Here is a 50,484-nt window from a genome sequence, read left to right as displayed (position 1 = left end):
CACACCCGAGGTCGACGACCAGACGGTGTTGCCGGACTCGAAGCCCGGGTTGCCCAGCTTCTGACCGGCGCCCGTGCAGCCACCGGTGCCCGTGACGGTCAGTGAGTACGTCGCCGTCTTCGTGCCCGACGCCGCGGTGCCGCTGATCGTCACCGCGTAGGTGCCGGCCGGCGTGCTCGCCGAGGTGGCGATGGTGAGGGTGGACGAGCCGCCCGAGGTCACCGTGGCCGGGTTGAACGAGGCGGTGGCGCCGCTCGGCAGGCCGCTCGCGGAGAGGCTGACGGACTGGGCGGAACCGTTGGTGGTGGCGGTGGCGACGGTGGCGGTCACCGAGCCGCCGGGCGCGGTCGAGCCGGAGGTGGGCGAGACCGAGACGGAGAAGTCGTTGGTCGGCGGCGGGGTGGTGCCGTTGACCACGTAGAGCAGCCGGTTCGGGGTGCCCGTGCCCACGTTGGTCACCACGTTCGGGGTGGCGTTGTTGACGAGGCTGTCCCGCACCTGCTGCGGGGTCCACGAGGGATTCGCCGAGAGCACGAGCGCCGCGGCGCCCGCGACGTGCGGCGACGCCATGGAGGTGCCGCTGATGGTGTTGGTGGCGGTGCTGCCCGTGTACCAGGCGGAGGTGATGTTCACGCCCGGCGCCAGGATGTCGACGCAGGTGCCGTAGTTGGAGAAGCTCGCGGCGGCGTCGTTGTTCTGCGTCGCCCCGACGGTGATCGCGGACGCGACCCGCGCCGGTGAGTAGTTGCAGGCGTTCTGCCGGTTGCCCAGGATGTCGCCGTTGCCGGCCGCCACGGCGTACGTGATGCCGGAGTTGATGGAGTTGGTGACCGCGGTGTCGATGGAGCTGTTGGCGGAGCCGCCGAGGCTCATGTTCGCCACCGCCGGCTTCACCGCGTTCGCGGTGACCCAGTCGATGCCGGACACCACCTGGGCGTTGGTGCCGCTGCCCTGGCAGTTGAGCACCCGGACCCCGACGATCTGTACGCCCTTGGCCACCCCGTACGAGGAGCCGCCCACCGTGCCCGCGACGTGCGTGCCGTGGCCGTTGCAGTCGTCGGCGGAGCCGCCGTCCACCGCGTCGAAGCCGGAGACGGCCCGGCCGCCGAAGTCGTTGTGCCCGAACAGCACGCCGGTGTCGATGATGTAGGCGCGCACGTTGCTGGCCGTGTTCGGATAGGTGTACGAGCTGTTCAGCGGCAGGTTCCGCTGGTCGATCCGGTCCAGGCCCCAGGACGGCGGGTTCGTCTGGGTGCCGGCGATCGAGACCGTGTGGTTCTGTTCCACGTACGCCACGGCGGGGTCGGCCGCGATCCGCGCGGCGGCCTTCGCGCCGACGGTGAGCTCGAAGCCGCGCAGGGCGGCGCGCCACGTGCGGGCGACCGTGCCGCCGTGCCGGGCGGTCAACCGCTGCGCGGTCTCGGTGACCCGGCTGGGGGCGACGGCGTTGTCCTTCAACACCACGATGTAGCTGTCCGGCACGGCGGTGGGGCCACCGGCGGCACGGATCCCGCCGGTGGGTTCGGCGGCCGCGGCGGGTGACGCGGCGGCCGCGAGCATGGTCAGGGCGGTCATTCCGACGAACACGGACCTGTGTGGGAGACCCATCTCCCTACCTCCCTCCGACCGGCACAGGACCGTCCACCCGGTGAGGCACAGGCGAATCGACGCTGACCGATCATTAAGAGGCTAGGCCAGCAGCGGAAACACTGTGAACATGCCGGATCCGCCATAACGCCGGTGGGATGACCCCTACGGGAGGGCGTACGGGAGGAACCGGGGTGCCGGCCCGGATCCGGCCGACGCGCGACCGGGCGAGGCTGGAGCCATGGACGAGCATCTCACCGTGCTGCTCCCCCTCGCCGCCGTCTGGCTGGCGGCCGGCGTGGTGGCGGACGGGCTGCCCCGGCTGGACCGCGCCCGCGCGCTGCGCCGGCGTACCGGATGGTTGTCCGCCCTGGTGCTCACCGGCCTGGCGCTGACCGCGGCCGTGCTGGCGGCGGGCCTCCAGAGCGCCGGCACGACGGCGCTCGACCGGGCCGCCGCCGGGCTCACCCTCGCGGCGGCCCCGGCGCTGGTCGTCGCGGTCTGCACGGTACGCCGGATCCGGTGGCTGCGGGCCGGCGCGGGCGCGTTCGCCGCCGCGCCGGACACCCCGGCCCCGCACGGGCTGCGCGCCGCCGCGGCGCACCCGCTGATCGGGCTGCCGCTCCAGGTGACCGCGCTGGCGATGCTCGGCGCGGTGCTCCCGGCCGCGGGCCTCGATGTGTTCGCCACGCCGGCCGTCGCCGGGCCCGCGACCACCGTCGCGGTGCTCGGCGTGATCGCCATCGGGGTACGCCACGCCCTGCGGCACAACCGCCTCGCCGAGCGGGCCCTGCCGCCGGCGGCCGCCACGTCAGCGCGTGCGGCCGGTCCCCTGCACGTATAGCAGTTCCAGGATCGCCCGGGTCGCCTCGAACCAGCGGTCCAGCCAGCCGGGCGGGGGCACGCTGCCCTTCGGCGGCAACTCCATGAGCAGCCCGCGCAGCAGCGGGTGGTCCACGAGGGACTCCTGCGGCTCCATGGGCCAGCCGCTCGGCGGGAAGGACGGCTCGGTGAGCGGGTTCGGGTCGAGCGACGGCAGGGAGAGCGGCGGGGCGGGCTGCTCCGGTGCGGGCGTGTCCCGGCCGCCGATCTCCGCGTCGCCGGAGCCCACCTCGGTGAGGACGCTGTCCCGGCGCGCCCCGCGGTACTTGCCACCGAACCGCTCGGGCTTGCCCGGACCGTTGGTGAGATTCTCTGAACCGATCGTCGTCATCCGTCTCGCCTGCCTCGTTCGGTTGCCGATCTGTGCGGTTCAACGAGGCGGAACGGAACTGGCGACGGGTGCTCGGAACCGGCCGCGGCGCCGACGACATGGTCCCGCCCGGCGACGTTGCCGAGCGGGACCACGCTCTCCGGGGCGGGACGCCGGATCAGCTCCGGCCGAACGTACCGCCCCTGGCGCCGGCGACGAAGGCGTGCCAGTCACCCGGTGCGAAGACCAGGGCCGGGCCTTTCCTGTCCTTCGAGTCCCGGACGCCGACCGCCCCGGTCACGTACGCGACCTCCACGCAGTTGTCACAGTTCGGCCCGCTCTTCGAGCTCTTGAACCACGTCGCCTGCGTCAGGTCCACGGGGAACTCCTTGGTCGCCATTTCCACAACGGCTCCTCTGCCAATTTTGCGATGTGTGCGATGGATTCCTCCGGGCGAATGGCCGCGGCTCGAATGTGATCGAAGATGAAGCTGTACTTCTGTAGTTCGTCGCTCTTCTCCAGGAAGAGCCCACCCGTGGCGTTCTCCGCGTACACGACATCGGGATCACTCGGTTCGGGGAAGCTGAGGATCGTGAAGGTCCCGTCCATGCCGGCGTGCGCACCCACCTCGAAGGGCAGGACCTGCAACGTCACGTTCGGCAGTTCGGCAACCTCCACCAACCGTCTGAGCTGGCCACGCATCACCGCGTCGCCGCCAACCGGCCGGCTCAGCACCGCCTCGTCGAGCACCACCCACAGATCGACCGGATCGTCCTGGGTCAACAACGACTGACGGCCCAGTCGGACACGCACCCGTTGTTCGACCTGTTCGGCGGAGAAGTCCGGCCGAGCGGCCCGGATCATCGCCCCCGCGTACTCCTCGGTCTCCAGCAGGCCCGGCACGACCTGCTGCTCGTACGCCCGGATCGAGCTGGCCGCCGCCTCCAGTCCCACGTACGCCCCGACCAGCACCGTGCTGTACGGATGCCACCAGCCCTTCTGCCGGGCCTCGCGAGCGATCTGCACCAGCTCGTCGCTCTCGGCCCCGACCACCCCGTAGATGCGGAGCATGTCCCGCACGTCACGGGGTGTCGCGGTGGTGTGGCCGGTCTCGATACGCGAGATCTTGGAGGCCGAACACTCCAACTGCTCGGCGACCGTCTCGATGGTGATGCCGGCAGCCTCACGCTGCCGTCGAAGTTCCGCCCCCAGGCGTCGACGCCGGATGGTCGGGCTGCGCCGTTCGCTCACGACGCCACCCCTCGGGTCGATGGACGGGGAATCCCATTCCTCGCGCGCACCCGGCTACCTCCGGTCGGTCGCGCCCGGTCTCACACCCGCCGGGGCGCGACCGGCGTACGGCGGGTGAGCGTTCGCGGCAGGGGGTGGTGCCGGTCATCGACCGGCCGCGTCGGGCGAAACCGGCGTCCAGTGTGCCGCCCCGGGACCTGAGGCTTCAAGCGTCCCGTTCACGTGTCGCGCTCGCATATCAGCAAAAGACGACGTGCAACTTGCATGAAGCACGTCCCTGATGCACTCTGTCGGTATGGCACGGGTTACTCACCGTCTTCGCATGATCTCCGGGCGTGGTCGCACCACGGGCCGCGGGACGGCAGGAGGGGAGCCGTCCCGCGCCGAGCGACCTGCCCCGGGGTGAAGACCCCGCCGCTGCACGCCAGCTTGGCTGTGGCGGCGGGAGCGGTAGCCGGGAGCAGCCGGGTGATGGTCGGGTGGCGGTCCGCCACCGCGGGTACGGCCCGACCAGCACCGACCCACTGATCAGCCGGTCCACGAGGCAGATCCCCCGTCACCGGACCGACCTGTCCCCCCGATCAGCCTCGCCGGCCCGCCCGCCGGCCGATCCTCCCCAGGAGCCCATGTGCTTCCCCGCTCCGGTGACGTACTGCACGTGACTCGCGCGGCGAGTGTCCAGTTCCTCCGACCGATCATGTTCCGGGTGATCCGGGTGCTCGACTGGCCGACCTACGACGGTTGGCTCTGGCTCGACGGCTACGAGTTGAACGCGGCGGGGGACGCGGTCAACCGGCGGTCGATCTTCGTACAGCAGGAGGGGTTGCGGCACGTCCAGGCCGCGCCGGCCCCGCGTCCGCACACCGTCCGAACGGCCCGTCGTCCGGTGGTCCGGACCCCGGTCCGGGTCGGCTGACCTCACGAAACCCGGTCGGGGGGCGTGCCACCGCCATAGAATCGGTACGCCCACCCCGGCAAACGCTCCACCCCGCGCGCACCGGACCCTGAACCTGGGATGGTCATGGTCAATCTGCCCGCCGCGCGGCGGCACCACCGGTCCCATATCGGCTACGCCCTCGGGCTCCTCGCGTTCCTCGGCGCCGCGACCATGCTCGCGCTCGTGGTCCGCCACCCCGCCTTCTCCGCGACCACGGAGTTGACCGAGCCGGTCCCGGCTCCGGAGATCACCGTGGTCGGGGAGGGCGACCGGCCGGCCACCGAAGCGGACGAGGACCAGCCCGACGGGGTCGGCCCACCGGTGGCCGGCGCGTCGGGCGACGACGGCGGCCCCTCGGCGGAGGCAGGCGTCGGGGGCGGGGCAGGGGCGCTGGCCGACCGCCCCTCCGCCACCACCGACCTCAGCCGGTCGCTGTTCTACTCGGGGCTGCTCGGCCTCGCCATCTCGCTGGCCGGCCTGGGCCTGGTCGGGACCCGACGCCGCCAGTGGTGAACGCTCCGGCGGGCCAGCGGTGAACGCTCGCCGGGTGGCGATGGTGGACGGTCACGGCGTGGCGGTGGCCGTCGGCGCGGGCGCCGACGTGGAGGCGTCCGTCGTCGGGGCCGCGGCCCGGGCCACCACGATGGTGACCTGGTCTCCCTCGGCGACCGTCGCACCGGCCTCCGGGTCGGTGTCGATCACCGTCCCGGCGGGCTGGTCCGACGTCCGGTACCGCACCCGGTAGTCCACGCCCAGCCGGTCGAGCGCCGTGCGGGCGGCCGACTCCGGCAGCCCCACCAGCGGCGGCATCGGCACCTCGGCGACCGCCGTGGTGGTCGGCGGGCTGCTCGGCGGTGAACTGCTCGGCGCGGCCGTGCTCGGCGTGACACTGGTCTGCGGGGCGGTGCTCGGCACGGCCGATGGCGACAAACCCGGCTCGGCGCTCCGGTCCGCCGCGCGGAGAGCCAGCCAGACACCCACGCCGATCAGGGCGATCAGCAGCAGCGCGAGAACGCCCAGCAGGATCGGCATCCACCAGCGGCGACCCGCCTGCTCCTCCGTGTACCACTCGGTGCCGGTTTCCGGGTAGCCGGCCGGGCGCGGTGGCGGAACGCCGGCGCGTCCGGACCAGGCGGGGCTCACCGGCTCCGCGCGGGTGGCGTCCATCGGCCGCCGCGCCCCGGCGCCGCCGTCACCCCGAGGCAGCGGGCGGGTGGCATCGCCGGCCGCACCGCCAGCGGGGCCGTGCGGCATGGCCCTGGTCGCGTCGGCGTCCCCGCCGGCCGGGCCGTGCGGCATGGCGCGGGTGGCGTCGACGTCCTCGGGCTCCGCGGGATGGTCGGGCGGGACGGCGCGGGTGGCGTCCGGGTCGGCGCCGCTCCGGTCAGGGGGCAGCGCTCTGGTCGCGTCCGGGTCCCCGGCGGGCGGCTCCTGACGGTCGTCGCTCATCGCACGTCCTTTCCCCACCGGGACAGGGCGGCCTGACCCTCGATCGTCCACGGTAGCGGTCCGCCCGGCCATCGGCAGGCATCAGCGCGCCGGGCGGCCCGGTCACGGGGAGGGCAGCGGGCTGGCGGTCGGCGTCGTGGCGGGCTCCTCGCCGCAGGTGAGGGTGACCGGGTCGTTCCAGCGGGCCGAACTGCCGGCGACCGGGTCCTGCGCGGTGACCGGACCCTGGCGGCCGGTGCGGTAGCGGGGGTACAGCCCCGCCGCCACCAGGTCGTCGGCCGCGTCGGAGCAACTCTGGGCCACCAGGTCGGGCACCGGGACCGCGGGCGCCGGGCCGGCGACCCAGAGGGTGACCGTGACGCCGCGCTTCACCCGCGTACCGGGCTCGGGCGAGGTGCGCTCGACGGCACGGCCGGAGCCGCTGCCGAACACCAGCCGCCAGCCCAGCTTGCGGTCCCTCAACTCCCGTCGGGCCTGCTCGAAGTCGGTGCCCACGACCTGCGGCACGGTGAGGCCGGCCGGGGTGGTGGTGCGAGTGCCGGTCGGCCGGTCGTCGGCGGGGCTCGGCAGCGCGGCGGCCGGCGTGGTCGCCTCGACGGAGGAGATGGTGGGGGCCGCGGCGGGCGGTGCGGTGGGCCGGTCCGGTTCCCCGGCCAGGACCCAGCCGCCGCTCGCGCCGATCACCGCGAGCAGGACCGCCGCCAGGCCGCCACCGAGGAGCAGCCTGGCCCGGTCCGACCCCGGTTCGTCGCGTACCCCGGGCTGCCGGTCCGGGTACCCCTCGTCCGTCATCACGTCCCCCGCCTCAGTCAACGGCGACGGTATCCGGCGCCACCAAGCCCGTCCCGACCGAGCCGGCCGCCGCCACCACTCGCCGCGCCGACCCTGGGACGCTACGCTCCCCGGCATGGCCAGACGGGGCTGGGGAGGATCGACCGCCGCCGCGCTCGGCGTCGCCGCCGGTACGGGCGCCGCACAGCTCGGCTTCGGCTACGGGCTCGGCATCATCAACTGGGCGCCGGCCGGCGCCGCCCGGGTCGACGCGGCCTGGGTGGCCAGCCTCGCGTGGGCGACCTGGATCTCCGCCACCTCGGTGATCGCCGGCGCGGTCTGCGCCCAGCGGCTGCGCGGCGCCCACGACGAGGAGCCGGCGGGCACGCTGCCCCGGCTCGGCCTGGCGCTCGCCGCCGGGGTGGGCGCGTTGATCACCGTGCTGCTGGTGGCCGTGCCGGCCCGGGCGGCCCGGGTGCCGGCCACGTCCTCGCCGCAGGCCGTGGCCGCCGGATACGCCGTGGCCGGGCTGGTGCTCGGGGTGCTGCTGGCGACCTGGGCGCTGCACACCCGGGCCGCGGCCACCAACCTCGTCGCCACCACCGGCTGGCTGTGGCTGCTCGCCGTGGTCTCGGTGCTCGACGGGGTGCTCTCCGGCCGCGGCCTGACCACCGCCCAGCTCGGCATCTGGCAGATCAGCGCGGACAGCGGGCGGTTCTGGATCCGCGACTACTTCTACTGGCCCGGCGCGCTGCTCTCGCTCGGTTCGGCCCTGCTCATCGGGGTCCTGGCCGCCCGTGGGGCGGTCCGCGCGCCCGAGCGGCGGGTCGGGGCGGCGGCCTCCGGGGCGGCCGGTCCGCTGCTGGTCGCACTGGCGTACCTGCTCGCCGTGCCGAGGCTCGCCGGGATCGCCGCCGAGCACGTGTCGGCCCACCTGATCGCCCCGTACGCGGTGATCGCCGGGATCGGCGGCTCGGTCCTGGTGGCCGCGCTGGCCCAGCGCGCCGACCGCCGCGCCGCCGAGCGGGCCGTCGTGAACCTGCCCCGCCAGCGCACCGGTGGACCGGACCAGCTCACCGCCGACGACCCGGAGCCGACCACCGGCCCGGCGGAGGGCATGGAACCCCCGGCGGAACGGCCGCCCCGCCGGTTCTTCGGTCGGCGCGCCTCCGCACCGGGCGCCGAGCGCGCGGCCGGACCGGTGCCGGCCACGTCGGTCGACCCGGCCGGCGAGCAGGTCACGTCCGTCGGCACCCTTCAGGAGGCGGAGGCGGCGGGGCAGCGCGACGCGAGCGGCCGCACCGGTACGTCGCCCGACCCGACGGCAGCGGCCGGCGCCACGAGCGCGGGCCTGGGCACGGCGCCGGAGCGCACCACCGCCGGTCGACGCGGCCGGGCCGTGCCACCCCAGCGGCAGCCGGAGTCGAGTTCGCCGGCTGGGACCGGCCGGTCCACACCAGAACCAACGACCGGCGGACCGGAAGCGGCCACCGGCGAACCAGCGGGATCCGCGACCGCGGAACCGGCGGGCGACAGTGAGCAGGGAACCGGCGCGGCCGCGCCGACCACTGGACCAAAGGCCCGCCGCCGCAACCGCTGACCGCTGCCTGGCGTGGCCGGAGGCGTCACAGCCGGATCCCGATTACGTCAGCGGGTGCCAGCGGTGGTCAGTCGACGGGCCAGGTGTGCACGGGCTCGTTGCCGCGTTGCAGTTCGGCGTAACGCTGGACCATGTGGTGCAGCGCGGCCGCCCGGTCCATGCCCCGGTGCCGCTCAGCCGCCCACACCGTCTCGGTCTGCCAGACCGCGCCGTTGCGGCCGGTCCGGCAGCGCTCCTCGATCACCCCCAGCAGGCGGTCCCGCTCGGCCGGGGCGACGCCGAACCGGTCCAGCCCCTGCGCGGCGGTGGGCAGCAGCGTATCGAGGACGAGCGTGGTGACCGGCACGTCGCCGAGCCGGGGCCAGTGCAGCACGGCGTCGATGCCACGCCGGGCGGCGGCATGGAAGTTCTCCTCGGCCGAGCTGAAGGTGAGCTGGCTCCAGATCGGCCGGTCCGACTCGGCGAGGCCGCGGGCGAGGCCGAAGTAGAAGGCCGCGTTGGCGAGCATGTCCACGACGGTCGGCCCGGCCGGCAGCACCCGGTTCTCCACCCGCAGGTGCGGGCGGCCGCCCATGATGTCGTAGACCGGGCGGTTCCAGCGGTAGACGGTGCCGTTGTGCAGGCGCAGCTCGCCGAGCTGGGGCACGCCGCCGGCGTGCAGCACCTCGACCGGGTCCTCGTCCTCACAGATCGGCAGCAGCGGCGGGAAGTAGCGGACGTTCTCCTCGAACAGGTCGAAGATCGAGGTGATCCAGCGCTCGCCGAACCACACCCGGGGGCGTACGCCCTGGGCCTTCAGCTCGTCGGGACGGGTGTCGGTGGCCTGCTGGAACAGCGCGATCCGGGTCTCGGCCCAGAGCTGCCGGCCGTAGAGGAACGGCGAGTTGGCGCCGACCGCGACCTGCACACCGGCGATGGCCTGCGAGGCGTTCCAGTAGTCGGCGAAGCTGTCCGGCGCGACCTGGAGGTGGAACTGGAGGCTCGTGCAGGCGGCCTCCGGCGCGATGGAATCGGTGTGCGTCCGCAGCCGCTCGACGCCGCGGATGTCCAGCTCGATGTCCTCGCCCCGGGCACCGACGATCTGGTCGTTGAGCACGCGGTAGCGCTCGTTGGTGGACAGGTTGTCGGCGACGAGGTGCCGCTCGGTGAGGGTGGGCAGGATGCCGACCATCACGATCTTGGCGTCGGACTTGGCGGCCCGCTCGTCGGCGCGGCTCAGGCTGTTGCGCAGGTCCTGCGCGTAGTCGGCGAAGCCGCTGCCCTCGATGAGCCGGGGCGAGGCGTTGAGTTCCAGGTTGAACTGGCCCAGCTCGGTCTGGAAGAGCGGGTCGGCGATGTCGGCGAGGATCTGGTCGTTGCGCATGGCCGGCTCGGCGGCGGCGTCGACGAGGTTGAGTTCGATCTCCAGCCCGGTCATCGGCCGGTCGGCGTCGAAGCCGAAGTCGTCCAGCATCAGCGCGAACACGTCCAGACAGCGCCGGACCTTCTGCCGGTAGCGGACCCGGTCCTCGCGGGAGAAGGCGCCCTGCTCGACGTCTCTGCCCATGTGTCCTCCCGGCGCCGGCGCCACAGAACCGTACCGTTCCGCAACGCATTGTGAACCATTCACGTTGAGTGCGTAAGTGCGCCCCGGCCGCCGGACCGGAGGCCGGGCGCAGGTCTGCACTCCTACCCAGCCGCCCGCCGCCGCACCGCGCTCAACCTGCGAACAAGACGTGACAATTCGCACCACCCGGCGTACGACGACGGGCCCGCGCCGTCGGGTGACGGCGCGGGCCCGTGGGGTCGTACGCGGGGATCAGGCCTGGCGGACGGCCTCGCCCTCGATCTCGATCTTGATCTTCTTGCCGACCAGGACGCCACCGGTCTCCAGGGCGACGTTCCAGGTCAGGCCGAAGTCCTCCCGGTCGATCTCGGTGGACGCGGAGAAGCCGAAGATGTCCTGACCGAACGGGCTGCGGCCGACGCCCTCGAACTCGACCTCCAGGTCGACCGGACGGGTCACGCCCTTGATGGTCAGCTCGCCGGAGAGGACGAACTCGTTGCCCTCGCGGGACTTCACGCCGGTGCTGCGGAACTCCAGGGTGGGGAACTGCTCGACGTCGAGGAACTCCGGGCTGCGCAGGTGCGCGTCGCGGTCGGCCTGGGCGGTGTTGATGCTGGCCGCCTGGATGGTGGCGCTCACCGCCGACTGCATCGGGTCCTCGGCCACGGTGATGGTGGCGCTCGCCTCGGCGAACTCACCGCGTACCTTGCTGACCATCATGTGCCGGGCGACGAACCCGACGCGCTTGTGAGCCGCGTCCAGCAGGTAGGTGCCGGCGGTCGGGACGGTGAGACCCTCCCAGTCGCGGGTAACCGCTTCGGTGCTGCTGGTCATGGTGCTGTCCTCCAGGGGAGATTGTTTAGTAGCCCAACGACTGACTGAGCAACTATAGGCATAGCAATATTCCCTGTGTCAAGGACTGCTAGGATGGCAGCGTGGACGAGAACGTGTTCGACGATCCCCGGATCACCGCCATCGGCCTGCTCTTCGAGGCCAGCGCCGGGCTGTCGGCCCGGTTCGCCGCTCAGTTCGAGGAGCACGGCCTCTCCCCGGTCGAGTTCGAGGTGCTGATGCGGCTCACCCGGTCGCCGGGTCACCAGCTGCGGATGACCGACCTAGCGGCGCAGACCTCCCTGTCCACCAGCGGCGTCACCCGCGTGGTCGACCGGATGGAGCGCGACGGTCTGCTCCGCCGCCGGGCCTGCCCGTCCGACCGGCGCAGCTCGTACGCGGTGGTCACCGCCACCGGCCTGAGCCGACTGGACGCGACCCTGCCCGGCCACCTGCGGATCATCGAGGAGTGGTTCACCGGCCAGCTCGCCCCGGCCCAGCTGGAGGCGCTCCTGGACGGCCTGCGCCGGGTCCGCGACGCGGTGCACCCCGGGGCGACCGCCGGCAGCAACGAGCCGGCGCCGGCCGGGCAGTCCGCCGGCTGCTGACCCGACCGACCCGGCCGTCCGCACCGGTGACCCGCCGGTGACCCGCCGGCGGGCCGCCGTACCCGTCGGTCACCGGCAGAAAGACCGGCAGAACCATTCGGACACCGGGCCATACCGAACCAATGGCTCACAAATCGCCCACGAGCGCTGGATAGGCTTCCGGGCAGCGGGGGGGCACCGGGGGGTGCCGGCGCGAGCGATGCAGCGAGGGGCAACACCAGGGGGCTTCTTCGCTCGCGCCACCCCCGCGCCTTCCTCTCCCGCCCGGGTCTCAGTCCCGCGGGACAGCGCGCTCCCGGCGGGCCAGCAGCGCGTAGAGCAGTGCCTCCTCGCGAGGCAGCACCCGGATCCCGGTGGCCCGGCAGACCCGGTCGAGCCGGTCCAGCACCCCCACCTCGGCGGTGCTCGCCGCAAGCCCCACCAGCGCCTCGACCAGGTCCCGCCGCTCCCCACCGCCGGCGAGGTCCGCCTCCGCCGTGCCGTCCGGCCGCTCCCCGCCGGTGGCGTGCTCGGCCGCCGCGGTGAACCACTCCGCCGCCAGCTCCCGGTCCCCGCGGTGCAGCGCGAGATGGCCCTCGATCAACGCGCAGATCGCATCCTCCGGCCGGGCGCTCCGGCCCTCCGGGGACGCATCCAGGTTCTCCACGGCCGGCGGCCGACGCTGTCCCGGCACCGGGCGGAACGGCCGCAGCTCGGCCACCACCTCCAGCGCCTCCTCCGCCCGCCCGTCGAGGGCGAGCGCCAGCCCGATCGTGCCGACCACCTGGCGCCGCCGCCCCGGGTCGCCCAGCTCGACGAGCGCGCCGGCCACCCGCCGCCCCTGCTCGACCGCGTCGACGTACCGGCCCTCGAGCCGGGTCACCTCGGCCAGGGCGGCGCGGGCCATCAGGCGGAGCCGCTGCTCCCCGCACTGGGCGGCCAGCCGATCCACCGCGGCCAGGCGACGCCGCGCGCCGGCCAGGTCCGCGCTCCGCACGTCGTGCCAGGTGAGGTGGTACTGCGCCACGGCCATCTCGCGGGCCCGGCCGTGCCGGGTGGCCAGCTCCAACGCCGCCTCGGCCTGCTCGCGGGCCTCGCCCTGAGCGCCGACGCCGAGCAGGAGCACGCAGAGCATCGACCGGGCCGACAGCTCCCCGGTCACCTCCCCGGCCGCCCGGAACGTGGCCAGCGCCTCCCGGGCCGCCGGCAGCTCCACACCGCCGGCGCCGTGCTCGGCCCCGAGCCGCGCCACCCCGAGCAGCGCCCAGGCCCGCAGCACCGGCGGCGCGTCGGCGGTACGCGGGTCGGCCAGCAGCCGGCGCAGCCACCGGCGCCCGGAGACGTCCCGCCCGCGCAGCCGCCACCAGCGCGGCAGCGCCGCCGCCAGGCGCAGCGCGGTCACCGGCTCGTCGTCGGCGGCGTGCGCCAGGGCGGCGGTGATGTCGCTGGTCGCCTCGTCGAGCAGGTGCACGGCCGCGGGCAGGTCCGCGCCGACCAGATTCGGCGCGGTACGCAGCACCAGCCCCGCGACGACCAGCGCGTGCCGGCGGCGGATCCGAGTCAGTTCCCCCTCGACCGCGGCCTGCTCGGTCGCGAAGTCGCGGACCGCGTCCAGCAGGCGGAACCGGAACGGGCCGGCCCCCCGCACGCTGAGCATCCCGAGTTCCCGGAGCCGGTCCAGCAGCGGGACCACGTCCCGCCGCTCGCCGCCGTCGGCGAGCAGGTCCTCGGCCAGCTCCACCGACCAGCGGTTGCGGAAGGCGGAGAGCCGGCGCAGCGCCGCCCGTTCGGCGGGCGCGAGCAGGTGGTAGCTGGTCGCCACCGCCTCGCGCAGGGTCACCGTGCCGGCGGCGAGGTCGGCGGGCTCCCAGCCGGGGCGTACGCCGGCCAGGTCGAGGACCCGATCGCCGTAGCGGTCGAGCAGTTCGGTGACGTCGAGGATCCGGCCGCGCGCGGCCATCAGCTCGATGGCCAGCGGCAGCCCACCGAGGCGGCGCACCAGCGCGGCGAGCGCCGGCAGCTCGGCCGGGGTGGGCGGCTCGCGGCGCACCCGGGCGAGCCGCGCGACGAAGAGGGCCGCCGCCGGCCAGCGGGCCAGCTCCGCCGGATCGGTCGGCTCGGGACCGGCCGGCGGCACGTCGAGCGGAGCGACCGGCCGGACCAGCTCGCCGGGGAGCCCCACCGGACGGCGGCCGGTGACCAGCACCCGCAGCGTCGGCGCCGCCGCGACCAGGGTGCGCAGCGCCTCGGCCACCGGCCCGGGCGCTCGCTCCACCGCATCCACCAGCAGCAGCGCGGGCCGGCCGCCGAGCCGGCAGGAGAGGTCGGCCAGCCGGTTCACGCCGAGCACGGCGACCGAGACGGCGAGCACGTCGGCGGCGTCCGAGCCCTCGCCGACCAGCACGCCGGCCACGCCGGCCGGGTGCGCGGCGGCCGCCGCGTGGGCGACGGTGAGGGCGAGGGCGGTCTTGCCGACCCCGGCCAGCCCGACGAGGCTCACCACCGGATGCTCGGAGAGCAGGGCGCCCAGTTCGGCGACGTCGCGGTCCCGGCCGAGCAGCGGGACCGGCTGGGGCAGCGCGATCGGCGTACCCGAATCGGTGGTGGAGCCGGTGACCGGAAGGTGCCGCGCGGCCGGGCGCGGCGCGGCGGCGGAACCGCTGACCGGAAGGTGGCGCGCGGCGGTCCGGGCAGGGGCCGGGCGGGCGGCGGCCACGAACGCCTGCCGGGCCGCGCCGGTCAGGTCGAGGGCGTCGGCGAGCAGGCCGACGGTGGTGCGCTGGGGGCGGGTGGCCCGCCCCCGCTCCAGATCGCGCACGGTCCGCACGCCGACCCCGGCCCGGGCGGCAAGCTCGGCCTGGGTGAGGCCGGCGGCGAGCCGGTGCCCGCGCAGCAGGTCGGGCAGCTGGGCACGGCCACCCGGGCTCCGCGAACGATCATGATCGGGAGTCATGGGCACGAAGAGTACGGATCAGGTCGGACGCTCCACAGCCCATCGTCGGCCAGCCGACCGTCCCCTGCGGATATCCGACAGACGGCTGAACCGCCCGGGCCCGAACGGCCCGGGCGGCCGCCATTCACATGCCGAGATCGCGGGCGATGACCATGCGTTGCACCTCGCTGGTGCCCTCGCCGATCTCCAGGATCTTGGAGTCCCGCCAGAAGCGGGCCACCGGGTACTCGTTCATGAAGCCGTAGCCGCCGTGGATCTGGGTGGCCTCGCGGGCGTTGTCCACCGCGACGGTGCTGGCGTGCAGCTTCGCGATGGCCGCCTGCCGCTTGAACGGCTCGCCGGCCAGCATCCGGGCGGCCGCGTCGTAGTAGGCCAGCCGGGCGGTGTGCGCCTTCATCTCCATGTCCGCGACCTTGAACTGGATCGCCTGGTACGCGCCGATCGGCCGGCCGAACGCCTGGCGCTCCTTCGCGTATCTGATCGACTCGTCGACGCAGCCCTGGGCGAGGCCGACGGCCAGGGCGGCGATGGCGATCCGCCCCTCGTCGAGGATGCGCAGGAACTGGGCGAAGCCCCGGCCGCGCTCGCCGAGCAGGTTCGCCGCCGGCACCCGGCAGTCGTCGAAGGTGAGCTCGTGGGTGTCCGAGGCGGTCCAGCCGACCTTCGAGTAGCCGGGCGCCACGCTGAAACCGGGCGTGCCGGACGGGACGATGATGGTGGACAACTCCTTGGAGCCGTCCGGCTTCGTGCCGGTGACCGCGGTGACCGTGACCAGCGCGGTGATGTCGGTGCCGGAGTTGGTGATGAACGCCTTCGAGCCGTTGATCACCCACTCCCCGGTCGACTCGTCCAGGACCGCCCGGGTCTGGGTGCCGCCGGCGTCCGACCCGGTGCCCGGCTCGGTCAGCCCGAAGCCCGCGAGGGCCTCGCCGCTGAGCAGCTTGGGCAGCCACTGCGCCTTCTGCTCGTCGGTGCCGAACCGGTAGATCGGCATCGCGCCGAGGGAGACCGCCGCCTCGAGCGTGATGGCCACGCTGGAGTCGACCCGGGCCAGCTCCTCCAAGGCCAGGCAGAGGGCGAAGTAGTCGCCGCCCATGCCGCCGTGCTCCTCGGGGAAGGGAAGCCCGAACAGGCCCATCTTGCCCATCTGGCGGATGATCTCGTACGGGAAGGTGTGCTGCTCGTAGTGCTCGGCGATGGCCGGCGCGACCACCTCGCGGGCGAAGTCCCGCACGCTCTCCCGCAGCGCCTCTTGTTCCTCGCTGAGCCGGAAGTCCATCTGATCCTCCTGGTGGGATGCCTTTGTGGACGGCCGCCGGGCGCTCGTGGCGCCGGGTCGGGTCGTGCGGGTCGGTGGGTCAGACCGGGGTGACGCCGTGCCGGCGCCGGGCGAAGTGCCGCTCCTTGCCGCGCGCGGCGGCGAACCGGCGGACCAGCTCGGCGCGCAGCTCGTGCGGCTCGACGATGGCGTCCACCACCAGTTCGCTGGCGAGCCGGACGATGTCGATGTCGCGCTCGTACTCCTCGCGCTTCGCGGCCACGAAGGCGGCCCGCTCGGCCTCGTCGGAGATGGCGGCGATCTTGTTGGCGTAGACGGCGTTGACCGCGGCCTCCGCGCCCATCACGGCGATCTTGGCGGTGGGCAGCGCGATGGTGGCGTCCGGCTCGAAGCCGGGGCCGGCCATCGCGTAGAGGCCGGCGCCGTACGCCTTGCGGACCACCACGCAGATCTTGGGTACGGTCGCCTCGGAGATCGCGGTGATCATCTTGGCGCCGTGCCGGATGATGCCCTGCTTCTCCACGGCGCTGCCGACCATGAATCCGGGTACGTCGGACAGGAACAGCAGCGGCACGTTGAACGCGTCGCAGAGCTGCACGAAGCGGGTCGCCTTGTCGGCCGAGTCGACGAAGAGCACGCCGCCCTTGAACATCGAGTTGTTGCCGACCACGCCGACGACCTCGCCGTTCAGCCGGCCGAAGCCGATGGTCAGCTCCTTGGCCCAGAGCGCCTGGATCTCGAAGAAGCTGCCCTCGTCGAGCAGGCCCTTGACGTAGCGGCGCATGTCGAACGCCTGCCGCTCGCTCGCCGGCACCAGCGCGGCCAGGTCGGCCTTCTCCGGCGCGGGCGTCGCCTCGGCGGCCGGCGGGGCCTGGGTCCAGTTGGTCGGCAGGTAGGACAGGTAGCGCTTGACCACGTCGAGGGCCTCGGCCTCGGTCTTGCAGAGGAAGTGCCCCACGCCGGACTCGGCGCAGTGCACCTTGGCCCCGCCCATCGCCTCCAGCGTGGTCTTCTCGCCGGTGACCATCTCGACCATCCGGTCGGAGCCCAGGTACATGCTGGCGTTGCCGTCGACCATGGCGACCACGTCGCAGAACGCCGGGATGTAGGCGCCGCCCGCGGCGCTCGGCCCGAACAGGGCGCAGACCTGCGGGATCGAGCCCGAGGCGCGGACCTGGTTCCAGAAGATCTTGCCGGCGCCCCGCCGGCCGGGGAAGAGGTCGACCTGGTCGGTGATCCGGGCCCCGGCCGAGTCGACCAGATAGACCATGGGCACGCTTGTCGAGTAGGCCCGCTCGATGATCCGGATGATCTTCTCGACGGTGCGCGCGCCCCAGCTGCCGGCCTTCACCGTGGAGTCGTTCGCCATCAGGCAGACCGGGCGGCCGTCGATGGTGGCGGTGCCGGTCACCACGCCGTCGGCGGGCAGCCCCTCGGCCATCGCGTTGGCGTAGAGCCCGTCCTCGACGAAGGAGCCCTCGTCCACCAGGTACGCGACCCGCTCGCGGGCGAAGAGCTTGCCCTTGGCGGCGTTAGCCGCGTGGTACTTGTCCGCACCGCCGGCCTTGGCGCGCTTGCGCAGCTGCTCCAGAGCCTCACCGTCGAGCGTCACGCCGACTCCCATTGCCACCGGCCGCCTCGTGAGCGCACCGACCGACCTGAACGATCGTTAGGCTATCCCATCCAAACCCGGTCCGGCGACCCCACGCCGGCCTCCCGCCGGCCTCGCGCGTTGATCAAGAAGTTTGCGTCCGGATCGGGCCGGATTCAGACGCAAACTTCTTGATCAACGCTGCGAAGGGGGCCAGCGCCGGGGTGGTCAGGAGGGGATCGGGGTCAGGCGGGTGCGGGGGCCGGCGCGGAGGACGCCGGAGGGGAGCTTCTTGCCGACCAGTTCCTCGGCCAGCTCGGCGGCCTCGATGAGCGCGTCCAGGTCGATCCCGGTGTCGATGCCCATGTCGTGCAGCATGTGCACGGCCTCCTCGGTGGCCAGGTTGCCGCTGGCGCCCGGGGCGTAGGGGCAGCCGCCCAGACCGCCGACGCTGGCGTCGAACTCGGTGACGCCCAGCTCCATGGCGGTGAGCATGTTGGCCAGCGCCGTGCCCCGGGTGTTGTGGAAGTGCAGCAGCACCGGCACGTGGGCGTTGCGGTCCCGGACCGCGGTGACCAGCTCGCGGACCCGCCGGGGCGTGCCCATGCCGGTGGTGTCGCCGAACGCCACGCGGTCGGCGCCGTCGCGGACCACCCGGTCGACGATGCCGGCCACCCGCTTCGGGTCGACGTCGCCCTCGTACGGGCAGCCGAAGCTGGTCGCCACGATCACCTCGGCGGTCGCGCCCGCACTGTGCAGCAGGTCGATCAGCTCGGCGATGTCGTCGAGCGACTCCTCGGTGGAGCGGTTGACGTTGCGCCGGTTGTGCGTGTCGCTGGCCGAGACCACCACCTCGATCTCGGTGAAGCCGGCGGCGAGGGCGCGCTGGGCGCCCCGGCTGTTCGGCACCAGCGCGGAGTAGCGCACCCCGTCGGCCTTCGCGGCCCGCTGCCACACCTCGTCGGCGTCGGCCATCTGCGGGATCGCCTTCGGGTGCACGAAGGACACGGCTTCGATCCGCCGCACGCCGGTGCGCGACAGCGCGTCGATCAGCCGCACCTTCGCGTCGGTGGGGATGGGCTCCTCGTTCTGGAGCCCGTCGCGCGGCCCGACCTCCCGGATGGAGACGAAGTCCGGCAGTTCCGCCATAAGGGGTCACCTCGCTGTGACGGTGTTACGGATGGTACGTCCAGCATCCCACCCGCCCGACTCTCGCCGGTGACCATGAAGTCAGCGGCGACAAAACGGGCAAGATTTGCCGCTAACTTCATGATCAACCCCGAGAGGGCGGGCGAGGCAGGCGTCAGCGCATGCGGGAGACGATGCCGGTGTCGTAGTCGCCGGAGAGGAACTCCGGGTTCTCCAGCAGCTCGACGAAGAAGGGCAGGTTGTTCTTCGGGCCGGCGATCTCGAACTGGGCCACCGCGGCCCTGGCCCGCTCGACCGCCTCGTCCCGGGTGGCGCCGCTGACGATCAGCTTGGCCATCAGGCTGTCGTAGAACGGGGTGACCGTGTTGCCGGCGACGTAGCCGGAGTCGACCCGGACGCCCTCCCCGGCCGGCTCATTCCAGGTGGTGATCGCGCCCGGGCCGGGCAGGAACCGCTTCGGGTCCTCGGCGTTGATCCGCAGCTCGATGGCGTGCCCGCGCGGCGCGAGCGCGTCCGGGTCGAAGGTGGGGGCCAGCCCGGCGGCCACCCGCAGCTGCTCCTCGACCAGGTCGACGCCGTAGACGTACTCGGTGACCGGGTGCTCGACCTGGAGCCGCGTGTTCATCTCCAGGAAGAAGAATTCATCGGTGGTGGGGTCGAGCAGACACTCGACGGTGCCGGCGTTGCGGTAGTTGACCGCCTCGCCCGCCCGGACCGCCGCCGCCAGGAACCGCTCCCGGAGCTCGGGCGAGACCGCCGGGGACGGGGACTCCTCGACCAGCTTCTGGTTGCGCCGCTGCACCGAGCACTCACGCTCGCCGAGGGCCACCACCCGGCCGTCGGCCAGGCCGAGGATCTGCACCTCGACGTGGCGTACCCGGGGGAAGTAGCGCTCGATCAGCACCGAGCCGTCGCCGAACATCCGCTCGGCGAACGAGCGGACCTTGTCGTACTCGGTGCGCAGCCCGGCCTCGTCGGTCGCCACGCCCATGCCCATCCCGCCGCCACCGGCCGCGGCCTTGACCATCACCGGGTAGCCGATCTCCGCGGCGGCGGCGACCGCCGCGGCCAGGTCGGCCGCCGGCTCGGTGGTGCCGGGCGCGACCGGCACCCCGGCCGCCGCCATGAGGTTCCGGGCGTTGATCTTGTCGCCCATCGCGCTGATCGCGTCCGCGCCGGGGCCGACCCAGATCAGGCCGCTGGCCTCGACGGTACGGGCGAAGTCCGCGTTCTCGGACAGGAAGCCGTAGCCGGGGTGGATCGCCTGGGCGCCGGTGTCCTTCGCGGCGGCGATGATCGCCTCGACGTTGCGGTAGCTCAGCGCGGGGTTGGCCGGGCCGACGCAGACCGCCTCGTCGGCCTCGGTCACGAACGGCAGGCCGGCGTCGGCCTCCGAGTGCACCACGATCGCACGGATCCCGAGCTTCTTCGCGGTGCGGACGATCCGGCGCGCGATCTCGCCACGGTTGGCCACCAACAGCGATTCGATCAAGGAAGGCTCCCCTCTCAACGCTTCTTGCATAGCAGGGGCCTCTTCTTAACACGCGGACGGCACGCGTGCTTAACGGGCGTTAAGGCGCGTCGCGCGTCAGGCCGGATCCGTGGGGGCGAGGAGCGCGGCGAGCGTCGCACCCCGCAGCAGCTCGGCCCGGCGCCGGCGGTCCACCTCGCCACCGAGGAACGGGGTGGAGTTCATGAGGCCGAACGCCGCGTGCGCGAGCACCCGCGCCTCGCCGTCCGGCAGCCCGGGGTGCAGCGCGGTCAGCACGGTCACCCATTCCTCGACGTACATCCGCTGGAGCCGGCGGATGCGGCGGCGCGGCTCGTCCGGGAGGCGGTCCAGCTCGTGCAGGTGCAGGGCGATCACCGCGGGGTTGGCCAGCGCGAAGTCGACGTGGAAGTCGATCAGCGACTCCAGCGTGCCGCGCGGGTCGTCGGGGTGGTTGGCGGCCCGCTCCTTGCCGCCCGCGAGCAGCCCCTCGCTGACCGGGATCAGCGCGGCGACCAGCATCGCCTCCTTGCCGGCGAAGTGGTGGTAGAGCGCCGGGCCGGTGACCCCGGCGGCCGCGCCGATGTCGTCCATCGACACGCCGTGGTAGCCGCGCGCCGCGAAGAGCCCGACCGCGATCTCCAGGATCTCGTCCCGCCGGGACCGGCGCCGGCCCGCACCCGTCGCGCCGTTCGCCGCGCCCCGCGCCTGCTGTTCCACCGCCACCGGGTCAGCCTAGACCGCGCGCCCAAGCTGGTGGAGTCTCGGTTACCCGTCGGTCGCCTCACATCCCGGGCCCCTTGACCCTCGACCGGGTTCAGGCCGCAGGGTCCGTCGGCATGACCGCTACCGCCACCGCGCTCGGCCGGGACTACCGGCTGCTCTGGTCCGCCGCCGTCTCGTCCCGCTTCGGCGACGCGCTGCGTACGCCGGCCCTCGCCCTGCTGGCCGCCGCGCTCACCCGCGACCCCCGGGCGATCGCCGCGGTGACCGTGGCCGGGCAGCTCCCGCCGCTGCTGTTCGGGCTGCTCGCCGGCGCGTACGCCGACCGGTGGGACCGGCGCCGGACCATGGCGGCGGTGGACGGGGCCCGGGCCGTGGTGGTGGCGGCGCTGGCCGGGCTGGTCGCCACCGGCCGGGCCGGGGTGGCCGCGCTGGCCGCCGCCGCGTTCCTGCTCGCCACCCTGGGCACGCTCTTCGACGCGTCCGCCTTCGCCCTGCTGCCGTCCCTGGTGTCGCCGGCCGCCCTGGCCACCGCCAACGGCCGGCTCCAGGCCGGCACGGCCGTGGCGGGCGGCCTGCTCGGCACCCCGCTGGCCGGGGTCCTCTTCGCCCTGGCCGCGTCGCTCCCGTTCGCCGTGGACGCGCTCACCTTCGTCCTCGCGGCCGCCCTCGTCCTCGCCCTCCGTCCGCTGCCGGCGGCCCCGCCGCGGCCGGCCGGTCGGGGGGTGTGGCGGGAGGCGTGGGCCGGAATGCGGTGGGTGCGTCGGGACCGGGTGCTGTGGGGGATCGCCCTCGCCTCGGCCGGGTCGAACCTGGCGATCAGCGGGGTGATGGCGGTGCTGGTGCTCTACGCGCTCGGGGCGCTGCGGGTGCCGGCGCAGGCGTACGGGTTGTTCGCGGCGGGGGTGGTGGCCGGTGGGCTGCTCGGGGCGCTGGTCGCCGGGCGGGTGGCGGCCCGGTTCGGCACCCTGCCCGCGCTGCGCGCCGTGCTGCTCGGGCAGACCCTGGCGCTGACCGGGTTCGCCCTGGCCCGCGGCCCGGTGACCGGGGGCGTCGCGCTGGCCGCGTTCGCCGCCGGCACCACGATCTGGAACAGCCTCTGGTCGGCGTACGGGCAGGGGCACGTGCCGGCGGAGCTGCTCGGGCGGGTCGGCGCGGCGCAGCGCGTGGTCGGCCTGGCCGCCGCGCCGGTCGGGGCGGCGCTGGCCGGGCTCGCCGGCGAGGCGTACGGGGTGGGCCCGGTGGTCGGCGCGGCGGCGGGCGTGTTCGCCCTGGTCACGGCCGCCGCCTGGGGAACGTTCCGCAGACGGCCTGATCCTCACCGGGCGCCCGGTTCGAAGCCGGCCAGCCGGACGGCGAGCCGCTGCCGGACCGGCGGCAGGACCGAGGCGCCCCGGAGCAGCAGGTCGCGCACGGGGCGGGCGACCGGCGGGACGGCGGTGAGCCGGGTGAGACCGGCGGCGAAGCCGAGCACCTCCTCGGCGAGCGGGCGGCGGGCGGCGGCGTACCCGTCGAGGAGCGCGTCGGGGCCTCCGGCCAGCACGGCGGCGAGCGTGTCGCCCAGGGCGACCGCGTCCCGCAGGCCGAGGTTCATCCCCTGCCCGCCGGCCGGGCTGTGCACGTGCGCCGCGTCCCCGGCGAGCAGGACCGGGCCGGACCGGTAGGTGCCGGCGATCCGGTGGTGGATCCGGAACCGGGAGCTCCAGCGCACGTCGGTGACCCGGTCCGGTCGCCGGGCCGGCCCCCGCTCGTCGAGCAGGTCCTGGAAGTGGCGGGCCTGCGGCTCGCGGGGCGCGTCGGGCACCGAGGCGACCAGCCGTACGGTGCCGTCGGGCAGCGGCGCCCAGACCAGCGGCCCCTGCGGGGCGAGGAAGAGGTTGACCTGGTCGCGGGGCAGCACGCTGTCGACGCGGACGTCGGCGAGCAGGAAGGACTCGCCCGGGTCGGCGGGCCCGCCGAAGTCGATGCCGGCCAGCTCACGGACCGGGCTGCGCATGCCGTCGGCACCGACCACCCAGCGGGCCCGAACCGTCTCGCCGCCTGCGAACGTCGCGGTGGCGCGGTCGCCGTCGAGGTCGAGGCCGGTCAGCTCGTACGGCCGGAGCACCCGCCCGCCGAGCGCGGTCAGCCGGTCGGCGAGCACTGCCTCGGTCTCGGCCTGGGAGACCAGCAGCGCGTAGGGGTAGCGGGACGGCAACCGGTCGAAGGGGACGGTGAGCAGCACCCGGTCCCGCTCGCGGACGGTGAACCGCCTCGACGGCAGCCCTCGGGCGGCCAGCGGGGCGGCGACGCCGATCCGGTCCAGCACCTCCAGGGTGCCGGCGTGGACCACGGCGGCCCGTGAGGTGACCGGCGGGGCGGCGAGCCGGTCCACCACGGTCGCGGTGACGCCGTGCCCGGCCAGGGTGGCGGCCACGGCCAGGCCGGTCGGCCCGGCACCCACCACGAGGACATCGGTGCGCTCGGGAAGCATGTCCCACCTCCAGGTGTGTCAACAACTGTTTGCCAACACTTGTTGACGACGGTAGGCGCGGCTCGGCTTCTGTGTCAACGCCTGTTGGCCTACAGTTGTGGGCATGACCGACACGGCACCCCGCGCCCGCCGCTCGGACGCCACCCGGGCCGCCATCCTGCGCGCCGCCCGCGAACGGTTCGCCGCCGACGGCTACGAGCGGGCCACCATCCGGGCCATCGCCGCCGAGGCCCGGATCGACCCGTCCATGGTGATGCGCTACTACGGCAGCAAGGAGGGGCTCTTCGCCGCGGCCGCCGAGTTCGACCTGCGCCTGCCGGACCTGGCCGCCGTGCCGCCGGACCGGCTCGGCGAGACGCTGGTGCGGCACTTCCTCCGCCGCTGGGAGGGCGACGAGACCCTCGCCGCCCTGCTCCGGGCCGCCAGCACCAACCCGGGAGCGGCCGAGCGGATGCGCCTCCTCTTCGCCGACCAGCTCGCCGCGGCCGTGGCCGGCTTCGGCACCGACCCGGCGTCCACCGCCCGCCGGGCCGGCCTCGTGGCCAGCCAGACCCTCGGCCTGGCCTTCACCCGGTACATCGTCCGGCTGCCGCCGGTCGTGGAGATGACGCCGGACGAGCTCGTGGCCTGGGTCGCACCGACCCTCCAGCGCTACCTGACCGGCCGGCCCGAGAGCTGACCCGCCCGGCCCGGAAACGGCAAGGTCCCCGCGGGCGACGCGCCACGCGGGGACCGGCCGGTCGAATCAGCCGTTGATGCTGCCCGGCTCGTCGCCCCGCACGACGGGGGCCCGGACCAGGTTGCCCCACTCGGTCCACGAGCCGTCGTAGTTGCGCACCTTCGGGAACCCGAGCAGGTGGTGCAGCACGAACCAGGTGTGGCTGGACCGCTCGCCGATCCGGCAGTACGCCACCACGTCGTCGGACGGGCTCAGCCCGAGCTGGTCCTGGTAGATGGCGCGCAGCTCGTCCACCGGCTTGAAGGTGCCGTCCTCGTTCGCGGCGGCCTTCCACGGCTTGCTCACCGCGCCCGGGATGTGCCCGCCGCGCAGCGCGCCCTCCTGCGGGTACGCCGCCATGTGCAGCATCTCGCCCGTGTACTCCCCCGGCGACCGCACGTCGACCAGCGGCCGGCCGGCGGTCACGTGCGCCATCACCTCGTCGCGGAACGCCCGGATCGGCGCGTCGTTCCGCTCCGGCACCGGGTAGTCGGCGCGCGGCCGGCTCACCTTCTCCTTGGACATCTCGCGCCCCTCGGCGACCCACTTCATCCGGCCGCCGTCGAGCAGCCGGACATCGGCGTGGCCGAAGAGCCCGAAGACCCAGAGGGCGTACGCGGCCCACCAGTTGAAGTTGTCTCCGTAGAAGACCACGGTGTCGCCGCGGCCGATGCCCTTGGCGGCGCACAGCTCGGCGAAGCTCCTGGCGTCCAGGTAGTCCCGGGTCACCTGGTCGTTCAGCTCGGTGTGCCAGTCGACCTTCACGGCGCCGGGGATGTGGCCGGTGTCGTAGAGCAGGACGTCCTCGTCGGACTCGACCACCACGAGGCCCTCGTCGCCCAGGTGCTCGGCCAGCCACTCCGTGGTGACCAGGCGCTGCGGGTCGGCGTACGACTGGAGGTGCGGATTCGGATCACTCGGCACAGGCATGAGCCCCAAGGTACGCCGGATCACGAGGTCGGGACCGGCCATCCCGAATCGGGGTCGGCGGATGTGGCGGCCCCCACGCGGGTCAGGCGCGGCGGTGCACCAGCCGGCCGGCCACCACGGTGGCCAGGCAGGAGCCGTCGGCACCGAAGACGGCCAGGTCGGCCCGGCCGCCGACGACCAGCGCCGGAGGGCGGGCGGCGGGCAGCACCGCCACCTCGTTGCGCGCCGCGGCGGCCCGCAGCGCCGGGTCGGTGACGTGGTCGGCGAGCACCGCGGCGGCCCCCAGCCGGAACAGGGCGTGCACCCGCTCGCGCGGGGTCGGCGCGGGCGGCAGCGGCCCCTCGTGCACCAGCGCCGGCCCGAGGGTCCCGTCCCACCGCCGCACCCGCACCTCGGGGTACGCCCCGGTCAGCTCGCTCAGCGGCGCGACGGCCTCGACCCGGTCGCCGGTCACCAGGACGGCGTGCCCCGGCCGGGGCTCGTCGTCGAGGGTGAGCCGCAGCAGGGACGCGGCGTGCAGGGTCCGCACCGTCAGTCGAGGGTGATCGGCCCGAGCACCGGCCGCTTGGCGGTGACGAAGTCGCCGGAGGAGCGGCCGGTGAGCCGGCGCTTGAGCCACGGGGCCAGGTGCTGGCCGGCCCAGCGCAGATCGGCCGCCCGGGCGGCCAGCCAGGGAGTGGGGGCCGGGTGCGGCGGCACCATCAGCCACTCCTCGTCGCAGCCCACGCCGAGCGCGGTGAGCACCTGCCCGGCCACCCGCCGGTGCCCGGCGGCCGACAGGTGCAACCGGTCGGTGCTCCACAGCATCGGGTTGAGGTAGCTGTCGTCGGCGTACAGGTCGACCAGGATGGCGCCGTGCCGCTCGGCGACCTCGCCGACCACCCGGTTGAGCAGGGTCACCCGGGGAGCCACCAGCCGCTGCCCGGGCAGCCGGGCCATCACGTCGGCGAACCGGAACAGCACCACGTCCGCGCCGCCGGAGCGCAGCCGGCCGACCACCGCGTCGAAGCGCGGCACGAACGAGTCCGGGTCGAACGTGCGGCGCAGCACGTCGTTGCCGCCGGCCGCGAAGCTGATCAGGTCGGGCTTCATGGCCAGCGCGGCCGGCACCTGCTCGGCCACGACGTTCGGGAACAGGCGGCCCCGGATGGCCAGGTTGGCGTACCCGAAATCCGGGCCGGCCTCGGCCGCCAGCCGGGTGGCGACCAGGTCGGCCCAGCCCCGGTAGGTGCCGTCCGGATACGCGTCGTCCATCCCCTCGGTGAAGCTGTCGCCCACCGCCACATAGTTGCGCCAGCGCACTGCGCCTCCCTCTGACCGACCCGCAGAGCTGCGTCGGCCAGTTTCGCACCGACCGGCCACCGGCCGCCCGACCCCCGCGCCGGACGTGGCGGAAGTCATCGGGACATATGTCCCGCCTGATGGATCCGGGGCAGAAACCGCCCGGCGGATTGTGGATGATATTGCCCGTCATCCGGTCCGGGGGCGGGAGGCGCCCGCCACTGCGGCTGCTCACCGACGGCGCGAACGAGGCACACATGACCCAGGGACACCCGGTCGACGGTCAGCCGCACCCGCCGGTCCAGGCGTACCCGGCCGCCCCGCCGGGCTTTCCCGCCGCGCCCGGTCACGGGCCGCCGGGTGCGTACCCGGGTGGGCCGGCGCAGCCGGGGTTCGGGCCGTACCCGCCGGTCCCGCCGCCGCGGCCGAAGTCCCGGCGCGGCCTCTGGATCGGGATCGGCGCCGGGGTGCTGGCGCTGACCCTCTGCGCCGGCGCGGCAGTCGGCGTGGGAGTCGGGCTGAGCAAGCGCGGCGACGACGCGGCCCCGAAGGCCGCCGCCGCGGCCAACGGGGTGAGCGTCACCCAGCAGGAACTGGACGACCTGCTGGCCCGGCACAGCAAGGCCCTCGCCGACAAGGACCTGAAGGGCTACCTGGCCCCCTTCGACCCGGCCCGCAAGGACCTGGTCGCCGGGCAGACCCGGCTCTTCACCAACCTGGGCAAGCTGCCGCTGGCGGTCGGCCGGTACCGCACCGTCGCCCAGCAGGGCCGGACCACCGACAGCTTCGGCCGCGGGGTCAGCTTCCAGCTCGACGTGTCCTTCGTGCACCAGTTCGAGGGGTACGACCTCACCCCGGTCGCCGAGTGGTACCGCTGGACCGTCGTCCGGGAGAGCCCGGGCGCGCCGCTCAAGGTCACCGCGGTCACCGGGGCGCCCGCCGCGCTGGGCAACTCGAAGACCGTCTACTACCCCGGGCCCTGGGACAAGTGGGCCGACATCCACGTCGAGCGCACCGCGCACACCCTGGTCGTCACCGACGCCGCGCTGGCCGCCGAGGCGAAGCGGTACGCCCCGGTCGCCGAGGCGGCGGTGGCCGAGGACCTCGCCGCCTGGCGAGCCGGCGGGGTCACCGCCGACATCCCGAAGGGCTTCGTCATCAGCCTGGTCAAGGGGAAGGCGGACCTCGGCTCGCTCTACCGGATCAACAAGGAGAAGACCACCGAGGCCGGTGTCTCGATCGGCATGGTCTCCACCGAGCCGGGGAACGGCGTCGACATCGGTGGCAGCCGGATCGTCGTGGACGTGGCCGACCGGTCGTTCTTCGCCCCCGGCGACCGGAAGGGCCCGCGCGAGATCTTCCGGCACGAGGTGGGCCACTCGCTGGTCGCCAGCCTGGAGGACGCCGACAAGCAGGACTTCTTCGACGGCATCGAGAACTGGATCGTGGAGGGCTTCGCCGAGTACCTGGCCCACCGGGGCGAGCCGCTGCGGTCCAGCGACCGCACCGCCCAGGCCCGGTCGCTCGTCCGCTCCGGCGACTGGGACGGCGCGCTGCCCGGCAACGTCGACTGGGACTCCCCGGGGCGGCTCAGCTTTCACTACTGGCTCGGGCACGCGGCGATGACCCACCTGGCGGAGAAGTTCGGCGAGCAGAAGCTGTTCCAGTTCGTGACCGCCCGCTACCAGGGCGCCACCGCCGACCAGGCCAGCCAGCAGGTGCTCGGCGTGCCGCTGGCCCAGTTCCAGTCCGGCTGGGCGGCGTACGTGCGGGCGCAGGCGCGGTGAGCGGGACCCCGAGGAGCGCACGATGACGAACCCGCAGTCCCCCTGGCAGGCGCAGCCCGGAGCGCCGGGCGGCTGGCCGGTCCCGCCGCAACCGCCGCACGCGCCGGCACAGCCCGGGGCGCAGGTCCCGCCGCCGGCCCAGGGCGGGCACCCGGGCTGGCCGCCGGCCCCGCAGGCCGGTCAGCCGCCGTACCCCGTGGCCGGGCAGCCGGCGTACCCGCCGCCGGGGTGGCCCGGGGCGGCACCGCCCCCGCCGGCGGCGCCCGGGCGGCGCGGGCGTCTCGCGCTGCTGATCGCCGGTGGGCTGGTGGCCGTGCTGGCCGTCGGGGCCGGCACCGCCTGGGGCGTCTCCCGCCTGGTCGGCGGCTCGGGTGACGACGACGAGCTGACGACCGCCTGGGTGCTGGACTTCCCCGAGCGGCAGGACACCGGCCTGACCACCTACGACCACCAGGACATGTTCGGCGCCTGGCTGGCCGGTGACACGGTGGTCCGGGCGCAGGGGGACGGGCTGCTCGCCTACCGGCTTTCCGACGGCGGGCAGGCGTGGGGCGCACCCGCACCGGAGGGCACCTCCCTCTGCGTCGCGGCACAGGCGGTGACCGAGGGCCGGGGCGCGGTGGCGGCCGGCTCCGACCGATCCTGCGACACCGTCGCCGGCTTCGACCTGGCCAGCGGCAAGCTGACCTGGCAGGCGAAGTTCCCGGCGCCGGCCCGCGAGGGCCGGGACGCGCTGGCCGCACCGGACCTCTCCGTCGCCGGCCAGCAGGTGATCGTCCGCTCCGGCGACACCATGATCGGGTTCTCCCTCGCCGACGGGAAGCAGTTGTGGCGCACCACCGGCGAGAAGCTGCTCCCCGGGCGCGGCTGCGGGTTCAAGGACATGCGGGCCGCCGCCGACCTGGTCGTGGTCACCTACGGCTGCTCGATCGGCGGTGAGGTCGACGGCGTCGACCCGGCGACCGGCAAGGTGCGCTGGCGGCAGCGGCTGCCCGAGGCGAAGGTCACCGACGGCGTGCTGAGCGTGCAGCCGCTGATCAGCCTGCCCGGGCTGGGGCACGAGAGCTACACGGTGCGGGACCCGAGGACCGGCCGGCAGACCGGCTCGTTCACCGACCCGGTCGACGGCACCGAACTGTGGGACGTGCCGCCCAACCGGTCCAACGCGATCGACGGCCCGGCCGTCTACCAGTTCCTGGCCGACGACGACACGCTCTACTACCCGACGTTCCCGAAGAACGTGCCGAACTCGGGCCGGTCGGCCAACCAGATCATCGCCATCGACCTGGCCACCGGGAAGCGGCGCTGGATCTCGTCCGGGCACAGCGCCAGCAAGGTCGAACTGATCCGCCGGGACGAGCAGGGCCTGCTGGCCTGGGAGACCGGCGACCGGCGGAAGCTGCCGCCGCGGCTGGTCCGTGTCGACCCCGCCACCGGCACGGTCAGCCCGGTGGCGAAGGGACCGCTCTCGGCCGGCTTCGAGGGCGAGGAGGCCAAGGTCATGGAGCGGGACGGGGTCGTGGTGATCGTGCCCTGGAAGCACGTCGTGGCCGACCGGGCGATCACCGTGCTGCGCTGACTGTGCGAAGGGCGGACCACCGGTCGGTGGTCCGCCCTTTCCTGGTCTGAGTCAGGGCACGTACGCCAGCAGCTTCATGTTCCGCACCGCGGTGGACTCGGCGACCGTGCCGAGCGGCTTCAAGGAGCCGTCCAGGACGGTGATGCCGTTCGCCTGCTTCACGATCACCTTGTCGTCGATGGTGAAGGTGATACTGCGGATCAACCCCTGAACCGGCAGGTCCACAACATTGCTACTGATGGTGTCGACCACCGCGAAGCTGTCATCGCGGCGGGAGGGGTCGGTACCGGTCCATCCGACGGACACGTACCGGCCGTCCATCGACACGCTCTGGGCCTGCCAACCGTCCCAGTGCGCGGCCTCCTCCTTCGGCGGCGTGTAGCTGTACTGCCGCGACTGCGTCCCGTCGCTGACGAACGGCTTGAGCTGGTCGTCCTCCGCAGCGAGCCACCTACCGTCCGCGGACCAGCACCGGCTGGTCTCCTCACCCGGGTCACCCTGGACCGGCTTGCCGGCCGCCACGTCGAACAGCACCGACTGCCCGCTCTTCTTGCCCACCATCAGCAGGTCACTGCCCTTCCAGGCCAGCGCCCGGGGCCCGAGACAGTTGACGTCGGTGGCGAGGGTCCGCTGCCGCGTGCCGTCGATCCCCGAGGTGACCAGGGTGCCCGACTGCCAGTCACCGTCGGCGCCCCGCACCCAGGCCAGTCGCTTGCCGTCAGGCGAGATGGTGACGGTGTTCCGGGCGCAGGAGTCGAGCGGTATCCGGGCCGTCACCTGGTCGGAGTCACCCTTGACGGCGTGAATTGTCGCCTGGCGGTCGGTGAGGCCCAGGTAGTAGCGGGTGCCGGCAAGCCGGGTGGCGGCGTCCGAGTTGCTGACCGGAGCAGCCGAGGGAACGGCGGCCGGGGCGGCGGAGGTGGGGGCGGCAGCCGGGGCGGTCTTGTCGCCGCCGCAGGCGCTGAGGCCCACCGTGGCGAGCGCGGCGGCCGCGAGGGCCACGGCCTGCCGGAGGCTACGAAGACGAGCGGTGCGGGCGGCGAAAATGCTCACGGTTCCAGTCCTCAGATTCGGTGGCGTAGCGGCTTGACGCACTCCCAGACGTCGAATTTCAAAGGGAGGGTTGCCGTCTCGGAGAGGGAATTTCAGGGGATGTTCGATGTGGTCCAGCCACGAGGCAGGCCCTCAGCACCGGGTGCTGAGGGCCTGCCCGGTCAACGGCTCAGGGCACGTACGCCAGCAGCGCCATGTTCCGCACCGAAGCGGACTCGGTGACGGTGCCGAGCGGTCTGAAGTTGGTGTCCAGCACGGTGATGCCGTTCTTCCGCTTGACGATGACCTTCTCGTCGATAGTGAACAGGATGCTGCTGATCTGCCCCTTGCCCGGCAGGTGGACTACCTTGCTTGTGGTGGTGTCCACCACGGCGAAGCTGTCGTCGTGGCGGGACGGGTCGGTGCCCACCCAGCCGACCGAGACGTACCGGCCATCCAGCGAGACGCTCCGGGCCTGCCAGCCGCCCCAGTGCGCGGCCTCGTCCTGAGGCGGCGTGTAGGTGTACTGCCGTGACTGCGTCCCGTCCGTCACGTACGGCTTCCCGTCCGCCACCGCGGCCAGCCACCGGCCGTCGGCCGACCAGCACCGGTCTGTCTCCTGGCCCGGGTCGCCGTTGACCCGCTTGTTGGCCGCCACGTCGAACAGCACCGACTGCCCGCTCTTCTTGCCCACCATCAGCAGGTCGCTGCCCTGCCAGACCAGCGCCCGGGGGCCGAGACAGTTGACGTCCTCCAGCAGCGTCGTCGCCCCGGGCTCGCCGGGGGTGCCGGCCAGGAGGATCCCACTGGCGTTGCCGTCGGTGCTGTCCTGCACCCAGGCCAGCCGCTTGCCGTCCGGCGAGACGGTGAGGGTGCTGGCCTCGCAGCTGTAGGGGAGGTCGATCGGAAGCTGGTGGACCACGCGGTCCGAGTCGTCCCGGACGGCGTGAATCCTGATCTTGCTGGACGTGTTCTCCAGGTAGTAGCGCGTGCCCGGAAGAGCTGAGGCCGGCTTCACCGGCGAACTGGTCGGCGAGGCGCTGTCCGACGCCTCCGGGGTCGGGGTGACCTCCACCGGTGGCCAGGTGCTGGTGACCGACGGCCCGGCCGGCGCGGGCGTGTGCGCCGAGCCGTTCGGGCGGATGGCGAGGGCGGTGCCGGTCGCGGCCGCCAGCACCACGAGGGCGGCGGCCGAGGTGGCGACGGCCCGCTGGATGCCGAGCCGGCGGGACGTACGCAGGGCCCGGTCCCGCAGGTCGACCGGGGTGACCTCCTCGGCCAGCCCGGCCAGGTCGAGTCGAAGACGGTCCTGGTTCATCGGGCGCTTCCTTCCGTGACGTAGAGCTGGGCGAGTTCCGGGGCGACGGTGCGCAACTTGGCCAGGGCCTTCGAGGTCTGGCTCTTGACGGTGCCGACGGTGACGCCGAGCAGGTCGGCGGCCTCGGTCTCGGTGCGGTCCTCGAAGAACCGGAGCACCAGCACGGCCCGCTGCTTGGCGGAGAGCTTCGCCAGCGCGGCCCGGAGGGTCAGCCGGAGCGTGGTCTGCTGGGCGTGGTCGGGAGCCGAGTCGCCTCCGCGCGGCTCGGGCAGGTCGCCCGGCATCGACTCGGCCACCCGGCGACGCCGCCACCAGGAGACCTGCAGGTGATACATGATCTTGCGGGTGTACGCCTCGGCGTTGCCGCTGTGGTGCAGCCGGCCCCACGAGCGGTGCGTCCGCGCCAGGGCGGACTGCACGAGGTCCTCGGCCAGGTGCTGGTCACCGGTCAGCAGGTAGGCCGACCGCAGTAAGGCGGGGGTACGGGTTCGCACGAACGAGTCGAACTCACTCAGGAGAGGGTCCACACGAGCCGATCCTTGGGGTCAGGTGGTGCATCATCGTGACGCCCTCCCAGACGTCACCCCGCCACGCCATGGTTGCCGGCGGGGTCACTGATTCTGAACGATCCCCTTCCGGTACGGCCCCCAGGCCACGAACCGCTCGAACAACTCACGCGGGGTCGGCCCGTCGTGCGGGTTCAACCGGAACAGGTCGTGGGTGGCCTCGTGGTAGAGCCCGGACAGGTAGACGGCCAGGTCGACGGGGTGGTCGGCGTACTCGGCCGAGCTTGACTACTTGATTCAGTGCGCGGAGCAACCCCACGTCAGCGTGCATGTGATCCCGGCCGAGGTCAGCGTCCACGTCGGACTTGTCGGACCCTTCGTTCTCGCACGTGGTGATGACGGCGGTTGGATCGGTCACCGGGAGACACAGCTCGGCGGAATGGTGGTCGATAGAGATGAGGATCTGGCTATCCTGCTGTCGAGGTGGGAGAGCGTCCGCAGCGAGGCTCTAACGCACCGGCAGACGATCGAGCTGGTGAAGGAAGTGATGACGTCATGGAGCTGATCGGCGCTGTCTGGCGCAAGTCCACCCGTAGTGGCACCCAGGGCGAATGTGTCGAGGTGGCCGACAATCTGCCCGGCGTGGTCGGCGTCCGGGACAGCAAGGACCCCAGCGGCCCGATACTCACCTTCACCCCTGACGCCTGGCGCGCCTTCATCACCCACGCCAGGCGCTCCTAACCGATCACCACCACCGACCCGTTCAGAGGTACAGGCAGAACGGGTGGCCGGCCGGGTCGAGGTGGACGCGTACGTCGTCCTGGGGCTGGAAGTCCGCCACCGTGGCGCCCACGGACACCGCGTACGCCGACGCCGCGTCGAGGTCGTCGACCTTGATGTCGAGGTGCGCCATCATCTGCGGATCGCCCGGGCCGGCCGGCCAGACCGGCCGTACGTAAGCCGGCTCGGTCTGGAATGCCAGTCCGGCACCGCCATCCGACGCGGCCAGGATGACCCAGTCCGGCTCGTCCTCGTCGCGGGACCATCCGAGCAGCCGTTCGTAGAACCCGGCCAGCTCGCGCGCGTCGGGCGCGTCCAGCACGGTCGTCGTCAGCGTCAGCCGCGGCCTCTCATCCATGTCCTTCTCCTACCCCGCACGACGGCGTCCTCCACCCCGGACAGCGGCGAATCCGATCGCCTGCCGGGCCGGCCCGCCGTACGCTGCGGCAATGCTGCTGCGCATGTCGACCCTGCTGCTCCGGACCCTGCGCGAGGACCCGGCCGACGCCGAGGTGCCGAGCCACCGGCTCCTGCTCCGTGCCGGCTACGTACGCCGCGCCGCACCGGGCGGCTACACCTGGCTGCCGCTCGGCAAGCTGGTGCTGGACCGGGTGACCGAGATCGTCCGCGCCGAGATGGCGGCGATCGGCGACCAGGAGGTGCACTTCCCGGCGCTGCTGCCGGCCGAGCCGTACCGGGCCAGCGGGCGGTGGACGGAGTACGGCGACGACATCTTCACCCTCGCCGACCGGAAGGGCGCCGAGCACCTGCTCGCCCCGACCCACGAGGAGATGGCCGCGCTGCTGGTGAAGGACCTGTTCAGCTCGTACCGGGACTTCCCGGTGACGCTCTTCCAGGTGCAGACGAAGTTCCGGGACGAGGCCCGGCCCCGGGCCGGGCTGCTGCGCGGGCGCGAGTTCCTCATGAAGGACGCCTACTCGTTCGACCTGGACTCCGCGGGGCTCCAGGCCGCCTACGACCGGCACCGCGACGCGTACCAGCGGATCTTCACCCGGCTCGGGCTGGACTTCACCGTGGTGCGTGCCATGTCCGGGGCGATGGGCGGCTCGGCGTCGGAGGAGTTCCTGGCCGCCACGCCGGTCGGCGAGGACACCTTCGTCGGCTGCACCACCTGCGACTACGCCGCCAACACGGAGGCCGTGGTGACCCGCGCGCCGGCGGCCGGCGACCCGGACGCGCACCCGGCCGTGGAGGTGCACGACACCCCGGAGACGCCGACCATCGCGTCCCTGGTCGACCTGGCCAACGCCCGCGCGCTCGGCGGCCGGACCGGCTGGACCGCCGCCGACACCTTGAAGAACGTCGTGCTGGCCGTGCGCCGGCCCGGCGCCGAGCAGGCGGAGCTGCTGGTGATCGGCCTGCCGGGCGACCGCGAGGTGGACCTGAAGCGGGTCGAGGCGGCGCTGCACCCGGCCACCGTGGCGGTCTTCGAGGACTGGGCGGCGCATCCGGAGCTGGTCCGTGGCTACCTCGGGCCGCAGATCCTGGCCAAGCACGGGGTCCGCTACCTGGTCGACCCGCGCGTGGTCACCGGCACCGCCTGGTTGACCGGGGCGAACGAGCCGGGCCGGCACGCCACCGATGTGGTGTGCGGGCGCGACTTCGTGCCGGACGGCACCATCGAGGCGGCCGAGGTGCGCCCGGGCGACCCCTGCCCGGCCTGCGGCGACGGCGAGCTGACCATGCGGCGGGGCATCGAGGTGGGCCACATCTTCCAGCTCGGCCGCCGGTTCACCGACGCCTTCGCGGTCGACGTGCTCGGCCCGGAGGGCAAGCCGGTCCGGCCGACCATGGGCTGCTACGGAATCGGCGTCTCGCGGGCCGTCGCGTCGGTGGCCGAGCAGCACCACGACGACCGGGGGCTGGTGTGGCCGGCCGAGGTCGCGCCGTGCGACGTACACCTGGTGGCGGCCGGGAAGGGTCCGCAGCTCGACGCGGCGCTGGACCTCGGCGGGCGCCTCTCGGCGGCCGGCCTGCGGGTGCTGGTCGACGACCGCACCCACGTCTCGGCCGGGGTGAAGTTCACCGACGCCGAGCTGATCGGCATCCCGCGCGCCGTCGTGGTCGGCCGCCGCCTGTCCGAGGGATACGTCGAGCTGCGCGACCGCGCCTCCGGCGAGCGGATCGAGCTGCCGGTGGACGGCCTGGTCGAGCGCGTGCTCGACGAGGCGCGTGGGGCGCGCCGCGACCGGGTGTAGCGGACGCGCCATGGGGTACCGCAGTCGGATCGACCGAGGTGTTTCGGAGGCTCTCATGTACCGGGTCAGTGACGTGATGACCAAGCAGGTGGTCTACCTGCCCGCGGAGACTCCCCTGGACGAGGCGGCCAGGGTGATGAAGGAGTCCGACATCGGCGACGTGGTGGTCACCGACGGGGCCACCCTCGCCGGCATGCTGACCGACCGCGACATCGTGGTCCGTGCGGTGGCCGAGCGGGCCGACCCGACGAGCACCACGATCGGTTCGATCGTCACCCGCGAGGTGGTGATGATCGAGCAGCACTGCACCGCGGGCGAGGCGGCCGCGCTGATGCGCGAGCGCAACATCCGGCGGGTGCTGGTCTGCGACAACGAGCGCAAGCTGGTGGGCATCGTCTCCCTCGGCGACCTGGCCATGCAACTCGACCCGAACTCCGCGCTGAGCGACATCAGCGAGGCCGCCCCGAACCTGTGATCCGCCCGACCCGGCGCCCTCCCGCCGACCCCGGAGGGCGCCGGGTCGTCCGGCGGTAGCCTGGCGGTCATGTCCGAGATGCCGAGCAAGCTGGCCGAGATCGTCGACGAGTTCGCCGCCGCCCCACGCGACGTGGTGCTGGAGATGCTGCTGGAGTTCTCCGACGTGATCCCGCCGCTGCCCGAGGGCGTGGACCGGGAGGACCTGGAGCAGGTCCCGGAGTGCCAGACCGCGTTCTTCCTGCGCGCCGAGGTCAACCCGGACAAGACGGTGAGCACGATCTTCGACTGCCCGCCCGAGGCGCCGACCACCCGGGCGTTCGCCGGCATCCTGGCCGAAGGGCTGGCCGGGGCCAGCGCCGAGGAGGTGCTGGCCGTACCGGACGACCTCTACCAGCGGATGGGCCTGGCCCAGGCGATCAGCCCGCTGCGCGTACGCGGCGGCACCGCCATCCTGGCCCGGCTGAAGCGCCAGGTCCGGGAACAGATCTCCTGATCGACGGGTTGTCGCTGGTCATGGAGATCGAGATCTACGCCGACGTGGTCTGCCCCTGGTGCTGGATCGGCAAGCGCCGGCTGGAGCAGGCCCTGGCGAGCTACGACGGCGAGGTGACCGTCCGGTTCCGGCCGTTCCAGCTCGACCCGACGCCGGTGACCGAGCCGAAGCCGCTCATCGAGGCGCTGGGCGCGAAGTTCGGCGGCCGCGACAAGGCCGAGGGCATGGCCGCCCACGTCACCCAGGTCGCCAAGGGCGCGGGGATCGACATGCGGTTCGACCGCGCGGTGGCCGCGAACACCTTCGAGGCGCACCGGCTGGTCCGGTTCGCCACCGAGCGGGGCAGGGCCGCCGAACTGGTCGAGCGGCTCTACCGGGCGCACTTCCAGGACGGGATCGACGTCGGGTCGACCGACGCGCTGGTCACGCTCGCCGGCGAGGTGGGCCTGGACGAGGCCGAGGCCCGGGACTACCTGGAGTCGAACCTCGGCCGCCGCGAGGTGGCCGCGGACCTGAGCGCCGCGCACCAGCTCGGCGTCTCCAGCGTGCCGACCTTCGTGCTGGCCGGGAAGTACGCCGTGACCGGCGCCCAGGAGCCGGAGACCCTGCTCGCCGCCCTGCACGAGGTGGCGCAGCGCGAGGCTGGCGCGTGATGTTTCACGTGGAACAAGATCGGGTCTGACGACGGCACCCGCCGCCGCGGTCAGGCCGGCGAGAAGACGACCTGCCAGGCACCGGTGACGTGCTCGGGCTCGACCTCGACCGTCACCGGGTCTCCGGAGCGCAGGTCGAGGCCGAGCTCACGTTTCCACCCGCCGTTCCGGTCGCCGAACATGCCGACGGTGTGCGCCTCGTAATCCCACCACTCACCGGTCGTGATCTCCACGCCGTTGACGCGAACATGGAGGAGCCCGGGCGTCCGGGCGAGCATCTCGACGGAGTCGGTCGCCTTCCAGGTCACGGTCCGCCTGACTGGACGTTTCGGGTCGGCCGGATCCGATCGGATGATGACGGCGTCCGGGCAGAGCGCCTCCGTGCAGCCGGCCATGAGTGTCCGGGGCAACGGGGCGAGTGCTCCTGATGGCCGGGGCGGCAGCGGGTACTGGTCGAACGGGATCCGCACGCCGATCGCGAGCCCGAACGTGCCGCTGTCCGGGATCGCCACCGGGACCGTGTCCGTCCCGTCGAACCGCTTCGCTCCGGTGATCGTCATGACGAACGTGGCGGGCCTGCCGACCGCCACGTCGAGCCCGTCCCAGCTCAGCTGCCGGCTGGAACCGCCGCACCCGAGGCCGTAGAGGAAGTGGCCGTTGACGCTCACCCGCTCATCGGGCTTGACGTCTCCGGTGCCGTCGCAGCGGGTGAAGATGACGAGGTCGAGCGTGGTGGGCACGATGGTCAGCTCGATGCGGCGCTCCGGGAACGCGGCGGACTTCGCAGCCACGACACGCGCGCCCGTGGCGTACTCCGGAAACCCTTCGATGGTGCGGACCGGCGACGGACTGTCCGCCGGGGTGGGGGTGACGTCGGTGCGGAACCCGGGCACGACGGCGGCCACTGCGATGCCGGCCAGGGCGACCACCACGCAGGTGGCCCAGGCCGCGATCCGGCGCCGCCGCCGCGCCACCACCTTGGCATGCACGCCCTGCAGCCGCAGGTGGTGCACGAACTGGTCGGCCGAGTCGCCGGAGCGCTCGTCGAGCACCTGCTTGAGATCGGTCAGGTTCATCCCAGCATCCCTTCCGGCGTCAGCGTCTCGTCAAGGCGGAGCTTGGCCACCGCCCGGCTGGCCTGGCTCTTGACCGTGCCGACCGAACAGCCCAGGACCTCGGAGATCTCGAGCTCCGAGAGGTCTTCGAAGTAGCGCAACACCAGCACGGCGCGTTGCCGGCGGGGCAGCCGGCCCAAGGCCCGCCAGAGGCGGTCCCGGTCGTCGAGGCCGGCGTGCGGGTCGACCTCGGCGGTCACCTCGGGAAGGTCTGCCGTGGGTAGCTCACCCCGCCATCTGCGCCGCCACGACGAGGCGTACGCGTTGACGATGATCCGACGTACGTACGGCTCCGGGTCACCGTCGATGCGCCGCCACGCCTCCCACGCCCGGGCCAGCGCGGTCTGCAGCAGGTCCTCGGCCAACGCCCAATCGCGGGTGAGCAGGAACGCGGTACGCAACAGCCGTGGTGAGCGGGTCACGACGAAGTCGTCGAAGCCCTCCGGTGTGATCACGTGCCCGCCCTCCTGCCCAGTCGGTCACGAGGTAGTACCGGCCGTGACGCGAAAAGGTTGCATGACCGACCGGCGCTCGGTTCAGCCGGGTGGAGCTGGGCGCGACGCCGATCCAGGGCGGGGCCGGCCGGCTCGCCGGCGGCGCGACATGCGAACAGGCCCCGGGCTGCCTGTTGGTGGGCAGAGCCGGGGCCTGAGAGGCGAGTGAGTGCCTAGGCCGGTCGGGCGAGGTCCTCCACGACCGTTGCCCCGGGCAGCGCGCCGAGCGCCGGCCCGGGCAACGCGATCTTGCTGTGCCGTACGCCGGAGCCGATGATCACGTGCGGCATGGCGATCACCCGCGAGTCGACCAGGATCGGCCAGTCCTCGGGGAGCCCGATCGGGGTGATCCCGCCGTACTCCATCCCGGTCAGCTCGACCGCGTCGGCCATCGGCGCGAAGCTCGCCTTGCGCACGTCGAGCAGCCGGCGGACCACGCCGTTCACGTCGGCCCGGGTGGTGGCGAGCACGATGCAGGCGGCGTACCGGGTCTCGCCGCCCCGCTTGCCGGCGACCACCACGCAGTTGGCCGACTCGTCCAGCCCCACCTCGTACGCCGCGCAGAACGCCGCCGTGTCGGCCAGCTCGGCGTCGATCGGGGCGACCAGCACGTCGTCCACGTCCACGGGAGCCTCGTCCGGCCACCGCTCGATCGCCGCGGCGACCGGCGCCGCCAGCAGGTCCAGTCGGGTCCGGGCGGGCTCGGTCTTCAGCGTCCCCATCACGGGTGCGATCCTCGCACCCGCCGCGCGGCGCCGCTCGCCGACGTCCCGACCGGCCCGTATGCCGGACCTCAGCTGCCGGTGAGGAAGGCGTTCTCGCGGGCGAACGTGCGGTCCTGGTGGGCCGCCAGCTCCTCGGCCCGCAACTGGTTGACGCGGTGGGTCTCCACGTCCTCGATGCCGTGCCGGACCCCGAGCCGGATCACGCCGTAGAGGAAGACGAAGCCGAAGACGTACAGGATCACGGTGGTGACGAAGACCAGCATGCGGTCACGGTAGGGCGGCCCGGAACCGCAGAAGGTTTCATCTCCGGCCGGTTCCCCCGTACGTGTCGGCCAGGTGGTCGGCCCAACCTCCCGGGCCCGTCAGCCGGCCCGCGCCGCTTTGGCCCGATCACCGGCGAGCACCACCCGGCCGGCGAGCAGCACGCCGAGCAGCCCGCAGGCGGCCGCCACGGCCAGGGTGGTCGCGTAGCTCGCCCGACCGGGCGCCGACCCGGCGGCCAGCACGGCCCCGGTCAGCGCCAGCACGGTGGCGGCGGAGAGCGAGTCGCCCAGTTGCAGCGCCGAGCTGTTCCGGCCCTGCTCGGCCAGGGCGGACAGGTCCAGGGTGAGCACCGACAGCGACGGGTAGAGCAGCCCCATGCCGAGTCCGGCGACCGCCCACGCCAGCACCGCGAGCGCCACCGGCAGGGCCGGCAGGAGGGCCATCGCGACCCCGGCCGTGCCGACGGCGATGCAGGTCAGCCCGACCCGCGGCAGCGTGGCGGCGGAGCGCGGCGCGGCGATCCGGCCCTGGATCCAGGAGCCCACCGACCAGGAGAGCGCGCCGACCGTCAGCACCAGCCCGGCCGCCGTCGGCGAGAAGCCCCGCTCCCGCGACAGCATCAGCGGGATCACCACCTCGGCCCCGGCGAACGCCGCCGAGGCCAGGCCACGCAGCCCGATCACGGTCGGCAGGCCGCGCGCGGCCCGCAGGAACCCGGCCGGCAGCAGCCGCGGCACGCACGCCAGCAGCCCGACCAGCGCCGCGCCGATCAGCCCGGCGGCGAGCGCGCCGCGCTGCTGCCCCCCGTAGTGCAGCAGTGCGGCGCTCACCCCCGCCCCGCAGGCCCAGCCGATCCGGGCCAGCGCGCCGGCCGGCGGCCGGGTCGGGACGGTCGCTCCCAACGCCCGCAGCCCCGGCTGGATCAGCAGCACCGCCGGCACCGCGACCGCCGGCACCGCGAGGAACACCCAGCGCCAGCCCAGGTGCTCGACGATCAGCCCGGCCACGGCCGGACCGACCAGCGACGGGACCACCCAGGCGGCCGCGAACGCGGCGAACACCCGCCGCCGCAACTCCTCCGGGTACGCCTGGGCCACGATCACGTAGAGCGCCACGGAGAGCAGGCCGGAGCCGAAGCCCTGCACGACCCGGCCGACGACCAGTACCTCCATGGTGGGCGCGGCGCCCGCCACCACGAGGCCCGCCACGAACCACGCCACGCCGTGCCACATGGCCGGGCGGGGTCCCCGCGCGTCGCACCAGATGCCGGAGGCGACCATGGCCACCACCCCGGAGGCGAACGGACCGCCGAAGGCGAGGGCGTAGAGGCCGAGCCCGTCCAGGGTGCGGGCGACCGTGGGCATCGCGGTGCCCACCGCCAGTGCCTCGAAGGCGAGCAGCGACACCAGGGCGACGCTGCCGACGGTCATCGCCCGCAGCCGCGGCGACCAGAGATGTGCGGGCGGGGCCGGCGGTGCGGCGGTGGCGGTCGACATGGGCTCAAGCCTCGGGCCTCAACCGGGGTTGAGGTCAACGGTGAGCCCCGTCTCGTCAGGCCGACTCCAGCGCCTCGCCCACGCCCTTCACGAGGCCCGAGTAGTGCTGGTCGGCCAGAAGGTGCCCGGCCGTGACGACCAGGGCCAGCGGCCACTCGATGACCTGGAGCGCGGCCAGCACGCCCAGCCCCGCGTAGTAGGCGAGCTTGTCCGGCGGGGGCACCGCCACCTCGCCCAGCACCGGGATCTCCACCCGCCGGCAGTACGTCCTCATCATCTCCCGCGACCCGTTGAGGTTCCGTGTCAGCGTGCTCATGGGGCCTCCCGGTTCCGACGACGACATCGCTGTCCGAGCGGCATTCCACCGGCCTGCCCGTCCATGCCCCGGGCACTGCGGAAACTTCCCCCGCCCAAGGGGCATAACGGACGCCGCGCCGGGAAGTCGGGCCGCCGGGACGAGGCCGCGGGAGGCGAGATGGCGTACGGCTACGACGACGACGGGAGCACCGGGGAGCGGGGCCGGCAGCCCGGCCGTACGCCTCGATGACCTCCCTGGGCCGCGTCGCCGGCCTCCTACTGTCGCCGGCCGCCGTGCCGGACGCCGTGGCCCGGGTCGCCCGCGGGGTCGCCACCGCCGTGCCGGACACCGCCCGTACCGTCGGATCCGCCCTGCCGGGCACGGCCCGGAAGGCCGTGCCGGGCAGCGTGGCCGAGGCGGCCGGAAGCGTGGGCGCGGCGGCGACCCGGCTGGTCCGGCTCGCCGGGCTGACCCGGCGCCGGGTCTGGTCCCACGACGGCCGGCACCACATCGAGGTGCACGGCGTCTGCCAGGACGGCGGGGACCGGCTGGCCCGGCAGGTCGAGGCGGCGCTGGAGGGGCTGCCCGGGGTGGCCTGGGCCCGGGTCAACGCGCCGTCGGGCCGGGTGGTCGTGGCGGTCGAGGAGCCGAAGCCGAAGCTGCGCGACCTGATCGCCACCGTGGCGCGGACCGAGCGGGTGTGCCCGCACGAGCCGGACCCGGAGATCCCGCCGCCGCATCCGCCCGAGGAGGGGCCGCGTACGCCCCGCACCCTGGGCGGCCTGGCCTCGGACGCGCTCGGCCTGACCATCTCGGCGGCCACCCGGATCCTGCCGTTCACCCCGGTGCCCGGCGAGGTGGCCGGCTTCCTCGCCGCCGTCGACCTGCACCCGAAGCTGCACGCGCTCGCCGACCGGGGCCTGCGCGCCGACCCCCGCGCCGACGTGCTCTTCCCGCTCGCCGAGGCGGTGGTGCAGGGGCTCACCGGCGGCTGGGCGGGCATCGTCCTCGACGGCGCGCAGCGGGTCGTGCAGTGGGGTGAGGCGCGGGCCCAGCTCGCGGCCTGGGCGAAGGCCGAGCCGCGGCTGACCGGCGACCCCGACCGGGCCGTCGCCCGGGTGCCGAACGGCGAGCGGCCCTGCCCGGTCCCGGACGGCCCGGCCGAGCGCTACGTGAGCCGGATGCTGGCCGCGGGTGCGGCGGCCGGAGCGGCCGCGGTGCCGGTGGCCGGCGGGAAACGGGCCGCCGCGTTGGCCCTGTCGTCGCTGCCCAAGGCCCCGGGCAGCGGCCGCGAGGGGTACGCCGCCCAGCTCGGCCGGATGCTCGCCCGGCGCGGCGTGATCGCCATGGACCGCAGGGTGCTGCGCGAGCTGGACCGGATCGACACCGTGCTGCTGGACGCAGCGGTGCTCGGCTCCGACCGGGGCGTGCTGGCCGACCTGGCGCCGCTGGCCGGTGCGCACACCGGTCAGGTGGCCGCCCGGGCGTTCGCCCTGTTCGACCCGGCCGCCCCGGACGCGGTCCGGAACGCCGACGGCTGGCGGCTCGGTCCGCTGGACCGGATGGACGTGACGGACCCGGGGGACACCCCGGACAGCGCGAGGCTGCGCGCGGACGGGGGCCGGCTGCTCGGGCTGGCCGAGGGCGGCCGGCTCGCCGCCGTGCTGCGGGTCGAACCGGAGCCCGTCCCCGGGGTGGACGCCCTGGCGACCGCCGCCCGCCACGCCGGCCTACGACTCGTGGTCGCCGGGGACGACGACGGCCGGTACGACTTCGCCGACGCCCTCGTGCCCGGCGGTCCCCGGCTCGCCGAATCGGTCCGTGACCTGCAACGCGAGGGCTCGGTGGTGATGGTGGTCTCCGGTGACCGGGCCGCGCTCGGCGCCGCCGACTGCGGGCTGGGGGTCTCCGCCCCGGAGGACCTGCCGCCCTGGGGCGCGCACCTGCTGGTGGGCGACGACCTGCGAATTCCCGCGCTGCTCATCGACGCGACCGGGGTGGCCCGGCGGATGACCCGGCAGAACATCCGGATCTCGATGGCCGGCACCGGGCTGGGAGCGCTCGGCGCGTTCACGGCCGACCGGGAGCGGCTGCCCGGCCGCGCACTCGGCGCGGTGAACGGGGCCGCCGCCCTCGCCTTCGCGCACGGCGTCTGGCGGGCCCGGCGGCTGCCCGACCGGACCCGTACGCCGGCGCCCGCGCTCACCGCCTGGCACCTGATGCCGGTCGAGACCGTCCTCCACCAGCTCGGCACCCGCGCGGAGGGGTTGACCGGCGAGGAGGCGGCCCGCCGCCGGCGCGCCGTGACCGGGGAGGAGCACGGCCCGACCGGCCTGCTGCGCGCGTTCGTGGACGAGCTGTCGAACCCGCTCACCCCGGTGCTCACCGCCGGGGCGGTGCTCTCCGCCGCGTTCGGCTCGCTGGTCGACGCCGCGCTGGTCGGCGGGGTGGTGGGCGGCTCGGCACTGATCGGCGCGGTGCACCAGCACAACACCGAGCGTTCGCTGGCCGAGTTGCTGTCCCGCTCGGCGGTGACCGCCCGGGTGCTGCGCGACGGCGCGGAGCAGGTGGTGGCCGCGGAGGAGCTGGTGGCCGGCGACGTGGTCGCGGTGGGGCCGGGCGACGCCATCCCGGCCGACTGCCGGGTGCTGACCAGCGACGGGCTGGAGACCGACGAGTCGTCGCTGACCGGCGAGTCGCTGCCGGTGGGCAAGACCGCCGAGCCGGTGGTGGCCGCGGCGGTCGCTGAACGGCACTCGATGCTCTACGAGGGCACCACGGTCGCCGCCGGCCACGGCACCGCCGTGGTGGTGGCCACCGGTCAGGAGACCGAGGCGGGGCGGAGCCTCGCCCTGGCCCGGGAGGCGCCCCCGGCCAGCGGGGTGGAGACCCGGCTCGGGAAGCTGACCAGCGCCGCCGTGCCGCTGGCCGCCGGCTCGGCGATCGCGGTGGCCGGGGCGGGGCTGCTCCGGGGCGTACCCCTGGCGGCGACGGCGGCGACCGCCGCGAACCTGGCCGTGGCGTCGGTGCCGGAGGGGCTGCCGTTCCTGGTCAGCGCCGCGCAGCTGGCGGCGGCGCGGCGGTTGGCCGAGCACGGCGCGCTGGTCCGCAACCCGCGGACCATCGAGGCGCTGGGCCGGGTCGACGTGCTCTGCTTCGACAAGACCGGCACCCTCACCGAGGGGAAGCTGCTGCTGGCCGGGGTGGGCGGCGGCGACGACCGGTACGCCCCGCCGGACCGCCTGGACGAGCCGCTGCGGCTGACCCTGGCCGCGGCGCTGCGGGCCACCCCCGCGGCGGCCGACCCGGACGAGCTGCCCCAACAGACCGATCGTGCGGTACGCCGCGGCGCGGGCACGGCCGGCGTGCTGGAGTGGACCGGCGCACCGGACTGGACGGCGGTGGGCGGGCTGCCGTTCGAGCCGTCCCGGGGCTACCACGCCACGGTCGGCCGGACCGCCGACGGGCTGCTGCTCAGCGTGAAGGGCGCGCCCGAGTCGGTGCTGCCGCGCTGCGCGGCGCGGCGGACCGCTCAGGGCGACACGCCGCTGGATCGGGCCGGCCGGGACGCGCTGCACGCGATGCTCGCCGAACGGGCCGGGGCCGGGCACCGCATCCTGGCCGTCGCCGAGTGCCCGGTGGGCGCCGAGTCGGTGAGCGACGAGCAGGTCGACGGGCTGGTCTTCGTCGGCTTCCTGGCCCTCGCCGACGGGGTGCGGGAGAGCGCCGCCCCGGCGGTGCGGCGGATCCGGCAGGCCGGCGTGCACACCATCATGATCACCGGGGACCACCCGGCCACCGCCGAGGCGATCGCCGCCACCATCAGCCCCGACCACGGGGAGCAGCGGGTGGTCACCGCCACCGAGCTGGACCGGCTCGACGACGAGGCCCTCGCGGAACGGCTCATGGCCACCGACGTGGTGGCCCGCTGCACCCCGGCGCACAAGGTGCGGATCATCCAGGCGCTGCAACGCCGGGGGCGGACCGTGGCGATGACCGGCGACGGCGCCAACGACGCCCCGGCCATCCGGCTCGCCGACGTGGGCATCGCGCTCGGCCAGCGCGGCACCCCGGCGGCCCGCGCCGCCGCGGACCTGGTGGTCACCGACGACCGGCTGGAGACCATCATCGCGACCCTGGCGGAGGGTCGGGCCATGTGGTCGTCGGTCCGCCACGCGCTGAGCATCCTGGTCGGCGGCAACCTCGGCGAGATCGCGTTCAGCGTGCTGACCGCCGCCAGCACCGGCCGATCGGCGCTCACCGGCCGGCAACTGCTCCTCGTCAACCTGCTCACCGACCTGGTGCCCGCCCTGGCCATCGCGGTCCGCCCGCCCGCCTCCGACGGGGCCGACCACCTGCTGCGGGAGGGACCGGACACCTCGCTCGGCGAGACGCTCACCCGGGAGATCGCGCTCCGGGCCGGCGCCACCACGCTGGGCGCGACCGCCGGCTGGACGCTCGCCCGGTGGACCGGCCGGGAGCGCCGGGCCGGCACGGTCGCGCTCGCCGCGCTGGTCGGCACCCAACTCGGGCAGACCGTGCTGGCCGGCGGCACCAGCCCCACCGTGCTGGCCTCCACGGCCGCGTCGATCGGCGTCCTGGTCGCCGTCGTGCAGACGCCCGGGGTCAGCCAGTTCTTCGGCTGCACCCCGCTCGGCCCGGTGGGCTGGACCATCGCCGCCGGCTCCGCGCTCGGCGCCACCTTCGCCAACGGCGCGCTCACCCGGCTGGTCGACCGCCTCCCACAGCGCGACGCCGATCCGCATGGGGAAACCGATCAGGGGCACGGCGAGGAGCATGACGGCTGAGGTCACCTTCATCGGTACGGCCACGACGGTCCTGCGGCTCGGCGGGTTCACGCTGCTCACCGACCGTGCCGCTGACCCCCTGACGCGGCTCGCCGCCCTCCCCGGCTCCCGCCGGGGAGGGCGGCGAACGGTCGGCGGCTGCGGTCAGGCGCGCTCGGAGATCGCCTCGATGAGGTCGCCCACCGGGCGTTCCGGCAGCGAGCGGGCCACGTCGGCGACGGCCACGATGCCGACGAGGTCGTGCCCGTCGATCACCGGCAGCCGGCGTACCTTGTGCTGGCCCATGGTCCGCAGGATCTCGGCCGCGTCGTCGTCCGCGCCAATGGTCACGGCCTCACCCTGGGCCAGCTCACCGGCGGTCACGGCGGCCGGGTCCTTGCCCTGGGCGAGCACCTTCACCACGATGTCGCGGTCGGTCACCATGCCCTTGAGACGGTTGTCGTCGCCGCAGATGGGCAGCGAGCCCACCCCGAGCTCGGCCATCCGCCGGGCGGCGGTCCGGAGGTCGTCCTGCTCCCGGACACAGCTCACGTCGCTGGTCATGATCTCGCGTGCGGTCGGCATTGGCATGACACCTCACTTTCGGGGGGTTGTTACCCGTACCTCCTACCCCCGGCGGCCGGGGCCATGCCGCCGACATGGACGGCGGACCGGTGGGAACACGGCCGGTGGAGGTGATGGACATGCCGTTCGTGCAGGTCGTCGAATACCAGACGGAGCGCCCCGACGAGGTGCGCCGGCTCAGCGAGGAGTGGACGCGCGAGCACCCGTCCCCCGGGCCCGCCCGGGTGACCTTCGCCGAGGACCGGGAGCGGCCCGGCCATTTCGTCATCGTCGCCGAGTTCGACAGCTACGAGCAGGCCATGGCGCACAGCGGCCGCCCGCAGACCGGCGAGTACGCCGAGCGCATCCGCCAACTCGCCAGCGGCGAACCGCGGTACCTCAACCTGGACGTGACACAGCAGCAGACGTGACCCAACCGGCCGGCCGGCAGCGCGCCGGCCGGCCCGCCTGCGCGGGCACCGAGCCATGGATTGACTACCTTGTGTGGATGGTCCACGACGAGCAGCGCCAACTCCGGTCACCCGCGCCCGGTGTGGGATCGGGCCCGGCTGGAAAAGGTGACGTCGTGTCGCGACGTCTGCTGAGTGGCCGGTACCAGTCCGAGGAACTGCTGGGCAGCGGCGGCATGGGTGAGGTGTGGCGGGGCCGGGACCTGCGGCTGGACCGGCCGGTCGCGATCAAACTGCTCACGGCGGCCGGCGTGCGGGAACCGATGGCCGCGGAACGCTTCGACCGCGAGGCCCGCACGGCGGCCCGGCTCACCCACCCGCACATCGTCGGCGTCTACGACTTCGGCACCGAGGAGGACCACTCCTACCTGGTGATGGAGCTGGTGGAGGGCCGGACGGTCGGCGACCTGGTCGTCGCGGGCCCGCTGCCGGTCGTCCAGGCGCTGTCGATCGCCGTGCAGACCTGCGACGGGATCGCGGCCGCGCACGCGGCCGGGGTGGTGCACCGGGACATCAAGCCGGGCAACCTCATCGTCACCCCCGCCGGCACCGTGAAGATCTGCGACTTCGGCATCGCCCGGCTGCCCCGCCTGGCCGGGCAGAACACCCTCACCGGCCCGGCGACCAAGCTCGGGACCAGCTCGTACATGTCCCCGGAACAGGCACTCGGCGGTCCCGTGGACCCCCGCACCGACCTGTACGGCCTGGGTTGCACCCTCTACGCGATGCTCGCCGGCGCCCCGCCGTTCGCCGGTGACCCGCTCAGCGTGCTGCACCAGCACGTCAACGAGCCACCCCCGCCGCTGCGGGACCGCCGGCCGGACGTACCCGTCGAACTCGACGCCCTGGTGTCCGAGCTGCTGGCGAAGGACCCGGCCGACCGGCCCACCGACGCCGGTGTGGTCCGGGAGCGCCTCGCGGCCCTGCTGCCCCGCGCCGGCACGCCGCTCGCGGTCGTCGCGGTCGACGCCGCGCCGGCCGGGCCCGAGCCGCCGCCCGCACCCGGGCCGGCCGCGGCGGCCGTCGACCCCGGCGACCGGCCGGGACGGTCCCGGCGCGGCCCGCTGCTGGTGGCGGCCGGCCTGGTCGGCCTCGCGCTGCTCGCCCTCGCGGGCGTCACGCTGCTCGATCGGGACGGCGGGACCTCGCCGGCCGGACCGGCCCCGGCGGCGGCGCCGTCCGTCACCACCTCTGCCGCGCCGAGCGTGCCGGTCGTGCCGGTCACGGTGGCCCCGACAACGCCACGGCCGCAGACGCTCGCGCCGACCACCCGCACCCCGGCCGCCACGCCGACGCCCAGCCCTCGCCTCACCTCCGCGACGCCGAGCCCTGCCCCGCCCCAGGACCCGATCGTGGCCCTGCGGCTGTCGATCCAGGATCAGGTGGACGCCGGGCAGCTGAACCCGGACGCGGCCAAGGACCTGCACGCCAAGGCGGACGCGATCGCCAAGGAGACCGCCGAGGGCGACACCGAGCAGGCGCAGGAGCAGATCAAGAAGCTCCGGGACAAGCTGAGCGAGCTGCTCCGGGGCGGCAAGCTCACCGCCGGCGGTTACGACGCGCTCAGCGCCGACGTCGACCGGGTCGCCGCCGACCTGACCTGAAACCGGTCGAGTTCCGTGCGGTCCGGCGGCTAGGGTGCCGCCGTGCCGTCACCGCGTCTTGAAGAGATCACCCCCGACAACGTCCTGGCCGCCTGCGCGATCGGCGTCCGTCCCGACCAGGAGGGGCTGGTCGCCCCGGTGGCCCGGTCGCTCGCCGAGGCGTACGCCCAGCCGGCGGTCGCCTGGCCCCGGCTCATCGTCGACGGCGACCGCCCGGTGGGCTTCCTGATGGGCTTCCTCGACATCCGGTGGGGTCAGGACCCGGCCGACGTCCGGTCCGGCCTGTGGCGGCTGAACATCGCCGCGGACCAGCAGGGCCGGGGCTACGGGCGGTTCGCCGTGGCGGCGCTGGCCGGCGAGTTGCGCCGCCGGGGCACGGACCGGATGTTCGTCACCTGGGCGCCCGGCCCGCACGGCCCGGAACGCTTCTACGGCCGCCTCGGCTTCCGGCTCACCGGGGAGCGCAGCGGCGACCAGGTGGTCGGCGTACTGGCCCTGTGACGGGTCAGCGCCAGGTGGCGGCCGCCCGCCGCAGCCGGTCGTTGATCGCCCGGCCCACGCCGACCTCCGGCACCGGCTCGGCCACGATCTCGGTCACCCCGGTGGCGTCGAGCCGGTGCAGGGCGTCGAAGAGCCGCGCGGCCGCCGCCGTCAGGTCACCCTCGGGCGACAGCACCTCCACCGCCGCCCAGTCACCCCCGGCCGGCGGCTCCCGGAAGGCCAGGAATCCCCGCCGGCCGCCGTCCTCCTCGGCCGCCGCGCCCAACCGCAAGGGGGTACGCGGGGCGTAGTGCGCGGCCAGCGTCCCGGGCGCCACCGGCTGGCCCGAGCTGCCCTGGCGTATCTCCACCGGGCCGACCGCCTCGACCAGCGCCTCCACCGGCAACGCCCCGAGCCGGAGCACCACGGGCCGATCGCCCCGCGCGTCCACGATGGTCGACTCGATCCCGCACCGGGTCGGTCCGCCGTCGAGCACCACGTCCACGGCCCCGCCCAGCCCGGCCACCACGTGCTCGGCCCGGGTGGGGCTGAGCTGCCCGAACCGGTTGGCGCTCGGCGCGGCCACCGGCACCCCGGCGGCGGCGATCAACGCCCGCGCGGACGGCTCGTCCGGCACCCGGACCGCCATGGTGTCCAGGCCGGACGTGACGATCGGCGGGATCACCGCCGGCCGGTCCACGATCAGGGTGAGCGGGCCGGGCCAGAAGCGCTCCACCAGGGCGGCCACCGCCGGCGGCACCGCGCCGACCAGACCGGGCAGGTCGGCGGCGTCGGCCAGGTGGCTGATCAGCGGGTCGAAGCTGGGTCGGGCCTTCGCCTCGAAGATCCGGGCCGCGGCCCGGGCGTCCAGCGCGTTCGCGCCCAGCCCGTAGACCGTCTCGGTGGGGAAGGCGACCAGCCCGCCGGAGCGCAGGACGGCGGCGGCCTCGGCGATGCCGCTCTCGGCCGGCAGGACGCGCGGGGATCCGGTGCTCACGCACCCGAC

General features: G+C 74.1%; 48 protein-coding genes and 1 pseudogene. 19 read left to right on the top strand and 30 right to left on the bottom strand.

Features of this window, described 5'->3' with window-relative positions; all coding sequences use genetic code 11:
* A partial coding sequence (locus FXF50_RS18110; RefSeq protein ID WP_148429309.1) for a S8 family peptidase occupies positions 1 to 1,608 on the bottom strand: 1,608 nt, incomplete at its 3' end.
* A gap of 220 nt (positions 1,609 to 1,828) precedes the next feature.
* Here FXF50_RS18110 and FXF50_RS18105 point away from each other — a divergent pair.
* Entirely contained in the window at positions 1,829 to 2,431 is a 603-nt protein-coding gene (locus FXF50_RS18105; protein WP_148429307.1) for a hypothetical protein, read from the top strand.
* On the opposite strand, the gene FXF50_RS18100 is transcribed toward FXF50_RS18105, so the two are convergent.
* The 3 genes from FXF50_RS18100 to FXF50_RS18090 all read right to left on the bottom strand — a co-directional run bounded on the left by FXF50_RS18100 (position 2,399) and on the right by FXF50_RS18090 (position 4,030).
* Positions 2,399 to 2,800 (bottom strand): hypothetical protein, encoded by a 402-nt coding sequence (locus tag FXF50_RS18100; protein ID WP_148429305.1) that lies wholly within the window; start codon positions 2,798 to 2,800, stop codon positions 2,399 to 2,401. The genes FXF50_RS18105 and FXF50_RS18100 overlap by 33 nt on opposite strands.
* Before the next feature lie 157 nt (positions 2,801 to 2,957).
* Entirely contained in the window at positions 2,958 to 3,179 is a 222-nt protein-coding gene (locus tag FXF50_RS18095; protein WP_091316132.1) for a DUF397 domain-containing protein, read from the bottom strand.
* Entirely contained in the window at positions 3,149 to 4,030 is an 882-nt protein-coding gene (locus tag FXF50_RS18090; protein WP_091316135.1) for a helix-turn-helix transcriptional regulator, read from the bottom strand. Before FXF50_RS18090 ends, FXF50_RS18095 begins: the two co-directional genes overlap by 31 nt.
* 628 nt (positions 4,031 to 4,658) lie before the next feature.
* Between FXF50_RS18090 and FXF50_RS18085 the strand changes: the two genes are divergently transcribed.
* Positions 4,659 to 4,946 carry a hypothetical protein gene (locus FXF50_RS18085; RefSeq protein ID WP_148429303.1) on the top strand — a complete coding sequence of 96 codons (288 nt, stop codon included), beginning with the start codon at positions 4,659 to 4,661 and terminating at the stop codon, positions 4,944 to 4,946.
* Between the two features lie 99 nt (positions 4,947 to 5,045).
* Positions 5,046 to 5,480 carry a hypothetical protein gene (locus FXF50_RS18080; protein WP_187399714.1) on the top strand — a complete coding sequence of 145 codons (435 nt, stop codon included), beginning with the start codon at positions 5,046 to 5,048 and terminating at the stop codon, positions 5,478 to 5,480.
* 51 nt (positions 5,481 to 5,531) lie between these two features.
* Here the strand turns inward: FXF50_RS18080 and FXF50_RS18075 are convergent, their stop codons facing one another.
* Together FXF50_RS18075 and FXF50_RS18070 are read right to left on the bottom strand one after the other, a co-directional pair.
* Complete coding sequence (locus tag FXF50_RS18075) at positions 5,532 to 6,416, bottom strand: PASTA domain-containing protein (protein WP_148429298.1); 885 nt, start codon at positions 6,414 to 6,416, stop codon at positions 5,532 to 5,534.
* A gap of 102 nt (positions 6,417 to 6,518) precedes the next feature.
* Positions 6,519 to 7,208, bottom strand: a complete 690-nt coding sequence (locus tag FXF50_RS18070; protein WP_148429296.1) for a PASTA domain-containing protein — start codon at positions 7,206 to 7,208, stop codon at positions 6,519 to 6,521.
* A gap of 115 nt (positions 7,209 to 7,323) precedes the next feature.
* Between FXF50_RS18070 and FXF50_RS18065 the strand changes: the two genes are divergently transcribed.
* Positions 7,324 to 8,787 (top strand): hypothetical protein, encoded by a 1,464-nt coding sequence (locus tag FXF50_RS18065; RefSeq protein ID WP_255510087.1) that lies wholly within the window; start codon positions 7,324 to 7,326, stop codon positions 8,785 to 8,787.
* 67 nt (positions 8,788 to 8,854) lie between these two features.
* Here the strand turns inward: FXF50_RS18065 and FXF50_RS18060 are convergent, their stop codons facing one another.
* Positions 8,855 to 10,333, bottom strand: a complete 1,479-nt coding sequence (locus tag FXF50_RS18060; protein WP_148429294.1) for a glutamate--cysteine ligase — start codon at positions 10,331 to 10,333, stop codon at positions 8,855 to 8,857.
* 252 nt (positions 10,334 to 10,585) lie between these two features.
* On the bottom strand, positions 10,586 to 11,167 hold the full coding sequence (locus FXF50_RS18055) for a YceI family protein (protein ID WP_148429292.1): 582 nt from the start codon (positions 11,165 to 11,167) through the stop codon (positions 10,586 to 10,588).
* A gap of 101 nt (positions 11,168 to 11,268) precedes the next feature.
* On the opposite strand from FXF50_RS18055, the gene FXF50_RS18050 reads away from it, so the two are divergent.
* A complete protein-coding gene (locus FXF50_RS18050) occupies positions 11,269 to 11,772 on the top strand; it encodes a MarR family winged helix-turn-helix transcriptional regulator (RefSeq protein WP_148429290.1) in 504 nt (167 codons plus the stop codon).
* A 271-nt stretch (positions 11,773 to 12,043) separates the two neighbouring features.
* On the opposite strand, the gene FXF50_RS18045 is transcribed toward FXF50_RS18050, so the two are convergent.
* From FXF50_RS18045 to FXF50_RS18020, 6 genes are all read right to left on the bottom strand, one after another.
* Positions 12,044 to 14,704: a helix-turn-helix domain-containing protein gene (locus FXF50_RS18045; RefSeq protein ID WP_148429288.1), complete on the bottom strand. Its 2,661-nt coding sequence runs from the start codon at positions 14,702 to 14,704 to the stop codon at positions 12,044 to 12,046.
* A 124-nt stretch (positions 14,705 to 14,828) separates the two neighbouring features.
* Positions 14,829 to 15,983 carry an acyl-CoA dehydrogenase family protein gene (locus FXF50_RS18040; RefSeq protein ID WP_148429286.1) on the bottom strand — a complete coding sequence of 385 codons (1,155 nt, stop codon included), beginning with the start codon at positions 15,981 to 15,983 and terminating at the stop codon, positions 14,829 to 14,831.
* A gap of 79 nt (positions 15,984 to 16,062) precedes the next feature.
* Entirely contained in the window at positions 16,063 to 17,595 is a 1,533-nt protein-coding gene (locus FXF50_RS18035) for an acyl-CoA carboxylase subunit beta (protein ID WP_148429284.1), read from the bottom strand.
* Between the two features lie 207 nt (positions 17,596 to 17,802).
* A complete protein-coding gene (locus tag FXF50_RS18030; RefSeq protein ID WP_187399720.1) occupies positions 17,803 to 18,714 on the bottom strand; it encodes a hydroxymethylglutaryl-CoA lyase in 912 nt (303 codons plus the stop codon).
* A 163-nt stretch (positions 18,715 to 18,877) separates the two neighbouring features.
* Positions 18,878 to 20,215, bottom strand: coding sequence for an acetyl/propionyl/methylcrotonyl-CoA carboxylase subunit alpha (locus FXF50_RS18025; protein WP_148429280.1), 1,338 nt, complete (start codon positions 20,213 to 20,215; stop codon positions 18,878 to 18,880).
* A 96-nt stretch (positions 20,216 to 20,311) separates the two neighbouring features.
* Positions 20,312 to 20,938 (bottom strand): TetR/AcrR family transcriptional regulator, encoded by a 627-nt coding sequence (locus FXF50_RS18020; RefSeq protein WP_091316184.1) that lies wholly within the window; start codon positions 20,936 to 20,938, stop codon positions 20,312 to 20,314.
* Between the two features lie 113 nt (positions 20,939 to 21,051).
* Between FXF50_RS18020 and FXF50_RS18015 the strand changes: the two are divergent.
* Positions 21,052 to 22,155, top strand: a pseudogene (locus FXF50_RS18015) (MFS transporter); the annotation flags it as partial.
* A gap of 98 nt (positions 22,156 to 22,253) precedes the next feature.
* On the opposite strand, the gene FXF50_RS18010 reads toward FXF50_RS18015, so the two are convergent.
* Positions 22,254 to 23,408: an FAD-dependent monooxygenase gene (locus tag FXF50_RS18010; RefSeq protein WP_148429278.1), complete on the bottom strand. Its 1,155-nt coding sequence runs from the start codon at positions 23,406 to 23,408 to the stop codon at positions 22,254 to 22,256.
* Between the two features lie 103 nt (positions 23,409 to 23,511).
* Between FXF50_RS18010 and FXF50_RS18005 the strand changes: the two genes are divergently transcribed.
* Positions 23,512 to 24,087, top strand: a complete 576-nt coding sequence (locus FXF50_RS18005; protein WP_187399713.1) for a TetR family transcriptional regulator — start codon at positions 23,512 to 23,514, stop codon at positions 24,085 to 24,087.
* Between the two features lie 66 nt (positions 24,088 to 24,153).
* Here the strand turns inward: FXF50_RS18005 and FXF50_RS18000 are convergent, their stop codons facing one another.
* From FXF50_RS18000 to FXF50_RS17990, 3 genes are all read right to left on the bottom strand, one after another.
* Entirely contained in the window at positions 24,154 to 25,056 is a 903-nt protein-coding gene (locus FXF50_RS18000; RefSeq protein ID WP_148429274.1) for a sulfurtransferase, read from the bottom strand.
* A gap of 82 nt (positions 25,057 to 25,138) precedes the next feature.
* Positions 25,139 to 25,585 (bottom strand): hypothetical protein, encoded by a 447-nt coding sequence (locus FXF50_RS17995; protein ID WP_148429272.1) that lies wholly within the window; start codon positions 25,583 to 25,585, stop codon positions 25,139 to 25,141.
* Positions 25,586 to 25,587: 2 nt separating this feature from the next.
* Positions 25,588 to 26,358, bottom strand: coding sequence for an SGNH/GDSL hydrolase family protein (locus FXF50_RS17990; RefSeq protein WP_148429270.1), 771 nt, complete (start codon positions 26,356 to 26,358; stop codon positions 25,588 to 25,590).
* A 236-nt stretch (positions 26,359 to 26,594) separates the two neighbouring features.
* Here FXF50_RS17990 and FXF50_RS17985 point away from each other — a divergent pair, with 236 nt between their 5' ends.
* Positions 26,595 to 28,124 (top strand): hypothetical protein, encoded by a 1,530-nt coding sequence (locus FXF50_RS17985; RefSeq protein WP_148429268.1) that lies wholly within the window; start codon positions 26,595 to 26,597, stop codon positions 28,122 to 28,124.
* 22 nt (positions 28,125 to 28,146) lie between these two features.
* On the top strand, positions 28,147 to 29,703 hold the full coding sequence (locus FXF50_RS17980) for a PQQ-binding-like beta-propeller repeat protein (protein WP_148429266.1): 1,557 nt from the start codon (positions 28,147 to 28,149) through the stop codon (positions 29,701 to 29,703).
* A gap of 51 nt (positions 29,704 to 29,754) precedes the next feature.
* On the opposite strand, the gene FXF50_RS17975 is transcribed toward FXF50_RS17980, so the two are convergent.
* The 3 genes from FXF50_RS17975 to FXF50_RS17965 form a co-directional block, all read right to left on the bottom strand.
* Positions 29,755 to 30,756: a PD40 domain-containing protein gene (locus FXF50_RS17975; RefSeq protein ID WP_148429264.1), complete on the bottom strand. Its 1,002-nt coding sequence runs from the start codon at positions 30,754 to 30,756 to the stop codon at positions 29,755 to 29,757.
* A 169-nt stretch (positions 30,757 to 30,925) separates the two neighbouring features.
* Positions 30,926 to 32,053, bottom strand: a complete 1,128-nt coding sequence (locus FXF50_RS17970) for a PD40 domain-containing protein (RefSeq protein ID WP_148429262.1) — start codon at positions 32,051 to 32,053, stop codon at positions 30,926 to 30,928.
* Complete coding sequence (locus FXF50_RS17965; RefSeq protein ID WP_148429260.1) at positions 32,050 to 32,580, bottom strand: SigE family RNA polymerase sigma factor; 531 nt, start codon at positions 32,578 to 32,580, stop codon at positions 32,050 to 32,052. The genes FXF50_RS17970 and FXF50_RS17965 overlap by 4 nt, the downstream gene beginning before the upstream one ends.
* 304 nt (positions 32,581 to 32,884) lie before the next feature.
* Between FXF50_RS17965 and FXF50_RS29575 the strand changes: the two genes are divergently transcribed.
* Together FXF50_RS29575 and FXF50_RS17955 are read left to right on the top strand one after the other, a co-directional pair.
* Complete coding sequence (locus FXF50_RS29575) at positions 32,885 to 33,124, top strand: Scr1 family TA system antitoxin-like transcriptional regulator (RefSeq protein ID WP_370464125.1); 240 nt, start codon at positions 32,885 to 32,887, stop codon at positions 33,122 to 33,124.
* Positions 33,115 to 33,300 carry a DUF397 domain-containing protein gene (locus FXF50_RS17955; protein ID WP_148429257.1) on the top strand — a complete coding sequence of 62 codons (186 nt, stop codon included), beginning with the start codon at positions 33,115 to 33,117 and terminating at the stop codon, positions 33,298 to 33,300. The genes FXF50_RS29575 and FXF50_RS17955 overlap by 10 nt, the downstream gene beginning before the upstream one ends.
* 22 nt (positions 33,301 to 33,322) lie before the next feature.
* On the opposite strand, the gene FXF50_RS17950 is transcribed toward FXF50_RS17955, so the two are convergent.
* Positions 33,323 to 33,697 carry a VOC family protein gene (locus FXF50_RS17950; protein WP_148429255.1) on the bottom strand — a complete coding sequence of 125 codons (375 nt, stop codon included), beginning with the start codon at positions 33,695 to 33,697 and terminating at the stop codon, positions 33,323 to 33,325.
* Between the two features lie 91 nt (positions 33,698 to 33,788).
* Between FXF50_RS17950 and FXF50_RS17945 the strand changes: the two genes are divergently transcribed.
* The 4 genes from FXF50_RS17945 (at position 33,789) to FXF50_RS17930 (ending at position 37,181) form a co-directional block, all read left to right on the top strand.
* Positions 33,789 to 35,558: a proline--tRNA ligase gene (locus tag FXF50_RS17945; protein ID WP_148429253.1), complete on the top strand. Its 1,770-nt coding sequence runs from the start codon at positions 33,789 to 33,791 to the stop codon at positions 35,556 to 35,558.
* 55 nt (positions 35,559 to 35,613) lie between these two features.
* Positions 35,614 to 36,033 carry a CBS domain-containing protein gene (locus FXF50_RS17940; protein WP_091316216.1) on the top strand — a complete coding sequence of 140 codons (420 nt, stop codon included), beginning with the start codon at positions 35,614 to 35,616 and terminating at the stop codon, positions 36,031 to 36,033.
* Positions 36,034 to 36,102: 69 nt separating this feature from the next.
* On the top strand, positions 36,103 to 36,528 hold the full coding sequence (locus FXF50_RS17935; protein ID WP_107077952.1) for a SufE family protein: 426 nt from the start codon (positions 36,103 to 36,105) through the stop codon (positions 36,526 to 36,528).
* Positions 36,529 to 36,548: 20 nt separating this feature from the next.
* Positions 36,549 to 37,181 carry a DsbA family protein gene (locus tag FXF50_RS17930; protein WP_148429251.1) on the top strand — a complete coding sequence of 211 codons (633 nt, stop codon included), beginning with the start codon at positions 36,549 to 36,551 and terminating at the stop codon, positions 37,179 to 37,181.
* Between the two features lie 50 nt (positions 37,182 to 37,231).
* Here the strand turns inward: FXF50_RS17930 and FXF50_RS17925 are convergent, their stop codons facing one another.
* The 6 genes from FXF50_RS17925 to FXF50_RS17900 form a co-directional block, all read right to left on the bottom strand.
* A complete protein-coding gene (locus FXF50_RS17925) occupies positions 37,232 to 38,257 on the bottom strand; it encodes a hypothetical protein (RefSeq protein ID WP_148429249.1) in 1,026 nt (341 codons plus the stop codon).
* Positions 38,254 to 38,751 (bottom strand): SigE family RNA polymerase sigma factor, encoded by a 498-nt coding sequence (locus FXF50_RS17920; protein ID WP_148429247.1) that lies wholly within the window; start codon positions 38,749 to 38,751, stop codon positions 38,254 to 38,256. Before FXF50_RS17920 ends, FXF50_RS17925 begins: the two co-directional genes overlap by 4 nt.
* A gap of 212 nt (positions 38,752 to 38,963) precedes the next feature.
* Positions 38,964 to 39,512, bottom strand: coding sequence for a YbaK/EbsC family protein (locus FXF50_RS17915; protein ID WP_148429349.1), 549 nt, complete (start codon positions 39,510 to 39,512; stop codon positions 38,964 to 38,966).
* A gap of 71 nt (positions 39,513 to 39,583) precedes the next feature.
* The gene (locus FXF50_RS17910) at positions 39,584 to 39,778 is read right to left on the bottom strand and encodes a hypothetical protein (protein WP_148429245.1); all 195 of its coding nucleotides are present in this window, start codon (positions 39,776 to 39,778) and stop codon (positions 39,584 to 39,586) included.
* Between the two features lie 99 nt (positions 39,779 to 39,877).
* On the bottom strand, positions 39,878 to 41,275 hold the full coding sequence (locus FXF50_RS17905; protein WP_148429243.1) for an MFS transporter: 1,398 nt from the start codon (positions 41,273 to 41,275) through the stop codon (positions 39,878 to 39,880).
* Between the two features lie 55 nt (positions 41,276 to 41,330).
* Positions 41,331 to 41,591 (bottom strand): hypothetical protein, encoded by a 261-nt coding sequence (locus FXF50_RS17900; protein ID WP_187399712.1) that lies wholly within the window; start codon positions 41,589 to 41,591, stop codon positions 41,331 to 41,333.
* Between the two features lie 227 nt (positions 41,592 to 41,818).
* Between FXF50_RS17900 and FXF50_RS17895 the strand changes: the two genes are divergently transcribed.
* The gene (locus tag FXF50_RS17895) at positions 41,819 to 46,381 is read left to right on the top strand and encodes an HAD-IC family P-type ATPase (RefSeq protein WP_148429239.1); all 4,563 of its coding nucleotides are present in this window, start codon (positions 41,819 to 41,821) and stop codon (positions 46,379 to 46,381) included.
* Positions 46,382 to 46,525: 144 nt separating this feature from the next.
* Here FXF50_RS17895 and FXF50_RS17890 read toward each other — a convergent pair whose 3' ends face one another.
* The gene (locus tag FXF50_RS17890) at positions 46,526 to 46,945 is read right to left on the bottom strand and encodes a CBS domain-containing protein (RefSeq protein WP_148429237.1); all 420 of its coding nucleotides are present in this window, start codon (positions 46,943 to 46,945) and stop codon (positions 46,526 to 46,528) included.
* A 119-nt stretch (positions 46,946 to 47,064) separates the two neighbouring features.
* Here FXF50_RS17890 and FXF50_RS29360 point away from each other — a divergent pair, with 119 nt between their 5' ends.
* The 3 genes from FXF50_RS29360 (at position 47,065) to FXF50_RS17880 (ending at position 49,499) form a co-directional block, all read left to right on the top strand.
* Positions 47,065 to 47,355: a hypothetical protein gene (locus FXF50_RS29360; RefSeq protein ID WP_187399711.1), complete on the top strand. Its 291-nt coding sequence runs from the start codon at positions 47,065 to 47,067 to the stop codon at positions 47,353 to 47,355.
* 155 nt (positions 47,356 to 47,510) lie between these two features.
* On the top strand, positions 47,511 to 48,998 hold the full coding sequence (locus FXF50_RS17885; RefSeq protein WP_187399710.1) for a serine/threonine-protein kinase: 1,488 nt from the start codon (positions 47,511 to 47,513) through the stop codon (positions 48,996 to 48,998).
* A 42-nt stretch (positions 48,999 to 49,040) separates the two neighbouring features.
* Positions 49,041 to 49,499: a GNAT family N-acetyltransferase gene (locus FXF50_RS17880; protein WP_148429233.1), complete on the top strand. Its 459-nt coding sequence runs from the start codon at positions 49,041 to 49,043 to the stop codon at positions 49,497 to 49,499.
* Between the two features lie 4 nt (positions 49,500 to 49,503).
* Here FXF50_RS17880 and FXF50_RS17875 read toward each other — a convergent pair whose 3' ends face one another.
* Positions 49,504 to 50,451: an L-threonylcarbamoyladenylate synthase gene (locus FXF50_RS17875; RefSeq protein WP_148429347.1), complete on the bottom strand. Its 948-nt coding sequence runs from the start codon at positions 50,449 to 50,451 to the stop codon at positions 49,504 to 49,506.
* Positions 50,452 to 50,484: the final 33 nt, after the last annotated feature.

Source organism: Micromonospora sp. AP08, from assembly GCF_008085935.1.
In the GTDB taxonomy this organism is placed as follows: Bacteria; Actinomycetota; Actinomycetes; order Mycobacteriales; family Micromonosporaceae; genus Micromonospora; species Micromonospora chersina.
Note: the sequence above shows the minus strand (reverse complement) of the source record. Positions and strands in the feature narration are given on the sequence as shown.

What these genes read in the sequence shown, in the direction of transcription:
- FXF50_RS17950 (WP_148429255.1), bottom strand. Translation starts at nt 33,697, where the DNA reads ATGGATGAGAGGCCGCGGCTGACGCTGACGACGACCGTGCTGGACGCG.
- FXF50_RS18100 (WP_148429305.1), bottom strand. Translation starts at nt 2,800, where the DNA reads ATGACGACGATCGGTTCAGAGAATCTCACCAACGGTCCGGGCAAGCCC.
- FXF50_RS18105 (WP_148429307.1), top strand. Translation starts at nt 1,829, where the DNA reads ATGGACGAGCATCTCACCGTGCTGCTCCCCCTCGCCGCCGTCTGGCTG.
- FXF50_RS29360 (WP_187399711.1), top strand. Translation starts at nt 47,065, where the DNA reads ATGCCGTTCGTGCAGGTCGTCGAATACCAGACGGAGCGCCCCGACGAG.
- FXF50_RS17985 (WP_148429268.1), top strand. Translation starts at nt 26,595, where the DNA reads ATGACCCAGGGACACCCGGTCGACGGTCAGCCGCACCCGCCGGTCCAG.
- FXF50_RS18005 (WP_187399713.1), top strand. Translation starts at nt 23,512, where the DNA reads ATGACCGACACGGCACCCCGCGCCCGCCGCTCGGACGCCACCCGGGCC.
- FXF50_RS17925 (WP_148429249.1), bottom strand. Translation starts at nt 38,257, where the DNA reads ATGAACCTGACCGATCTCAAGCAGGTGCTCGACGAGCGCTCCGGCGAC.
- FXF50_RS17905 (WP_148429243.1), bottom strand. Translation starts at nt 41,275, where the DNA reads ATGTCGACCGCCACCGCCGCACCGCCGGCCCCGCCCGCACATCTCTGG.
- FXF50_RS18000 (WP_148429274.1), bottom strand. Translation starts at nt 25,056, where the DNA reads ATGCCTGTGCCGAGTGATCCGAATCCGCACCTCCAGTCGTACGCCGAC.
- FXF50_RS17915 (WP_148429349.1), bottom strand. Translation starts at nt 39,512, where the DNA reads ATGGGGACGCTGAAGACCGAGCCCGCCCGGACCCGACTGGACCTGCTG.
- FXF50_RS18075 (WP_148429298.1), bottom strand. Translation starts at nt 6,416, where the DNA reads ATGAGCGACGACCGTCAGGAGCCGCCCGCCGGGGACCCGGACGCGACC.
- FXF50_RS17890 (WP_148429237.1), bottom strand. Translation starts at nt 46,945, where the DNA reads ATGCCGACCGCACGCGAGATCATGACCAGCGACGTGAGCTGTGTCCGG.
- FXF50_RS17980 (WP_148429266.1), top strand. Translation starts at nt 28,147, where the DNA reads ATGACGAACCCGCAGTCCCCCTGGCAGGCGCAGCCCGGAGCGCCGGGC.
- FXF50_RS18045 (WP_148429288.1), bottom strand. Translation starts at nt 14,704, where the DNA reads ATGACTCCCGATCATGATCGTTCGCGGAGCCCGGGTGGCCGTGCCCAG.
- FXF50_RS17895 (WP_148429239.1), top strand. Translation starts at nt 41,819, where the DNA reads ATGACCTCCCTGGGCCGCGTCGCCGGCCTCCTACTGTCGCCGGCCGCC.
- FXF50_RS17955 (WP_148429257.1), top strand. Translation starts at nt 33,115, where the DNA reads ATGGAGCTGATCGGCGCTGTCTGGCGCAAGTCCACCCGTAGTGGCACC.
- FXF50_RS17900 (WP_187399712.1), bottom strand. Translation starts at nt 41,591, where the DNA reads ATGAGCACGCTGACACGGAACCTCAACGGGTCGCGGGAGATGATGAGG.
- FXF50_RS18065 (WP_255510087.1), top strand. Translation starts at nt 7,324, where the DNA reads ATGGCCAGACGGGGCTGGGGAGGATCGACCGCCGCCGCGCTCGGCGTC.
- FXF50_RS18070 (WP_148429296.1), bottom strand. Translation starts at nt 7,208, where the DNA reads ATGACGGACGAGGGGTACCCGGACCGGCAGCCCGGGGTACGCGACGAA.
- FXF50_RS18055 (WP_148429292.1), bottom strand. Translation starts at nt 11,167, where the DNA reads ATGACCAGCAGCACCGAAGCGGTTACCCGCGACTGGGAGGGTCTCACC.
- FXF50_RS17945 (WP_148429253.1), top strand. Translation starts at nt 33,789, where the DNA reads ATGCTGCTGCGCATGTCGACCCTGCTGCTCCGGACCCTGCGCGAGGAC.
- FXF50_RS18040 (WP_148429286.1), bottom strand. Translation starts at nt 15,983, where the DNA reads ATGGACTTCCGGCTCAGCGAGGAACAAGAGGCGCTGCGGGAGAGCGTG.
- FXF50_RS17930 (WP_148429251.1), top strand. Translation starts at nt 36,549, where the DNA reads ATGGAGATCGAGATCTACGCCGACGTGGTCTGCCCCTGGTGCTGGATC.
- FXF50_RS17935 (WP_107077952.1), top strand. Translation starts at nt 36,103, where the DNA reads ATGTCCGAGATGCCGAGCAAGCTGGCCGAGATCGTCGACGAGTTCGCC.
- FXF50_RS18010 (WP_148429278.1), bottom strand. Translation starts at nt 23,408, where the DNA reads ATGCTTCCCGAGCGCACCGATGTCCTCGTGGTGGGTGCCGGGCCGACC.
- FXF50_RS18080 (WP_187399714.1), top strand. Translation starts at nt 5,046, where the DNA reads ATGGTCATGGTCAATCTGCCCGCCGCGCGGCGGCACCACCGGTCCCAT.
- FXF50_RS18095 (WP_091316132.1), bottom strand. Translation starts at nt 3,179, where the DNA reads ATGGCGACCAAGGAGTTCCCCGTGGACCTGACGCAGGCGACGTGGTTC.
- FXF50_RS17910 (WP_148429245.1), bottom strand. Translation starts at nt 39,778, where the DNA reads ATGCTGGTCTTCGTCACCACCGTGATCCTGTACGTCTTCGGCTTCGTC.
- FXF50_RS17970 (WP_148429262.1), bottom strand. Translation starts at nt 32,053, where the DNA reads ATGAACCAGGACCGTCTTCGACTCGACCTGGCCGGGCTGGCCGAGGAG.
- FXF50_RS17940 (WP_091316216.1), top strand. Translation starts at nt 35,614, where the DNA reads ATGTACCGGGTCAGTGACGTGATGACCAAGCAGGTGGTCTACCTGCCC.
- FXF50_RS18060 (WP_148429294.1), bottom strand. Translation starts at nt 10,333, where the DNA reads ATGGGCAGAGACGTCGAGCAGGGCGCCTTCTCCCGCGAGGACCGGGTC.